Source organism: Streptomyces sp. NPDC003691 (assembly GCF_053981115.1).
The window spans coordinates 1-55,638 of record NZ_JBSFNQ010000045.1 but is presented as its reverse complement, the minus strand read 5'-3'; the positions used below and the strand labels follow the sequence as shown (position 1 = coordinate 55,638).

General features: G+C 73.3%; 54 protein-coding genes (1 of these 54 only partly in view). 15 read left to right on the top strand and 39 right to left on the bottom strand.

Features of this window, described 5'->3' with window-relative positions; genetic code table 11:
- The 3 genes from ACWDR0_RS21370 to ACWDR0_RS21360 all read left to right on the top strand — a co-directional run.
- Positions 1-460, top strand: the 3' end of a protein-coding gene (locus ACWDR0_RS21370) for an ADP-ribosylglycohydrolase family protein (protein WP_456353300.1). It extends 659 nt beyond the left edge of the window; the window shows 460 of its 1,119 coding nt (coding positions 660-1,119); its start codon lies off the left edge, out of view; the stop codon is at positions 458-460.
- Positions 461-710: 250 nt separating this feature from the next.
- Positions 711-1,217, top strand: a complete 507-nt coding sequence (locus tag ACWDR0_RS21365; RefSeq protein ID WP_456353299.1) for an NUDIX domain-containing protein — start codon at positions 711-713, stop codon at positions 1,215-1,217.
- A 161-nt stretch (positions 1,218-1,378) separates the two neighbouring features.
- On the top strand, positions 1,379-1,963 hold the full coding sequence (locus tag ACWDR0_RS21360; protein WP_456353298.1) for a DUF6506 family protein: 585 nt from the start codon (positions 1,379-1,381) through the stop codon (positions 1,961-1,963).
- A gap of 36 nt (positions 1,964-1,999) precedes the next feature.
- Here ACWDR0_RS21360 and ACWDR0_RS21355 read toward each other — a convergent pair whose 3' ends face one another.
- The 6 genes from ACWDR0_RS21355 to ACWDR0_RS21330 form a co-directional block, all read right to left on the bottom strand.
- Complete coding sequence (locus ACWDR0_RS21355; protein WP_456353297.1) at positions 2,000-2,542, bottom strand: methylated-DNA--[protein]-cysteine S-methyltransferase; 543 nt, start codon at positions 2,540-2,542, stop codon at positions 2,000-2,002.
- The gene (locus tag ACWDR0_RS21350) at positions 2,539-4,047 is read right to left on the bottom strand and encodes an AlkA N-terminal domain-containing protein (protein ID WP_456353296.1); all 1,509 of its coding nucleotides are present in this window, start codon (positions 4,045-4,047) and stop codon (positions 2,539-2,541) included. The genes ACWDR0_RS21355 and ACWDR0_RS21350 overlap by 4 nt, the downstream gene beginning before the upstream one ends.
- A 192-nt stretch (positions 4,048-4,239) precedes the next feature.
- A complete protein-coding gene (locus ACWDR0_RS21345; RefSeq protein WP_456353295.1) occupies positions 4,240-4,554 on the bottom strand; it encodes a hypothetical protein in 315 nt (104 codons plus the stop codon).
- An 88-nt stretch (positions 4,555-4,642) separates the two neighbouring features.
- Positions 4,643-5,176 carry an O-acetyl-ADP-ribose deacetylase gene (locus ACWDR0_RS21340; RefSeq protein WP_456353294.1) on the bottom strand — a complete coding sequence of 178 codons (534 nt, stop codon included), beginning with the start codon at positions 5,174-5,176 and terminating at the stop codon, positions 4,643-4,645.
- A 63-nt stretch (positions 5,177-5,239) separates the two neighbouring features.
- On the bottom strand, positions 5,240-6,658 hold the full coding sequence (locus ACWDR0_RS21335; RefSeq protein WP_456353293.1) for a phytoene desaturase family protein: 1,419 nt from the start codon (positions 6,656-6,658) through the stop codon (positions 5,240-5,242).
- 173 nt (positions 6,659-6,831) lie between these two features.
- A complete protein-coding gene (locus ACWDR0_RS21330) occupies positions 6,832-7,653 on the bottom strand; it encodes an inositol monophosphatase family protein (RefSeq protein WP_456353292.1) in 822 nt (273 codons plus the stop codon).
- A gap of 123 nt (positions 7,654-7,776) precedes the next feature.
- Here ACWDR0_RS21330 and ACWDR0_RS21325 point away from each other — a divergent pair, with 123 nt between their 5' ends.
- Both ACWDR0_RS21325 and ACWDR0_RS21320 read left to right on the top strand, forming a co-directional pair.
- On the top strand, positions 7,777-8,601 hold the full coding sequence (locus tag ACWDR0_RS21325; protein ID WP_456353291.1) for a TIGR02569 family protein: 825 nt from the start codon (positions 7,777-7,779) through the stop codon (positions 8,599-8,601).
- A 188-nt stretch (positions 8,602-8,789) separates the two neighbouring features.
- Positions 8,790-9,854: a lipoyl protein ligase domain-containing protein gene (locus ACWDR0_RS21320; RefSeq protein WP_456353290.1), complete on the top strand. Its 1,065-nt coding sequence runs from the start codon at positions 8,790-8,792 to the stop codon at positions 9,852-9,854.
- Between the two features lie 30 nt (positions 9,855-9,884).
- Here ACWDR0_RS21320 and ACWDR0_RS21315 read toward each other — a convergent pair whose 3' ends face one another.
- The 9 genes from ACWDR0_RS21315 to ACWDR0_RS21275 form a co-directional block, all read right to left on the bottom strand.
- Complete coding sequence (locus ACWDR0_RS21315; RefSeq protein ID WP_456353289.1) at positions 9,885-10,091, bottom strand: hypothetical protein; 207 nt, start codon at positions 10,089-10,091, stop codon at positions 9,885-9,887.
- 130 nt (positions 10,092-10,221) lie between these two features.
- The gene (locus ACWDR0_RS21310; protein WP_456353288.1) at positions 10,222-10,512 is read right to left on the bottom strand and encodes a DUF2087 domain-containing protein; all 291 of its coding nucleotides are present in this window, start codon (positions 10,510-10,512) and stop codon (positions 10,222-10,224) included.
- A gap of 108 nt (positions 10,513-10,620) precedes the next feature.
- The gene (locus tag ACWDR0_RS21305) at positions 10,621-11,499 is read right to left on the bottom strand and encodes an aldo/keto reductase (protein WP_456353287.1); all 879 of its coding nucleotides are present in this window, start codon (positions 11,497-11,499) and stop codon (positions 10,621-10,623) included.
- 86 nt (positions 11,500-11,585) lie between these two features.
- Positions 11,586-12,587, bottom strand: a complete 1,002-nt coding sequence (locus ACWDR0_RS21300) for a TIGR03842 family LLM class F420-dependent oxidoreductase (protein WP_456353286.1) — start codon at positions 12,585-12,587, stop codon at positions 11,586-11,588.
- A gap of 51 nt (positions 12,588-12,638) precedes the next feature.
- Positions 12,639-14,042, bottom strand: a complete 1,404-nt coding sequence (gene hydA / locus ACWDR0_RS21295; protein WP_456353285.1) for a dihydropyrimidinase — start codon at positions 14,040-14,042, stop codon at positions 12,639-12,641.
- A 150-nt stretch (positions 14,043-14,192) separates the two neighbouring features.
- Positions 14,193-15,428, bottom strand: coding sequence for an aspartate aminotransferase family protein (locus ACWDR0_RS21290; protein ID WP_456353313.1), 1,236 nt, complete (start codon positions 15,426-15,428; stop codon positions 14,193-14,195).
- 110 nt (positions 15,429-15,538) lie between these two features.
- Positions 15,539-16,381, bottom strand: coding sequence for a nitrilase-related carbon-nitrogen hydrolase (locus ACWDR0_RS21285; protein WP_456353284.1), 843 nt, complete (start codon positions 16,379-16,381; stop codon positions 15,539-15,541).
- A gap of 424 nt (positions 16,382-16,805) precedes the next feature.
- Positions 16,806-17,210, bottom strand: coding sequence for a PPOX class F420-dependent oxidoreductase (locus ACWDR0_RS21280; RefSeq protein ID WP_456353283.1), 405 nt, complete (start codon positions 17,208-17,210; stop codon positions 16,806-16,808).
- A gap of 74 nt (positions 17,211-17,284) precedes the next feature.
- On the bottom strand, positions 17,285-17,539 hold the full coding sequence (locus ACWDR0_RS21275) for a helix-turn-helix domain-containing protein (RefSeq protein WP_456353282.1): 255 nt from the start codon (positions 17,537-17,539) through the stop codon (positions 17,285-17,287).
- Positions 17,540-17,589: 50 nt separating this feature from the next.
- Here ACWDR0_RS21275 and map point away from each other — a divergent pair, with 50 nt between their 5' ends.
- Entirely contained in the window at positions 17,590-18,357 is a 768-nt protein-coding gene (gene map, locus ACWDR0_RS21270) for a type I methionyl aminopeptidase (RefSeq protein ID WP_456353281.1), read from the top strand.
- A 295-nt stretch (positions 18,358-18,652) separates the two neighbouring features.
- Here map and ACWDR0_RS21265 read toward each other — a convergent pair whose 3' ends face one another.
- The 3 genes from ACWDR0_RS21265 to ACWDR0_RS21255 all read right to left on the bottom strand — a co-directional run bounded on the left by ACWDR0_RS21265 (position 18,653) and on the right by ACWDR0_RS21255 (position 22,540).
- Complete coding sequence (locus ACWDR0_RS21265; RefSeq protein ID WP_456353280.1) at positions 18,653-19,366, bottom strand: glycoside hydrolase family 75 protein; 714 nt, start codon at positions 19,364-19,366, stop codon at positions 18,653-18,655.
- Positions 19,367-19,762: 396 nt separating this feature from the next.
- Entirely contained in the window at positions 19,763-21,595 is a 1,833-nt protein-coding gene (ggt, locus tag ACWDR0_RS21260; RefSeq protein WP_456353312.1) for a gamma-glutamyltransferase, read from the bottom strand.
- A gap of 114 nt (positions 21,596-21,709) precedes the next feature.
- Entirely contained in the window at positions 21,710-22,540 is an 831-nt protein-coding gene (locus ACWDR0_RS21255) for a hypothetical protein (RefSeq protein WP_456353311.1), read from the bottom strand.
- Positions 22,541-22,691: 151 nt separating this feature from the next.
- On the opposite strand from ACWDR0_RS21255, the gene ACWDR0_RS21250 reads away from it, so the two are divergent.
- Positions 22,692-23,450 carry a hypothetical protein gene (locus ACWDR0_RS21250; RefSeq protein WP_456353279.1) on the top strand — a complete coding sequence of 253 codons (759 nt, stop codon included), beginning with the start codon at positions 22,692-22,694 and terminating at the stop codon, positions 23,448-23,450.
- A 334-nt stretch (positions 23,451-23,784) separates the two neighbouring features.
- Here the strand turns inward: ACWDR0_RS21250 and ACWDR0_RS21245 are convergent, their stop codons facing one another.
- The 14 genes from ACWDR0_RS21245 to ACWDR0_RS21180 all read right to left on the bottom strand — a co-directional run bounded on the left by ACWDR0_RS21245 (position 23,785) and on the right by ACWDR0_RS21180 (position 37,684).
- Positions 23,785-24,669: an amino acid ABC transporter permease gene (locus tag ACWDR0_RS21245; RefSeq protein ID WP_456353278.1), complete on the bottom strand. Its 885-nt coding sequence runs from the start codon at positions 24,667-24,669 to the stop codon at positions 23,785-23,787.
- Positions 24,666-25,310 (bottom strand): amino acid ABC transporter permease, encoded by a 645-nt coding sequence (locus tag ACWDR0_RS21240; RefSeq protein WP_456353277.1) that lies wholly within the window; start codon positions 25,308-25,310, stop codon positions 24,666-24,668. The genes ACWDR0_RS21245 and ACWDR0_RS21240 overlap by 4 nt, the downstream gene beginning before the upstream one ends.
- Positions 25,311-25,327: 17 nt before the next feature.
- Positions 25,328-26,320, bottom strand: coding sequence for a glutamate ABC transporter substrate-binding protein (locus tag ACWDR0_RS21235; RefSeq protein WP_456353276.1), 993 nt, complete (start codon positions 26,318-26,320; stop codon positions 25,328-25,330).
- A gap of 13 nt (positions 26,321-26,333) precedes the next feature.
- On the bottom strand, positions 26,334-27,080 hold the full coding sequence (locus ACWDR0_RS21230; protein WP_456353275.1) for an amino acid ABC transporter ATP-binding protein: 747 nt from the start codon (positions 27,078-27,080) through the stop codon (positions 26,334-26,336).
- Between the two features lie 194 nt (positions 27,081-27,274).
- Positions 27,275-27,721: a DUF6278 family protein gene (locus ACWDR0_RS21225; RefSeq protein WP_456353274.1), complete on the bottom strand. Its 447-nt coding sequence runs from the start codon at positions 27,719-27,721 to the stop codon at positions 27,275-27,277.
- A gap of 189 nt (positions 27,722-27,910) precedes the next feature.
- On the bottom strand, positions 27,911-28,690 hold the full coding sequence (locus tag ACWDR0_RS21220) for an exodeoxyribonuclease III (protein WP_456353273.1): 780 nt from the start codon (positions 28,688-28,690) through the stop codon (positions 27,911-27,913).
- Between the two features lie 205 nt (positions 28,691-28,895).
- On the bottom strand, positions 28,896-29,522 hold the full coding sequence (locus ACWDR0_RS21215) for an MBL fold metallo-hydrolase (RefSeq protein ID WP_456353272.1): 627 nt from the start codon (positions 29,520-29,522) through the stop codon (positions 28,896-28,898).
- 12 nt (positions 29,523-29,534) lie between these two features.
- Positions 29,535-30,764 (bottom strand): bifunctional 3-oxoadipate enol-lactonase/4-carboxymuconolactone decarboxylase PcaDC, encoded by a 1,230-nt coding sequence (gene pcaDC / locus ACWDR0_RS21210; protein ID WP_456353310.1) that lies wholly within the window; start codon positions 30,762-30,764, stop codon positions 29,535-29,537.
- A gap of 547 nt (positions 30,765-31,311) precedes the next feature.
- On the bottom strand, positions 31,312-31,896 hold the full coding sequence (locus ACWDR0_RS21205; protein WP_456353271.1) for a hypothetical protein: 585 nt from the start codon (positions 31,894-31,896) through the stop codon (positions 31,312-31,314).
- A 106-nt stretch (positions 31,897-32,002) separates the two neighbouring features.
- A complete protein-coding gene (locus tag ACWDR0_RS21200; RefSeq protein ID WP_456353270.1) occupies positions 32,003-33,163 on the bottom strand; it encodes an ROK family glucokinase in 1,161 nt (386 codons plus the stop codon).
- Between the two features lie 327 nt (positions 33,164-33,490).
- Positions 33,491-34,363, bottom strand: a complete 873-nt coding sequence (locus ACWDR0_RS21195; protein ID WP_456353269.1) for an ATP-binding cassette domain-containing protein — start codon at positions 34,361-34,363, stop codon at positions 33,491-33,493.
- Positions 34,360-35,424, bottom strand: coding sequence for an ABC transporter permease (locus tag ACWDR0_RS21190; RefSeq protein WP_456353268.1), 1,065 nt, complete (start codon positions 35,422-35,424; stop codon positions 34,360-34,362). Before ACWDR0_RS21190 ends, ACWDR0_RS21195 begins: the two co-directional genes overlap by 4 nt.
- On the bottom strand, positions 35,421-36,440 hold the full coding sequence (locus ACWDR0_RS21185; protein WP_456353267.1) for a sugar ABC transporter substrate-binding protein: 1,020 nt from the start codon (positions 36,438-36,440) through the stop codon (positions 35,421-35,423). The genes ACWDR0_RS21190 and ACWDR0_RS21185 overlap by 4 nt, the downstream gene beginning before the upstream one ends.
- Before the next feature lie 470 nt (positions 36,441-36,910).
- Positions 36,911-37,684, bottom strand: a complete 774-nt coding sequence (locus ACWDR0_RS21180; protein WP_456353266.1) for a GntR family transcriptional regulator — start codon at positions 37,682-37,684, stop codon at positions 36,911-36,913.
- Positions 37,685-37,785: 101 nt separating this feature from the next.
- Between ACWDR0_RS21180 and ACWDR0_RS21175 the strand changes: the two genes are divergently transcribed.
- Positions 37,786-38,811, top strand: a complete 1,026-nt coding sequence (locus ACWDR0_RS21175; protein WP_456353265.1) for a Gfo/Idh/MocA family protein — start codon at positions 37,786-37,788, stop codon at positions 38,809-38,811.
- 162 nt (positions 38,812-38,973) lie between these two features.
- On the opposite strand, the gene ACWDR0_RS21170 is transcribed toward ACWDR0_RS21175, so the two are convergent.
- Genes ACWDR0_RS21170 through ACWDR0_RS21160 form a run of 3 tightly spaced genes read right to left on the bottom strand, consistent with a single transcriptional unit; the run spans position 38,974 to position 42,099 of the window.
- On the bottom strand, positions 38,974-40,146 hold the full coding sequence (locus ACWDR0_RS21170) for a cytochrome P450 family protein (protein WP_456353264.1): 1,173 nt from the start codon (positions 40,144-40,146) through the stop codon (positions 38,974-38,976).
- Positions 40,147-40,156: 10 nt separating this feature from the next.
- Positions 40,157-40,849 carry a response regulator transcription factor gene (locus tag ACWDR0_RS21165; protein ID WP_456353263.1) on the bottom strand — a complete coding sequence of 231 codons (693 nt, stop codon included), beginning with the start codon at positions 40,847-40,849 and terminating at the stop codon, positions 40,157-40,159.
- Complete coding sequence (locus ACWDR0_RS21160; RefSeq protein WP_456353262.1) at positions 40,846-42,099, bottom strand: sensor histidine kinase; 1,254 nt, start codon at positions 42,097-42,099, stop codon at positions 40,846-40,848. Before ACWDR0_RS21160 ends, ACWDR0_RS21165 begins: the two co-directional genes overlap by 4 nt.
- Positions 42,100-42,244: 145 nt before the next feature.
- On the opposite strand from ACWDR0_RS21160, the gene ACWDR0_RS21155 reads away from it, so the two are divergent.
- Entirely contained in the window at positions 42,245-42,460 is a 216-nt protein-coding gene (locus tag ACWDR0_RS21155; protein ID WP_456353261.1) for a hypothetical protein, read from the top strand.
- Between the two features lie 93 nt (positions 42,461-42,553).
- Here the strand turns inward: ACWDR0_RS21155 and alc are convergent, their stop codons facing one another.
- Positions 42,554-43,870, bottom strand: a complete 1,317-nt coding sequence (gene alc, locus ACWDR0_RS21150) for an allantoicase (protein WP_456353260.1) — start codon at positions 43,868-43,870, stop codon at positions 42,554-42,556.
- A 2-nt stretch (positions 43,871-43,872) separates the two neighbouring features.
- Positions 43,873-45,222 carry an allantoinase AllB gene (gene allB / locus ACWDR0_RS21145; RefSeq protein ID WP_456353259.1) on the bottom strand — a complete coding sequence of 450 codons (1,350 nt, stop codon included), beginning with the start codon at positions 45,220-45,222 and terminating at the stop codon, positions 43,873-43,875.
- 301 nt (positions 45,223-45,523) lie between these two features.
- On the opposite strand from allB, the gene ACWDR0_RS21140 reads away from it, so the two are divergent.
- A complete protein-coding gene (locus tag ACWDR0_RS21140; protein WP_456353258.1) occupies positions 45,524-46,327 on the top strand; it encodes an IclR family transcriptional regulator in 804 nt (267 codons plus the stop codon).
- Positions 46,328-46,481: 154 nt separating this feature from the next.
- On the opposite strand, the gene ACWDR0_RS21135 is transcribed toward ACWDR0_RS21140, so the two are convergent.
- Complete coding sequence (locus ACWDR0_RS21135; RefSeq protein ID WP_456353257.1) at positions 46,482-47,168, bottom strand: alpha/beta hydrolase; 687 nt, start codon at positions 47,166-47,168, stop codon at positions 46,482-46,484.
- Positions 47,169-47,340: 172 nt separating this feature from the next.
- A complete protein-coding gene (locus ACWDR0_RS21130; protein WP_456353256.1) occupies positions 47,341-47,655 on the bottom strand; it encodes a DUF5955 family protein in 315 nt (104 codons plus the stop codon).
- 516 nt (positions 47,656-48,171) lie between these two features.
- On the opposite strand from ACWDR0_RS21130, the gene ACWDR0_RS21125 reads away from it, so the two are divergent.
- The 5 genes from ACWDR0_RS21125 (at position 48,172) to ACWDR0_RS21105 (ending at position 55,524) form a co-directional block, all read left to right on the top strand.
- Complete coding sequence (locus ACWDR0_RS21125; RefSeq protein ID WP_456353255.1) at positions 48,172-48,801, top strand: nucleotidyltransferase family protein; 630 nt, start codon at positions 48,172-48,174, stop codon at positions 48,799-48,801.
- A gap of 170 nt (positions 48,802-48,971) precedes the next feature.
- Positions 48,972-50,597 carry a malate synthase A gene (gene aceB / locus ACWDR0_RS21120; protein ID WP_456353254.1) on the top strand — a complete coding sequence of 542 codons (1,626 nt, stop codon included), beginning with the start codon at positions 48,972-48,974 and terminating at the stop codon, positions 50,595-50,597.
- Between the two features lie 63 nt (positions 50,598-50,660).
- Positions 50,661-51,926, top strand: coding sequence for an FAD binding domain-containing protein (locus ACWDR0_RS21115; protein ID WP_456353253.1), 1,266 nt, complete (start codon positions 50,661-50,663; stop codon positions 51,924-51,926).
- A 171-nt stretch (positions 51,927-52,097) separates the two neighbouring features.
- On the top strand, positions 52,098-54,341 hold the full coding sequence (locus ACWDR0_RS21110; RefSeq protein ID WP_456353252.1) for a WD40 repeat domain-containing protein: 2,244 nt from the start codon (positions 52,098-52,100) through the stop codon (positions 54,339-54,341).
- A gap of 175 nt (positions 54,342-54,516) precedes the next feature.
- Complete coding sequence (locus ACWDR0_RS21105; RefSeq protein WP_456353251.1) at positions 54,517-55,524, top strand: alpha/beta fold hydrolase; 1,008 nt, start codon at positions 54,517-54,519, stop codon at positions 55,522-55,524.
- The last annotated feature ends 114 nt before the right edge of the window (positions 55,525-55,638 follow it).

Sequence of the window (55,638 nt, the reverse complement as noted above, 5' to 3'; positions counted from 1 at the left end):
CGCGGCGCTGGAGGCGGGTCTGGCCCGGATCCCCGCCGACGCGGGGCTGGCGCGGACCGTACGGCATACGATCGCGCTCCATGCCTCGGGCGCGGACTGGGCCGGGACGCTGGACGAGATGGCCCGCAGGACCGCCGGGCGGAGCTGGATCCATGTCCTGCCGAACGCGGCGGTGCTGACGGCGGGTCTGCTGTACGGGGAGGGCGACTTCACCCGGACGATCGCCCTCACGGTCCGCGGCGGGCTGGACACCGACTCCAACGGGGCGACGGCGGGTTCGGTCGCGGGTGTGCTGTGCGGCGCCTCCGCGCTGCCGGCGCAGTGGACGGAGCCGCTGGAGGACCGGGTGCGCAGCGCGGTCGCCGGCTTCGACGGGGCGCGGGTGACGGAGCTGGCCGCGCGGACGGTACGGCTGGCGGAGGCCAGGTTGCGGGGCGCCGGGCATACCGCGGGGGTCTGACGTGGTCCGGGGCGGGGATACCGCGGGGGTCTGACGTGGTCCGGGGCCGAGTGCCGGTCCCGCGGCGTCCGGTCCCGGAGGCCGAGACGGAGGGGCGGGATACGGCGGCCGGATGCCCGCGTTCCGGACAGGTGCGGCGTCACGGACAAGCGGCCAGTAAACGGAAACCGCCGCACCGGTATGGACATCCCGAGATCCGGAACCTGGTCCCGGACCCCGGAAATCGTGGAATTGCACCTAGGCTGCGGGGGTGACCACGGATCATGACAGCGACAGCGCGTACAGCGCCTATATCGCCACCCTGCCCCGTGTCCTTTCGGGCGCCGCGGTGCTGCTCAGGGACGAGCTGGGCCGGCTTCTCGTCGTCGAGCCCAACTACCGGGACGGCTGGGCGCTGCCCGGCGGCACGGTCGAGTCGGACGGCGGGGAGACGCCGCGGGAGGCGGCCCGGCGGGAGACGCTGGAGGAGATCGGCCTGGACGTGGAGCCGGGCAGGCTGCTGGCGGTCGACTGGGTGCGCGGCCCGCTGCGGCCGCCGATCGTGGCCTATGTGTACGACGGCGGGGTACTGAGCCCCGAAGCGCTCGACGAGATCAGTCTCCAGGAGGACGAGCTGCTGTCGTGGCGGCTGATCGGCCGGGACGACATCCTCGACTATCTGCTCGGGTCCCTCGGCCACCGGATCACGGCGGCACTGGATGCGCTGGAGTCGGGCTCGGGCGCGGTGGAGCTGGTGGACGGGCTCCCGGTCCGCTGACCCGCCGGCCCTTGCCCCGGTCCGCTTCCGGCGGGGTTCCGGCGGGAATTCCCGTGCCCGTCAACGGTGTTGGCATGGTCAGGGGCGCGGAGATGCGCCCCTGACCCACGGCCGGGCGGACGGTGATCGTCCGCCTCGGCCCCTACGACGGGGAGTGCACCATGGCCGGTGACCGGGCGATCATCTTCCGGGGCGAGGAAGCGGCGGACGGCGAGGAGCCCCTGCCGCCCGTGGTGCGCGAGGGCCCCGACGGCACCGCCGTGCACATCCTGACCGCGCCCGACGCGGCCGCCGCGGCGGCCCTCGCGGCCGAGTACGCCGACCGGGGCGTCACCGGTGTCGAACTCTGCGGCGCCACGGGCTTCCTGTGGCTCGCGGAGGTCGAGGCGGCGGTCCGGGGGCGCGCGAGCGTCGGCACGGTCCTCTTCGGCTTCGAATCCCTCCTCGACGTCGCCCGCTACAAGGAGCGGGCGATCGCGGGCGAGGTCCTGCGGGCGCTGTTCCTGTACGTCCAGCCGGGCGCCGACCCGGCCGGGGACCGCTTCGTCCGTACGGTGGGCCCCAGCACGTCGACGTACGTCGCGGTGCCCGAACCGGGCGCGGGGGCGGCCGTCGCCGCCGAGTTCGCGGACGGGCTCGACCTGATCGAGCTGTACGGCGGCTGGGACGGGGACGCGGTGGCGGCGGTCATCAGCGCGGTGGGAGAGCGGGTCCCGGTGGGGGTCGCGGTCTCCGCCCCGCGCTGAAGCCGGACCGGGCCGGGGCGGGCCGGAGCGCGGCGGCTAGAACAGCGCGTCCGGCTCGCCGTCCCGGCCCGATTCGAAGGCGAGGAGCCGCTGTTTGCGGGGCAGCCCGCCGCCGTAGCCGACGAGGCTGCCCCCGGCCCCGATCACCCGGTGGCAGGGGACGATGATGCTCACCGGGTTCTTGCCGTTGGCCAGGCCGACCGCGCGGGAGGCGCCGGGGTTCCCCAGGGCTTCGGCCAGCTCGCCGTAGGTGCGGGTCTCGCCGTACGGAATGAGCAGCAGTTGCGCCCAGACCCGGCGCTGGAACTCGGTGCCCGCGAGGTTCAGCGGCAGGTCGAACTCGGTCAGTTCGCGGGCGAAGTAGGCGTCGAGCTGGCGGACCGTCTCGCCGAACGGCTCCGCGGACGGCTCGCCGAAGGTCTCCTCGCCGGGGCGGTGGCGCTGGTCGCTCATGTACACGCCGCTGAGGACACCGTCGGTGGCGACGAGCGTGAGGGGGCCGTAGGGGCTCTCCATCACCAGGTGCTCGACGGCGGCCGCGGTACGGGGAGTGCGGGTCGGACGTGTCGTACGGGTCATGCCTGGACCTTCTCGTCGTACGGGAGGGAGTTGATCGGGTGGTCGTCGGTGGCCCACAGGTACTGGACGGCGTAGGCCCGCCAGGGCCGCCAGGCCGCGGCGTGCGCCGTGAGGGCGGCCGGGGTGGCCGGGAGCCCCAGTCCGGCGGCGGCGCGGCGGATGCCCAGGTCGGTGGGGAGGAAGGCGTCCGGGTCGCCGAGGGCGCGCATCGCGACGACCTCGACGGTCCAGGGTCCGAAGCCGGGCAGCGCGGAGAGCGCGGCGCGGGCCTCGTCCCAGTCGCTGTCCACACCGAGGCGGATACCGCCGCCGGCGAGCCCGGCGACCAGGTTGGTCAGGGTGGCGCGCCGGCTGCGGGGCAGGGCGAGGGCCTCCGGGTCGAGACCGGCCAGCGCGGCGGGGGTGGGGAAGAGCCTGCCGAGCCCGCCCTCGGGGTCCTCGACGGGTTCGCCGTGGGCGGTGACCAGCCGGGCGGCGTGGGTCCGGGCGGCGGCGGTCGACACCTGCTGGCCCAGTACCGCGCGTACGGCGAACTCCGCCGCGTCCACCGTCCTCGGCACCCGGCGGCCGGGGGCCTTGTCGACCAGGGGGCGGAGCAGCGGATCGGTGCGGAGCTGCTCGTCGACGGCGACGGGGTCGGCGTCGAGGTCGAGCAGCCACCGGGCGCGGCTGATGGCGATCGTGAGATCGCGGGTGTCGGTGAGGAACAGCCGGCAAGCGATGTGGTCGGGCCGGGGGGCCAGGGCGACGATGCCGTGCCCGTAGGGCAGGGCGAGGGTGCGCCGGTACGCGCCGTCGCGCCACTCCTCGACCCCCGGTACGGCGGTCGCCGCGAGATGGCCGAAGAGGTTGTCCGGGTTGAGCGGCGCGCGGAACGGCAGCCGGAGCGTGATCGCCCCGGGGGTGGCGGGCCCGGCCGCGGCGGCCGGGTTCCCGGCGCGCCGGGCGCTCCGGGCGCGCAGTTCGCCGGGGGCGAGTGCGAAGACCTCGCGGACGGTGTCGTTGAAGGTGCGTACGGAGGAGAATCCGGCGGCGAAGGCGATCTCCGCCATCGGCAGCGCGGTGGTCTCGATCAGTACCCGCGCGGTCTGGGCCCGCTGGGCCCGGGCCAGCGCGAGCGGTCCTGCGCCCAGCTCGGCCCGGAGCTGCCGTTCGATCTGGCGGGTGGAGTAGCCCAGCCGGGCCGCGAGCCCCGGTACGCCCTCGCGGTCGACGACCCCGTCCCTGATCAGCCGCATGGCCCGGGCGACGGTATCGGCCCGGGCGTTCCACTCGGGCGACCCGGGCGAGGTGTCGGGCCGGCACCGCTTGCAGGCCCGGAACCCGGCCTGCTGGCAGGCGGCGGCGCTGGGGTAGAACGTCATGTTCTCCGGCTTGGGCGGTACGACGGGGCAGCTCGGCCGGCAGTAGATCCGGGTGGTGAGTACGGCGGTGAAGAACCAGCCGTCGAAGCGGGCGTCCTTCGACTGCACGGCGCGTACACAGCGCTCGGTGTCGGTGTGCATGCCCCCAGCATCCTGCATCCCTCCCCGGGAGGCTGGCGGATTTCCGACATGGCCCTCGGGCGGGGAGCGGCCGGGCGCCGGGGGTCCCCCGGCTTGCGCCTCACACGGCGGCGAGCCGGACCCGGTCGCCGCGGGGGCCGCACGGTCGGGGTCACTGCCGTCTCGTCATCGGCAGACGGCCCGGCGAGCCCTTTACCGCCCAGGAGCCGGGCCTCTCGTGACTGAGCCTGTGGCGGGCCCGCGGGCGGGTTCGGCGAGGGCCTCGCCGAACACTTTCCGCGCCTGCCGGCGCGCGGACTCGGAGACAGGTCCGTTGCGGCGTTCGTAGTCGGCCAGATATTCGTCCAGCACCTGTCCCCGCAGCTCCCGCTCGACGGCGGCGGCGATGAGCGAGGCGGATTCCCTTGTGCCCGCTCCGGCGCGGGCGGCCTCAGCGGCCCCGTCGGGCAGCGAGGGGCCGGCCCCGGTGTCCGGCCCCTCGCCCGTGCCGTACGTCGTCTCTGGCATGGCTCCATTGTGGCGGCAAGCAGGACGCGGAAGGCCTCGCCGCCCGGCACGGATATCGGTCCCGGGCCCGGACCCGGCGCGCCGCGGCTCAGAGCGTTGTCGCGCGGAGGGCCGCGGCGAACTCCTCGTAGGCGTACTCGTCGAACAGGACGAAGCGGATCTCCTGCACCGGCGGGACCGCCGACTCGCGGACCGAGCGGACCGCGATCCGGGCCGCGTCGTCCATCGGCCAGCCGTAGATGCCCGTGGAGATGGCCGGGAAGGCGACCGTGCGGGCGCCCAGTTCCGCCGCCACCCGCAGCGACTCGCGGTAGCAGGAGGCCAGCAGTTCGCTGCGGTCGTGCTCCCGGGACCAGACCGGGCCCGGGGTGTGGATCACATGGCCCGCGGCCAGCTTTCCGGCCGTCGTCGCCACGGCCTGCCCGGTCCGCAGGCCCTTGCCGTAGTGGGAGGCGCGCAGGGCGCGGCAGGCCGCGAGGATCTCGGGGCCGCCCGCGCGGTGGATCGCACCGTCCACCCCGCCGCCGCCGAGGAGGGAGGTGTTCGCGGCGTTGACGATGACGTCGGCCTGCTGCTTGGTGATGTCGCCGCGCACGAGGACGATGGCGGGTCGCTGGGTCATGGCGTCATCATCCCATTGCGCGGACGGTGCCCGGCCCGCCCCCGGAGGGGACCGGACGGCCGGTCAGCCGGTGGCCCTGAGCCGCCGCCAGACGGCCTTCGCCGCCCAGTGGCCCGACATGCCGTGGACGCCGGGACCGGGCGGGGTGGCGGAGGAGCAGAGGAAGACCGCGGGGTGCGCGGTGGCGTACGGGACCCGGGCCAGTTTGGGCCGGAGCACGGTCTGGAGCCCGGCGAAGGCGCCGCACGCGATATCGCCGCCGACGTAGTTGGCGTTGCGGGCGGCCAGTTGCGGCGGCCCGGCGACGGAACGGGCGAGTACGAGATCGCGGAAGCCGGGCGCGAACCGTTCGATCTGGCGCTCGACCACCTCGGTGGCGTCGCCCTCCCAGCGGGCGGGCACATGCCCGTACGCCCAGAACACGTGCTTGCCCTCGGGTGCGCGCGCCGGGTCGACCAGGCTGGGCTGGGCCGTGATGAGGAAGGGGACGTCCGGATCGCGTCCGGTCACGGCGGCCTGGAGCGCGGCTTCGATCTCCTCCGCGGTGGGTCCGATATGGACGGTTCCGGCGGTACGGGCCTCCCGCGCGGTCCACGGCACCGGTCCCGACAGGGCGTAGTCGACCTTGAAGACGGAGGCGCCGTAGCGGTAGCGGTCGTAGGCGCCGCCGAGTCCGGCGATCCGGGCGAGCGCGGTCGGGGAGGTGTCGAAGACATAGGCGCGGGCGGGCGGGAGTTCGTCGAGCCGCTTGACCTCGGTCCCGGTGTGGATGGTGCCGCCCAGTTCGCGGATGTACGCGGCGAGGGCGTCCGAGATCGCCTGGGAGCCGCCGCGCGGCAGGGGCCAGCCCCGCTCGTGCGCGGCCAGGGCGAACATCAGGGCGATACCGGTGGTGGCGAGGCCCGAGCTGGAGGCGATGGCGTGGGCGGCGAGCCCGGCGAACAGCCCGCGCGCCTTCTCGCCGGCGAAGCGCCGCATCGTCCAGGTGGCGGGCCGGAGCGCGGTCAGCCCGAAGCGGGCGAAGCGGTACGGGTCCCGGGGCAGCCCGTCCCAGGGGACGCGGAGGAAGTCGGCGGCAAGGTCGTCCCAGCGGCCCAGGTAGGGCTCGACGAGACGCCGGTAGGTGCCCGCGTCCCGGGGACCGAACGACATGGCGCTCTCGCCGACGGAGCGGGCCAGGAAGGCGGCGGTGCCGTCGGGGAACGGGTGCGCGAGCGGCAGTTCGGGGTGGAGCCACTCCAGCCCGTACCGCTCCAGCGGCATCGCGGAGAAGGCGGGCGATCCGATCCCGAGGGGGTGCACGGCCGAGCAGGGGTCGTGCCGGAAGCCCGGGAGGGTCAGCTCCTCGGTGCGCGCACCGCCGCCGACGGTGTCGAGGGCCTCGAAGACGGCGACCGAGAATCCGCGGCGGGCCAGTTCGGCGGCGGCCGTCAGCCCGTTGGGGCCCGCACCCACGACGACGGTATCGAGCATCGACGGCACCTTCGGACTCCTTCGTCTTCGCCGGGTGACGGCCTCCAGGATATTCCGCCCGCCCGGGCGGGGGCCCGGCGGGCCGGGGCCGGGCGGGCGCGGGGCACGGAACCCGTACCCCGCGGCCCACGGGCCGGGCCTCAGGGCATCAGGGCCTCAGGGCCTCAGGGGGCATCAGGGCCTCAGGGCCTGAGCGCCGCCAGGACGCGCTCCGCCGTCGCCAGGTCACGGGCGGCCGTGAACGGAAGCGCGTTCCCGCCGCCGATCCGGAACGGCACTCCGTCGAGGGTCAGATGCGCGCCGCCCGCCTCGGTCAGCAGCAGCAGGCCGGCCGCGTGGTCCCAGGCGGCCTCCCAGGAGAAGGCGACCGCGTCCAGCTCGCCGGCGGCCAGGGCGAGGTACTCCATCCCGGCGGCGCCGCAGGGGCGGGGCCGCATACCGGGATTCTCCAGGCCCAGGAGCGCGCGCTTCTGGGCGCCGGTCGTGTAGTCGGGGTGGGAGGTGGCCACGGAGAGCACGGCGTCCGGGCCCGGGGACCCGGACTCCAGCGGCACCCCGTCGAGACGGGCCCCGCCGCCGCGGACGGCCACCGCGAGCTGGTCGAGTGCGGGGGCGTACGTCCACGAGGCGAGCAGCTCACCGCGGTGGGCCAGGGCGACGAGCGTGCAGAAACGCTCCTCGCCGCGGACGAACTGGCGGGTGCCGTCGACCGGGTCGACGATCCAGACCGGCGCGTCGCCGTTGACGGCGTCGTACACGGACGGATCGGCGTGCACCGCCTCCTCGCCGACGACCACCGAGCCGGGCAGCAGCGCGGTCAGGCTCGCGGTCAGATGCTCCTCGGCGAGCCGGTCGGCGGCGGTGACGAGGTCGTGCGGTCCGCTCTTCTCGACGACCTCGTCCACGGCCAGTTGCCGGAACCTCGGCATGATCTCCGCGGCCGCGGCCTTGCGGACCGCCTCCTCGACGTCGGACAGGTCCCCCTGAAGAAAGTCTTCGATCATATGTCCAGCTAAGCACGGATGCGCGGGCTTCCGGAGACCGGCCGGGGCTCCGGCACCGGGAGTTCACCGCATCCCGGTGAAATGTTCCCCGTACGGGGCGAATCGCCCCTACCCTGCGGTGACATGGACCACATTTCCGCTCCCCCGGCCGCCGTACTCACCGCCTTCGGGGCCACCGCGCCCGCGGTACCGCTGACCGGCGGGCAGGGCGCCGTCACGGCGCTGCGCTACGGCGCCCTGGTGCTCAAGCCGGTCGCCCTGCCGGCCGGGGCGAACTGGTGCGCGGGCGTGCTCCACCATCTTCCCGACGGGGAGGGGTTCCGGGTGGCGCGTCCGGTGCTCGGGACCGACGGGACCTGGTCGGTGGACGGCTGGGAGGCCTGGCACTGGCTGCCGGGGGCGGCCGACCCGTACCGGCCCGACGAGGTGATCCGGGCGGGTACCGCGTTCCATGCCGCGCTGGCGGGCCTGCCCCGGCCGCGCTTCCTCGATGTGCGGGACGACCCCTGGGCCGCGGCGGACCGGCTGGCCTTCGGTACGGGGGACGGCGACGGCGGCTCGGGGGCCGCCGGGGCGCCGGGCGCGGTGCTGCTGAAGACGCTGCTGGCGGAGCGGCGGCCGGTGCGGTCGCCCGCCCAGCTCGTCCACGGCGATCTGCTGGGCAATGTGCTGTTCGCTCCGGGCACTCCCCCGGCGGTCATCGACTGGGCCGTCTACTGGCGTCCGGCCGCCTGGGCGGCCGCGGTCGTCGCGGTGGACGCGGTGTGCTGGTGGGAGCAGGGCGCGCCGCTGCTGGAGCGCTGGTCGGCGCTGCCGGAGTGGCGGCAGATGCTGCTCCGGGCGCTGGTGTTCCGGATCGCCGCGCACACCGAACCGCTGACCGGAGCGCAGGAGGGCGCCTACGCGAGGGCGGCGGAGCTGGTGCTGCGGACGGCGGAGGGTTCCTGAGGGCTCGCCCGGCCGGGGCCGTACGGGGGCGGGGGACGAGGGCCGTACGGGGGACCGGGGCCGTACGGCCTGCCGGCCGGGGAACATCCCCTCCGGTGGAGCCGTTGTCCGGAAGGAGGCCCGCGCACGTCCCGGACCTGCGGGACCGGTGGCGCGGGCAAGGCCAGGCAGAGGCAAGTGGGTGTGCGGTGCACGGAGAGTACAAGGTCCCGGGCGGCAAGCTGGTGGTCGTCGATCTGGACGTGGCGGACGGCAGACTGAAGGACGTCCGGGTCAGCGGTGATTTCTTCCTGGAGCCGGACGACGCCATCACCGGGATCGACGCGGCGCTGGAGGGCGCCCCGGCGGATACGGACACCGCCGGACTGCGGGCCCGGATCGAGGCGGCGCTGCCGCCGTCCGCGGTGCTGTTCGGGTTCACCGCGGAGTCGGTGGCCGTGGCGGTGCGCCGGGCGCTCGCGCAGGCCACCGACTGGCGGGACTACGACTGGCAGCTCGTCCACGAGCCGCCGCAGCCGCCCGCCCTGCATATGGCGCTGGACGAGGTGATCACGGCCGAGGTGGCGGCCGGCCGGCGGCCGCCGACCCTGCGGGTCTGGCAGTGGGACTCCCCCGCCGTGATCATCGGCAGCTTCCAGTCCCTGCGCAACGAGGTCGACCCGGAGGGCGCGGCCCGGCACGGGGTGACGGTGGTCCGGCGGATCTCCGGCGGCGGCGCGATGTTCGCGGAGCCGCACAGCACCATCACGTACTCCCTCTCGGTGCCCGATTCGCTGGTCTCCGGGCTGTCCTTCGCCGACTCGTACGCCTATCTGGACGACTGGGTCCTCGGGGCCCTCGGCGATATGGGCATCCGGGCGTGGTACCAGCCGCTCAACGACATCGCGACGGAGATCGGGAAGGTGGCGGGGGCCGCGCAGAAGCGGATGGTCGGCCCCGACGGCGGCCCGGGCGCGGTGCTGCACCATGTGACGATGGCGTACGACATCGACGCCGACAAGATGACCGAGGTGCTCCGCATCGGCCGGGAGAAGCTCTCGGACAAGGGCACGAAGAGCGCGAAGAAGCGGGTGGACCCGCTGCGGCGGCAGACCGGGCTGCCGCGCGAGACGGTGATCGAGCGGATGATCGACTCGTTCCGCGGGCGGTACGGGCTGACCGCGGGCAAGGTCACCGACGAGGAACTGGCGCTGGCCAGGGAGCTGGTCCGGACGAAGTTCGCGTCCGAGGAGTGGACGGCCCGGGTCCCCTGAGGCCCCGCCACCGGCCGGGGTACCCGCTGCTCACACTCTGCTGCGGTGCTTCCCCACCTCGGCGGCGCCGACGAGCAGGATCCCGGCGACGAGCAGCACGATGTACCCGGCGACGGACAGATCCCAGTACTGGTGGACGACTCCCCAGGGGCCGTCCCCGAAGAGCAGCCCTCCCGCTCCCAGGGCCCCTTGGATCCCGGCCACCCATCCGACGATTTCGAGCACGGCGTTCTTCATGCCTCCAGCGTCCCCCGGGGCGGGCCGGGTCGCGTCCTGCCCGGGGTGGAGGGAGGGGTAGGCCGAAGGATGCAGTGCCGGGGCCCGGCGAGTGCGACCGGAGCGCCGCGGACCCGACGCCGCGGCCCTTCTAGGCCGCGGCGTCGGCGGGGGCGTCCCGCCAGTAGGCCCGCCCGTCCCGGCTCCGCCGGAGCAGTCCCTCGGTCACCAGATACCGCCGCAGGGCGGCATGGTCGTCGTACACCCGGCCGAGCCGTTCGTTGACCTCGCTCTCCCCGTACTCCCGCCCGGTGTCGAAGAGCGTCCCGGCCAGATGCTCCAGCAACTCCCGCCGCCGCGCCACCTTCCGCGGCACGGCTGTCAGCCGCCCGTTCGAGAAGAGCGCGTCCACACCCCGGTGCCTGTTCCGTCCGTTGTCCATACGGGGACTCTCGCCGAACCGGCCGGTGGGGGCAACGGATTTACCGCTCCGCAGGGACCTCACGGGGCCTCGGCCGCCGGAGGCGCGGCCGGCACCGGACCCCGCCGGTCACGACTCCAGCGCGGTGTCACCCAGTTCCTCGTAGGCGGCGTCGTCCAGGGTGAGCAGGGCGGCGTGGAGGTTCTCCTCCAGGTGGGCAACCCGGGAGGTGCCGGGGATGGGGAGGACGACGGGTGAGCGGCGCAGCAGCCAGGCCAGGGCGAGCTGGGAGGGGGTCGCGCCGTGGGTCTTCGCCAGGGTGTCGAGCGGGCCGCCCGCGCGGGCCAGACGGCCGGTGGCCATCGGGAACCAGGGGATGAAGCCCAGGTTCTCCCGTTCGGCGTAGTCCAGTACGTCCTCGGCTCCCCGGTCGGCGAGGTTGTACAGGTTCTGTACGGAGACGATGTCCGCGATCGTACGGGCTTCGTCGAGCTGCGGGACCGTCACCTGGGAGAGTCCGATATGGCGGATCTTGCCCTCCTGCTGGAGCAGGCGCAGCTCGCCGAGCTGGTCGGCCAGGGGGACCTTGGGGTCGATGCGGTGCAGCTGGTAGAGGTCGATGCGCTCGACACCGAGGTGACGGAGGCTCAGTTCGGTCTGCTGCCGCAGGTACTCCGGCCGGCCCAGGGGCTGCCAGGCGTCCGGGCCCGAGCGGGCGAAGCCGCCCTTGGTGGCGATCACCAGGTCCGCCGGGTAGGGGTGGAGTGCCTCGCGGATGAGCTGTTCGCTGACGAAGGGGCCGTAGGAGTCGGCCGTGTCGATGAGGTTCACGCCCAGCTCGACGGCGCGGCGCAGGACCCGTACGGCTTCGGCGGGATCCTTCGGCGGTCCCCAGACGCCGGGGCCGGTGAGCTGCATCGCTCCGTAGCCGAGCCGGTTGACGGGGAGGTCGCCGCCGATCCGGAAGGTACCGGAGGCGTCCGCGGGACGCTGTGCTTCCTGGGCCATGGTCTGCCTCTCGCTGTCGGAGCGCCGTCCGGGGGTACGGGGCCGTGCGGTTGGCGCGGGCATCGGTGCCCGCGCCGCGGACGGTGTCAATCGGCGAGCGCCGGGATGACGTGTTCACCGTAGACGTCGATGACGTGTTCGCGGGCGTCGTGCATGTTGTACACGGCGAACTGGTCGACCCCGAGGTCGCGCAGGGTCCGGAGTTTCTCGATATGGGCCTCGGCTGGGCCCAGCAGACAGAAGCGGTCGACGATCTCGTCGGGGACGAAGTCGGTGGACGGGTTTCCGGCGCGGCCGTGGTGGCTGTAGTCGTAGCCGTGCCGGGACCTGATGTACGAGGTGAGGGCCTCGGGCACCAGCCCGGAGTGCTCGCCGTAGCGGGCCACCAGGTCGGCGACATGGTTGCCGACCATCCCGCCGAACCAGCGGCACTGGTCGCGGGCGTGGGCCAGGTCGTCGCCGATGTACGCGGGGGCCGCCACGCAGATGGTGAGGGCGTCCGGGTCCCGGCCGGCCTGCTCGGCCGCCTCCCGTACGGCACGGATCATCCACTCGGTGAGATAGGGGTCGGCGAGCTGGAGGATGAACCCGTCGGCCTTCCGTCCGGTCAGGGCCAGCGCCTTCGGTCCGTACGCGGCCATCCAGACGGGGAGCCTGCCGTCCCGGATCCAGGGGATGCGGACCGGGCTGCCGTCGACGACGGCCTCGCGGCCCTCGGCGAGGTCGCGGATGACGTCGACGGCCTCGCCCAGCCTGGCGAGGGTGTTGGGCCTGCGTCCGGCGACCCGCATCGCGGAGTCGCCGCGGCCGATGCCGCAGACCGTGCGGTTGCCGTACATGTCGTTGAGGGTGGCGAAGGTGGAGGCGGTCACCTCCCAGGTGCGGGTGCCGGGGTTGGTGACCATCGGGCCCACGATCAGCTTCTCCGTGGCCGCCAGGATCCGGCTGTGGATGACGAACGGCTCCTGCCAGAGCACCGCCGAGTCGAAGGTCCAGCCGTAGCGGAAGCCGTTGCGCTCGGCCCGTTCCATCAGGCCGACGACCTCCGAGGCGGGCGGGTCGGTCTGCAATACCAGGCCGAAGTCCATGGGACGGCTCCTTGCTGTGTGCTGCGTGTTGCGTGCGTGCGTGTGCCGGGCTTACAGGTACTGGCAGGTGGCGCGGGCGAGGAAGGTCCCGTGGCCGGCCCGGCCGGTGTAGCTGCGGCGGTCGACGACGAGTTCGCCCCGGGAGAGCACGGTCTCCACCTGTCCGGTGATCCGCTTGCCCTCGTACACCGAGTAGTCGACGTTCATATGGTGGGTTTCGGCGGAGAGGACCTGCTCGGTGTGCGGGTCGTAGACCACGACGTCCGCGTCGGCGCCCGGTGCGATCGTGCCCTTCTTCGGATAGAGGCCGAACATCCGCGCCGGGGAGGCGCAGGCGATCTCGATCCACCGGCGGCGGCTGATATGTCCTTCCACCACGGCCTGGTGGAGCAGGTCCATCCGGTGCTCCACCCCCGGCAGCCCGTTGGGGATCTTCGAGAAGTCCCCGCGCCCCAGCTCCTTCTGGCCGGTGAAGCAGAACGGGCAGTGGTCGGTGGAGACGACCTGGAGGTCGTTGGTGCGCAGCCCGCGCCAGAGCGCCGCCTGGTGGTCCACCGGGCGCAGCGGGGTGCTGCACACGTACTTGGCGCCCTCGAACCCGGGGCGCGCGAGGTCGTCGGTGGAGAGGAAGAGGTACTGCGGGCAGGTCTCGCCGAAGACGGGGAGGCCGAGGTCCCGGGCGGTGGTGAGTTCGGCGACCGCCTCCTGGGCCGAGACGTGCACGACATAGAGCGGGGCGCCCGCGACCCGGGCCAGCTGGATCGCCCGGTGGGTGGCTTCGGCCTCCAGCAGGGCCCTGCGGACCTCGCCGTGGTAGCGGGGGTCGGTGTGCCCGGCGGCCAGGGCCTGTTCGACGAGGACGTCGATGGCGATGCCGTTCTCCGCGTGCATCATGATCAGCCCGCCGTTCCCGGCGGCGCGCTGCATGGCCCGGAGGATGCGTCCGTCGTCGCTGTAGAAGACGCCGGGGTAGGCCATGAAGAGTTTGAAGGAGGTGATGCCCTCCTCGACCAGCCGGTCCATCTCGTTCAGGGACCTCTCGGTGACATCGGAGAGGATCATATGGAAGCCGTAGTCGATGGCGCAGTTGCCGTCGGCCTTGGCGTACCAGGCGTCGAGGCCCTCGCGCAGTGAGCGGCCGACGGACTGGACGACGAAGTCGACGATGGTGGTGGTGCCGCCCCAGGCGGCGGCGCGGGTGCCGGTTTCGAAGGTGTCGGAGGCGTAGGTGCCGCCGAAGGGCATCTCCATATGGGTGTGGCCGTCGACTCCGCCCGGGACGACGTACTTCCCGGTGGCGTCGATGACCCGGTCGGCCGTCCAGGCCCCGGCGGCGCCGGAGCCGTGGGCGGCGAGGGCGGCGATCCGCCCGTCTTCGATCAGGACGTCGGCATGGGTCTCTTCGGCGGCGGTGACCACCAGTCCGCCGCGGATCAGGGTGCGGGTACTGCTCATGGCGGGCGCTCCCTTGCGTACGGGACGGTTGGGTGACGGACGGTTCGGTGAGGGATGGTTGGGTGACGGACGGTCTTCGGCCGGGGCCGGTCCGGGGTGCGGGGCCGGGACGGGATGGGGGCCGGTCCGGGGTGGCGGGGCCGGGCGGTCTCAGAGGGCGCGCAGGGCCCCTTCGAGGATCGCCGCGCCCTCCTCGGCCTCGGCGACGGTCAGGGAGAGCGGCGGTGCGATCCGCAGGGCGCTGGAGTGGTGGCCGCCGCCCTTGCCGATCAGCAGGCCGCCCGCGCGGGCGGCCTCCAGGACGGCCGTGGTCGCCGCCGGGTCGGCCTCGTCGCTCCCGGGCCGGACGATCTCGATACCGATCATCAGGCCCCGGCCGCGGACCTCCCGGACCGCGGGTACGGCGGCCGCGACGGCCCGCAGCCGTTCGATCAGCAGTCCGCCGACCCTGCGGGCATTGCCCTGGAGGTCGTGTTCCAGCAGATGGGAGAGGTTGGCCAGACCGGCGGCCATGGTGACGGGCGAACCGCCAAAGGTGGAGATGGAGTTGGCGTCGACGGTGTTCATGATCTCCGCGCGGGCGATCACCCCGCCGACGGACATCCCGTTGGCGATGCCCTTGGCGAAGGTGACGATGTCCGGCGGGCCGTTGCGGTCGTGGGCCTGCCAGCCCCAGAAGTGGTCGCCGGTACGGCCCCAGCCGGTCTGGACCTCGTCGGAGATCCACAGCACCCCGTGCCGGTCGAGCACCTCGCGGAAGGCGGCGTACAGCCCGTCGGGCGGTGAGGTGAAGCCGCCGACGCCCTGGACGGGTTCGGCGATCAGGGCGGCGGGGACGCGGCCCTGGCCGATGAGGTCCTCCAGGTCCGCGACGCAGGCGTCGGTGAACTCGGCGTCGGTGAGGTGGGCGTACGGGCCCCGGGTACGCACCCCGCCGTGCACGTACAGGGTCTGGAGCGGGGAGAGGCCGGTCGGCGACCAGGCGCTGTTGCCGGTGATGCCGACGGTCGAGAAGGAGCGGCCGTGGTAGCTGTTGCGCATCGCCAGGACCTGGTTCGAGCCGCGGTAGGCGGTGGCCAGCAGCAGGGCGGTGTCATTGGCCTCGGTGCCGGAGGTGGTGAAGAAGACCCGGGCGTCGGGGATCCCGGAGAGGGCGGCGATCCGCTCGGCCAGCTCCACCATGGGCCGGTTGAGATAGAGCGTGGAGGAGTGGACGATCCGGGCGGCCTGCTCGCTCACGGCCTTGGTGACCTCGGGCAGGGCGTGGGCGGTCATGGTAGTGAGGATGCCGCCGAAGAAGTCGAGGTATCTGTTGCCCTCGCTGTCCCAGACGTACCGGCCCTCGCCGTGGCTCAGCTCCAGCGGGTCGGCGTAGTACAGCGCCAGCCAGTCGGGGAGGACGGCGCGATGGCGTTCGTGGAGCGGGTTCGGGGGCCGGGGTGCGGGCGGGACGGCGGAGGCGGCGGGACGCCCGGTGGCGGCGCCGGTGGTGTGGTTCACGGCCGTACCAGCCCTTCGTAGGCGTCGGGCCGCCGGTCGCGGTAGAAGGCCCACTGCTGCCGCACCTCGTCGATCAGCCCGAGGTCGAGATCGCGGACGACCAGCTCCTCGGCCGTGTCGTCGGCAACCTCACCGACGAACTGTCCGCGCGGGTCGACGAAGTAGCTCGTGCCGTAGAAGTCGTTGTCGCCGTACTCCTCGCGGCCGACCCGGTTGATGGCGGCGACGAAGTACTCGTTGGCGACGGCGGCCGCGGGCTGCTCCAGCTTCCAGAGGTGGGCGGAGAGGCCGCGGGAGGTGGCGGACGGGTTGTAGACGAGCTGTGCCCCGGCGAGGCCCAGTTGGCGCCAGCCCTCGGGGAAGTGCCGGTCGTAGCAGATATAGACGCCGATCCGGCCGGCCGCGGTGTCGAAGACGGGCCAGCCCGCATTGCCCGGCCGGAAGTAGTACTTCTCCCAGAAGCCTCTGACCTGCGGGATGTGGTGCTTCCGGTACTTGCCGAGATAGCTGCCGTCGGCGTCGATCACGGCGGCGGTGTTGTAGTAGAAGCCCGAGTCCTCGATCTCGAAGACGGGCGCCACGATCACCATGCCGGTCTCCCGGGCCAGCTCCCGCATCCTCCGGACGGTCGGGCCGTCCGGGACGGGCTCCGCCCAGCGGTAGTGCTCGGGCTCCTGCACCTGGCAGAAGTAGGGCGCGTTGAAGACTTCCTGGAACCCGATCACCCGGGCACCCCGTTCGGCGGCCGCACGGGCATGGGCCTCGTGTTTGGCGATCATCGACTCGGTGTCGCCCGTCCAGGTCGCCTGGACCAGGGCGGCGCGTACGACTGGGGCCATGGGCTGCTCCTTCGGCCGGGCGGCACCCGGCATCGGCGCATCGCCTCTACGCACGTAGACGCGGAACGTAGATGGAGAACGTAAGCCTCGTCACACACCGGGGCAAGACCATTGCAGCCAACCCGCGGAGTCGATCGCGATTCACCCGCCCGGCGGTCCGCCGGCCGCTGTCCGCCGGCCGCTGTCCGCGGGGAGAGGGGAGGGCGGAGGCCGCCGGGGCGGCGGGAGCCGGGCGGAACGCGCCGGGGGGCCTAAGCGGGCGGCGGCAAGGTCAGGGCCCGGGCCCGGCGGAGGGCGTACGCGATACGCGCGGGCCGGGCCGGGTCGGGTACGGGCCGGGTACGGGCCGGGCGCGGCGCGGAGCCCGTCCGGCCGCTCCGCCGCAGCCGGTGCGCCGGGAGTCGGTGGCGCCCGCCGTCCGGGGTCAGGCCGTGGGCGCGGGCTGTTCCAGGGTGACGGCGATGCCCGTGTGGGGGGTCTTGCCGCGGCGGAACAGCCGGGCCGGCCAGTCGATGGCCCGGAACTGCCAGCCGTACTTGCGGGCGATCAGATTGCGGGCCCGCACCGTCCCCTCCTGGTCCAGCAGTTCACCGGTGCCCTCGGCGCTCGGGGCGCCGTCGGCGATCCGGCCGCGGACGTCGCAGACCGCGACCGTGACCCGCGGGTCGCGACCGAGCCGCTTGACCTTCCAGGAGTCGCTGTTGGTCCAGACGTAGAGCCTGCCGCCGTCCTCGGCGAACCAGACCGGGGTGGCGACCCCGGTCCCGTCCCGGCGGAACGTGGTCAGGCTGAGATAGCGGGCGGGCGCGATGTCCTCGACGGCGGTCACGGTCCGAGCCTACGCCGCCGGGGCCGGGGGCGGACCGGGTGCCCCGGCTTCGCGCGTCGCCGCGCCCGGCCGCCCTACGGGACGGCCGCCGGGGTGCAGGCCGCCGCCAGCTCGTCCGTCGACAGCCGGAGGACGGCGGCGAGCGCCGCGACGGTGAAGAAGGCGGGCGTGGGGGCACGGCCGGTTTCGATCTTGCGCAGGGTCTCGGCGGAGATCCCGGCCTCGGCGGCCACCTCCACCATGCTGCGGGGGCCGCGCGCCTCGCGCAGGAGCCGGCCGAGCCGCTCGCCGCGTTCACGCTCTTCGGGAGTGAGTGGGGTACGAACCATGCCGTCATTCTAATACCGGAGACGCTCCATCGACCGGTATAGTAATTGGCATGGTAGAAATCAAGACCGAACAGTCGATCGAAGCGATGCGGGCCGCCGGCCGCATCGTGGCACAGGCCCTCGCGGCGGCCCGGGACGCGGCCGTCGTCGGGGTGGAGCTGACCGAGCTGGACCGGGTCGCGCGGGCCGTCCTGGACGGCGCGGGCGCCGGATCGCCCTTCCTCGACTACCACCCCTCCTGGGCTCCCGTCCCCTTCCCGGCGGTGCTCTGCGCCTCCGTCAACGACGCGGTGGTGCACGGGATCCCGGACGGCTACCGGCTCCGCGACGGCGATCTCGTCAGCCTCGACTGCGGCGCCCTGCTCGACGGCTGGGCCGGGGACGCGGCCGTGAGTTTCACCGTGGGCCGGGCCCGGCCGGAGGACACCCGGCTGATCGCCGCCGCCGAGGAGGCGCTCGCCGCGGGCATCGCGGCCGCCGTCCCGGGCAACCGGGTGGGCGATATCGCCCATGCCGTCGGCAGGGTCTGCCGCGCCGCGGGCTACGGCATCCCCGAGGGCTTCGGCGGCCACGGCATCGGCCGCAGCATGCACGAGGACCCCGGCATCCCGAACGAGGGCCGGGCGGGGCGCGGCATGGTGCTGCGTCCGGGCATGGTGTTCGCGATCGAACCGATGCTGACGGCCTCCGGCACGGACCACACGTATACGGACCGCGACGGCTGGACGGTCCGCACCCTGGACCGGAGCCGCGCCTCCCACGCGGAGCACACGGTCGCGGTCACGGCCTCGGGCCCGCGCGTCCTGACGGCGCTGTAGCGCGGCCGCGGGGTCCCGCGGCGGCGGCCGGGGACCGTAGGTGATCCGGGGCGCGACCGATCCGGGGACGGTGCCGGGTGCCCGGATTCGTACGCGACCGGCCGGACGCGACCGGCACCGACCGGCCCGGGCCGGTGCGCGGCAGGCCCGTCTCCGGACCCTCGGCGGCCGGCGGGCCCATGACCGGGCTACGGCCCGATGCCGGGGCGGCCCGTGGCCGGCCTGCGGGCCCACCACCGGACCTGGCGCCGACCCGCGACCGCCCACGGCCGACCCCCGCCGTTCGGCCCGCCGGTCAGCCTGCGGCGACGAACTCCCGGGCCAGCTGCTCGCCGAGCCGGACGGCGGCGGCGCGGCTCTCGATCGGACGGGCCCGCGAGCCGGGGAAGAAGACGTACGTCACGCCTCCGGACACCCCGCCGGAGACCGGGTCGGGGTCGATTCCGAGCGACTGCGCCATGGCGTAGGACGCCTCGCCGATGATCTTCGCGGGGCCGGTGTCGCCGACGACCCCGTACCGCACCCGGTTGCCGTGGACGACGGCGACGACCCCGCCGCCGCGGATCCCCGCGTCGGGGTACTTCCAGATCGTGCTGGGCGCGGGGACCACCACGTACGGCAGGCTCGCCGCGTCGAGTGGTTTGCCGTCGGACTGGTGGAACGCGGTGTCCGGGAGGAACCAGGGATCCGTCTTCCGGTTGCACCGGGTGCTCTTGCGGCCGTCGCAGGCAATGTCCAGGTCCGCCTTCCAGTGGACCGCGCCGCCGGTCGCGCATACCGGCACGGTCGCCTTGGCGCCCGCGTCCTTGCGGTACTTCCCCCGCGAGATCCGGTCGCAGGTCCGGGTCCTGGCGAGGAGGTCCGCGGCGCCGACGGCCTTCGCCTTTGCCGTCGCGGGGCGGGGCGGGGCCTGCGCCGGGGTCGCCGTCGCGGGCGGGGCGGGGACCGCGGCCCCCGCCAGCAGGGACGCTCCGCAGACGGTGGCGAGGGCGAGGGTACGAACATGCATGGCTGGGGCGCCTTTCTGAGCGGATCTGTACGGATACCGCGCGGAAAACCGTCCTTACCCGCTCCCGGTGACGACCGATCCCCCCTGCCGTACGCCCGTTCGCGCCGGCCGCGCCCCAAGTACGGCGAACCGTGCGCCGGTTGGTCCGCTCCGGCGGTTCCGTACGGGGAGCCGGATGGAGTACGCCCGTACGGGGAGGTCTCGTCCCGTGGACGAACACGGCGCCGGGCACCGGTGGTACGTCCGGTACCCGGCCGCCGGGCGCCCGCGGACCGCCCGCGGGTGACCGGCGGCCGGGCGCCGTGCCGTGCGGCGCCCTTCGGCGTGGCACGGCGCCCCGGGCCCGCCGAGCCGAGCGGCACCGACGGCCGCACCCGGGCCGCCGGGAGCCGGCGGCTACGGGCGGCCGCTCGGGCGGACCACCATCGCCGAGCCGCCGCCGCGGCGGGTCTTCTCGGCCGCGGCCAGCCAGCGGCCGTCGGAGAGCCGTTCGATACCGGTCGCCGCGCCGATCTCCGGGTTCTGCCGGAAGCCGTGCCCGATACGCTCCAGTTCGGCCCGGACGGGGCTGTTCCAGAGGGCCGGTTCCAGTTCGGTGGTGGTCTGGTTGCGCTGGCTGGCGCGCGGTGCGGCGATCGCCTCCACCAGCGGCAGCCCCCGGTCCAGACGGCTCGTCAGGGTCTGGAGGACGGTGGTGATGATGGTCGCCCCGCCCGGGGAGCCGAGCGCCAGCACCGGGCGGCCGTCGTCCAGGACGATCGTCGGGGACATGGACGAGCGGGGGCGCTTGCCGGGGCCCGGCAGATTCGGGTCGTGGACCGCCGGGTTCGCCGGGGCGAAGGAGAAGTCGGTCAGCTCGTTGTTCAGCAGGAAGCCGCGCCCCGGGACGGTGATACCGCTGCCGCCGGTGGACTCGATGGTCAGGGTGTAAGCAACGACATTGCCCCATTTGTCGGCGACCGTGAGATGCGTGGTGGTCTCGCCCTGGTGCGTGGTCGGCACGGCCGTCCCGCCGGCGCCGCACGGCACCGGATTCCGCGGGTCACCGGGCGCCAGCGGGCTGGTGAGCACCGCGTCGTCCCTGATCAGGCAGGACCGGCCGGCCGCGTACCGCTGCGACAGCAGTTCCTTCGTCGGCACCGGCTCGAACGCCGGGTCGCCGACCCAACGCCCGCGGTCGGCGAACGCGATCCGGCTGGCCTCGATGAACCGGTGCAGATACGCGGACTGCGACGCCTTCGACAGATCGGTCCCCTCCAGCATGTTCAGCGCCTGGCCGACGGTGGTCCCGCCGGAGGAGGAGGGCGCCATGCCGTAGACGTCGAGCCCCCGGTAGGAGATCTTCGTCGGGGCGCGGCGCACCGTTTCGTACGCCCTCAGGTCACCGGCGGTCAGATCGCCGGGGCGGACGATCCGGGTGGCGCCGGGGGCCACGGGGGGTTTGCGGACGGTGTCGACGATGTCCTCGGCGATCTCGCCCCGGTACAGCGTCCGCACGCCCTCCCGAGCGATCTCCCGGTAGGTACGGGCGAGGTCGGGGTTCTTGAAGGTGGAGCCGACCACGGGCAGCGCCCCACCGGGCAGGAAGAGTTCGGCGGTGGCCGGGAAGTCGGCGAACCGCGCCTGATTGGCCTCGGTCTGGGCGCGGAAGGTCGCGTCCACGGCGAATCCCTGCCGGGCCAGTCTCTCGGCGGGCTTCAGCAATGGCGCGAGGGGGCGGCTGCCCCAGGAACGCAGGGCGGTCTCCCAGGTGGCCGGGGTGCCGGGGGTACCGACGCCCAGCCCGCTGGTCTGGCCCTGGTCGAAGGGGATGGGCCGGCCGTTCTCCAGGAACAGGGAGGCGTCGGCCGAGCGGGGCGCGGTCTCGCGGCCGTCCACGGTGTGGACGGTGCGGGTGCGCGCGTCGTAGTAGACGAAGTAGCCGCCTCCGCCGCTGCCTGCCGAGTAGGGCTCGGTGACGCCGAGGGCGGCGGCGGTGGCGACGGCCGCGTCGACGGCGTTGCCGCCGCCGCGCAGGACCTCGATCCCGGCGGCGGAGGCGTCCGCGTCGACGCTGGCCACGGCACCGCCGTAGCCGACGGCGACCGGTGACTTCACGGGCGCCGGGGGGCTGCCGGGCGAACCGCCGGACCGGGACGGGGAATCGGCGGGCGGGGCGGCCGCGCCGAGCGAGACGACGGCCGCGGTAGCGGCCAGGAGCGCGATGTTCCGTGCGGTGGAGCGGCGCAGACGCATCCGAACGAACCTCCAGTCGACACCAGTCCGCCCAACCTAGCGGCCGCACCGTCCCCCGTCAGGACCGCCGGTCCCGGTGCCGGGGGCTCGCGGGGACGGTGCGGGGGTTCAGGTGCCGGTCGTTCGAGCAGAGCGGGGCCGGGCGCGCAGTGCGGGCAGTCGGGCCGCATCGTCCGCTCCGGCAAGGCTCTCGCCCAAGGCCAGAAGGGAGAGGAGCCGCACCGGCCGACCGGCCGTGGCGGCGGCTTCTAGTTTGTGGTGGCCGTCCAGGAGGAAGTGGGTCAGGCCCCAGTGCGCGGCAGGGTCGTCCCCCAGGCCGAGGGCGGACCGGCACACGTCCAGCGTGGAGAGCGCCACCGCGGTCGGGACGGTGCCCAGCTCCATGAGCCTGACGTACTCCTCGACCCGCTCCCTGTCGTTCCACGTCGGGGGGACCATGGGCACGACGAACTCATAGAGGTGGGCGTCCGCGTCGACCGCGGTCTCAAAGGTCCGGTAATACGAGGTGTGCGGGTACTCCGGGAGGCCCCAGAACTGGTCGACCCCCCATGCGGCGACCTGTTCGCCGCTGAAGTAGTCGCCCTCCGCGCCGGGGACGACCAGCCGGGGTTCCACCTCCAGCAGCAGTGGAAGGTACTCGCCCTCCGGCAGCAGCGCACCGAACGCCTCGATCACGCCGCCGTCATCCGGATCGGCCAGGGCTCCGGTCAGCCGATCCTGCATGTTCTCGAGGGACAGCTTCTCGTTCGCGCCTTCCAGCCGGCGGAACAGGAACGGGCACGTTCCGCAGAAGAAGCTGAGTTCGAAGGCAGGCGCATCGTCGATCAAGAGCAGGCGGCGCCGCGGCCCGCCACCGACCTCCTGCAGTTCCGTCCCGAATTGCAAGCGTGCTTCGGGAGCAGGACGGCCGAGGCTGCGCGGTTCGCTCTCTTTGATCATCACAGACCAACCGTACACAAAGGCATAAAATAGCCCTCCCGAGTACTGAGGCGGCACCTGGCCCGCCGGGCCGAACGGCGCCCTCGGGCGCCTGGGATCAGGGCAGGCCGGGGCTGCCGTTCGGCGGGGTGGCGGAAGTAGCATGCGCCGGGTGAACGACGACATACGCAATATCGTTCTCGGGCTGACCGCCGCCGGGATCAGTGCGCTGGTGGGCTGGCTGGCCCGTACCTACCGGTGGCGCCGGTCCCTCCGCCGGACCCGGGACTTCTTCGGGCTTCCGGCGAACTCGGAGGCCCTGCTGGTCGTCAACCGGGAGGCCGGACGGGACGGTTCGGTACGGCGCCCCGATGTGTTCGCGCTGCTCGAACTCGCCGCGCTGATCAAGGACTGCGGGGCCCGGGCCCAGGTGATCTGGCACGACGCGGACCGCCGGGGCGTGGGCGAGCAGTCCGAGTTCTGTGTCGGCGGGCCGGTCTCCAACCAGCGGACGGCCGCCCATCTGGCGAATCTGCTGCCGGGCCTGGAGATCCTCCCGGACTCCGCGGGCCCGGGGGTCCGGGGCGCGTTCCGGATCGGCGCGGAGGTGTACCGCTCCGAGCAGGGGGTCGCCGAGTACGTCCTGCTGGCGCGGCTGACGCCCGGCGAGGAGGGGCGGCCCGTCTTCCTCTTCTGCGGTCAGCAGTCGATCGGGAACCAGGCCGCGGCCCGGTATCTCGCCCGGCACCAGCGGGAGTTGGCCAGGAAGTACCGGAAGGGTCCGTTCTGTCTGCTGCTGAAGGTGGTCAGTTCGGCGGCGTACGGCCCCGATGTGGTGGAGCTGGTCGCCGATGTCACCGCCGTCGCCCTGGCCCCGCGCCCGGCCGGGACCGGGCGCGAGAGCGACGGCTCCGGCGGTGACGGGGCCTAGGGAGCCCGGCAAGATCCGAAAGAGACGACCTGACCGCCTCCCGCGGGCCGTCAGGGGGAGCGGCACCCGTGCCGGCCGCCCGTGCGGCACGGGCACCGCTCCTGCGGTACGGGGCGTCCTCCGGGCGCGGTCCCGGCCCGGCCGGCCCCGGCGGCGGCTGACCTTCTCCTCGTCCGCGCGCGGGACGCGCACAGGACGTACGGCGCGTACGGTACGCACCGGGTGCGTACCGCGGCCGTCGGCCGAGGAGTGATCACCGGCTGCCGCCGGGGTCGTACCGGGGGAAGGGAGCGCTGCCCATCGGCGACCGCCCCGGTGGTCCCAAGTGGTCTCCCTAGGGTGCTCCGGGCGCCGGCGGGCCGCCGGGGCCCCCGGGCAGCAGCGTCCCGGGTTCGGCGGGGGCGACGTCCACCGCCTCGGTCTTCGGGCTGCGGCGCTGGCGTTTCGCCACCCAGTTGGCGAACCAGGACAGCAGCATGCAGAGCCCGATGTAGATGGGCGCGATCACCATGACGACCGGGATGAACGGCAGGTCGTAGTCGAGGTTCGAGGCGATCAGCTTGCCCGCGTGGAGGAACTCCTCGTAGGTGATGAGATAGCCCAGGGAGGTGTCCTTCAGGGCCACCACGAGCTGGCTGATGATCGCGGGCAGCATCGCCCGTACCGCCTGCGGCACCAGGACGTAGGTCATGACCTGGGTCTTGCGCATGCCGAGCGCGTACGCCGCCTCCCGCTGGCCCCGGTCGACGGCGTTGACCCCGGTTCTGAAGACCTCGGCGAGTACCGAGCCGTTGTAGAGGGTCAGCCCGGCGACCAGCGCGGGCAGCGGCTGGACCTTGAGCGCCACAAAGATGAAGAAGATCATCACCAGTACGGGCATGGCGCGGAAGAACTCCACGAGCAGGGTCGCGACCCAGCGCACCGGCCGGTGTTCGGAGAGCCGTCCGGTCGCCAGGATCCCGCCGAGGACGAGCGAGAGGACCGCCGCGTACGCGAACGCCTTCAGGGTGTTGCCGAGCCCCTGGAGGAGCAGTTCCTGGATGCCCTTGTACTCGAAGGGCGTCCATTTGGCCGCGGTGAACTGGCCGGTGTCGAAGAGCAGATAGACGACCCAGCCGATGAGCGCGGCGATGGCGACGGTGGCGGCGATCCCGTAGAGCCGGTGCCGCTGCCGGGTGCGCGGGCCGGGGATGTCGTAGAGGGCGGTGGAATCGGTCATCGGGCGACTCCGTAGCGCTTCTCCAGCACATGGAAGAGCGCACTGATGGACAGAGTGATGATCAGATAGCCCACGGCGATCCAGACGAACGACCAGATGATGTTGTAGCCCAGCTCGCTCAGCGTCTTGTAGGTGCCGAGGAGTTCGGTGACGCTGAACGCCCCCGCGATCGCGGAGTTCTTCGCCAGCGCGATCAGGGTGGAGCCGATCGGCGGGATGACGCTGCGGAACGCCTGGGGCAGCACCACGGTGTGCAGGGTCTGCCCGAAGGACATGCCGAGACTGCGGGCGGCCTCGCCCTGGCCCTTGGGCACGGTGTTGATGCCGGAGCGGAGCGCCTCGCAGATGAACGCGGAGGTGTAGCAGCCGAGGGCGAGGATCGCGAACAGCTCGAACGGCAGCACGATCCCGAACCGTGGCAGTCCGAGGACGACGGCGAAGAACAGCAGGGTGAGGGGGGTGTTGCGGAGGACGGTCACCCAGACCGTGCCGAAGGCGCGCAGCGAGCCGACCGGCGAGACCCGGAAGGCCGCGATCAGGAAGCCCAGCAGCAGCGCGAGCACCGAGGAGTAGAAGGTCAGCTCGACGGTGCCGAGAAAGCCCTGCCAGTAGAGGGAGATGTTGTCGGTCAGTACGTCCATGCGCCGGGGTCTCCTCCTCAGCTCGCCGGATAGCGGTCGATGGGCGGCGGCTGGGGTGCGGGCACCCCGGAGAGGCCGAGGGTGGCGTCGTACGCCTGCTTCCACTGGCCGTTCTTCTCACCGGCCGCGAGGGCGTCGTCGATGGCGAAGCGCAGGGCGTTGTCGGAGCGCGGTACACCGATGCCGTACGGCTCCTGGGAGAAGGGTTTGCCGACCACCTTCAGCTCGTCGGGGGCCTTGGCGGCATAGCCGATGAGGATGGCGTCGTCGGTGGTGACGGCGTCCACCTGGTAGGTGAGGAGGTTGTCGACGCAGATGGAGTAGGTGTCGTAGCCGACCAGGACCGCCTTGGGGTAGTCGGCCTTGATCCGCTGGTAGGGGGTGGAGCCGGTGGCGGAGCAGACGCGTTTGCCGTCCAGGTCCTGGGGGCCGTGGATATCGTTCTCGTCGGTGCGCACCAGCAGCGACTGCCCGGCCATGAAGTAGGGACCGGCGAAGCCGACGAGCTTCTTGCGCATGTCGTTGATGGTGTAGGTGCCGACGTAGTAGTCGATCTGGCCGTTCTGGAGGGCGGTTTCCCGGTTGGCGGAGGCGATGGTGCGGAAGTGGATGCCCGCCGGGTCGAAGCCGAGATAGGCCGCGACCATCTTCGCGATCTCGATGTCGAAGCCGGAGTAGATGCCGGTGGCGGGGTCCTTCTCGCCGAGGTAGGGCTGGTCCTCCTTGGCGCCGACGGTGAGGTAGCCGCGTTTCTCGGCGCGGCGCCAGGTCGGGGAGTCGGGGAGCTGGAAGCCGGTGTTGACCGGGTAGACGGGGAGGGTCTCCGGCTGCGGGCCCTTGACCGGCGGGCTGCCCTCCTTGCCGCACGCCGTGGCGAGCACGGCGGCCAGGGCGAGGAGGAGGGCCGGCAGGACGCGGCGGTACGGCCGGGCGCCGGGCCGGCGGGCGGGACCGGGGGGAGCAGCGGGATTAGCGGGAGCAGTGGGAGCAGTGGGTGTACGTCGCGGCATGACCGTCCCCCCGTCAGTGCTTGAGGATCTTGGAGAGGAAGTCCTTGGCGCGGTCGCTCTCCGGGTGGGTGAAGAAGTCCTCGGGGGTGCGGTCCTCGACGATCCTGCCGTCGGCCATGAAGACGACCCGGTTGGCCGCGGAGCGGGCGAAGCCCATCTCGTGGGTGACCACGACCATGGTCATCCCGTCCCGGGCGAGCTGCTGCATGACCTCCAGGACCTCGTTGATCATCTCGGGGTCGAGGGCCGAGGTCGGCTCGTCGAAGAGCATCACCTTGGGGTCCATGGCGAGAGCGCGGGCGATGGCCACGCGCTGCTGCTGGCCGCCGGAGAGCTGGGCCGGGTACTTGTCGGCCTGGGAGGCGAGTCCGACCCGGTCGAGCAGCTCCCGCGAGCGGCGTTCGGCCTCCTCGCGGCGGCGGCCGCGGACCTTCAGCGGGGCGAGGGAGATGTTGTCCAGGACGGTGCGGTGCGCGAAGAGGTTGAAGGACTGGAAGACCATGCCGACGTCGGAGCGGAGCCGCGCGAGGCCCTTGCCCTCCTCGGGGAGCGGCTGTCCGTCGATGGTGATCGTGCCGGACTCGATGGTCTCCAGCCGGTTCATCGTCCGGCAGAGCGTCGACTTGCCCGAGCCGGACGGGCCGATCACCACGACCACCTCTCCGCGGCCGACCGAGAGGTTGATGTCCCGCAGGACGTGCAACTGCCCGTAGTACTTGTTGACGTCCCGAAGCTCGATCAACGGATCGACGACGGCCATACGCTGCCCCCACTGGTTGCTGTGTCGAGGTCAGCGCAAACTATCCACCCCAAAAGGGACTTCGCGAGCGACACGCATAAAAGGGGCATAAGCCGTATTTATTGGCTATATATCAGCTCATGTACGGGAGGTGATCCCGCGACGGAACGACGGAATGCGCAAACCGCCCGCGCGTCGAGGCGCGGTGGTACGCCTCAGGCCTCGGCGGCTTCCGCATAGACCTGGGACAGCTCCGGCGCCCCGTTGACCGCCCAGTCGAGCCCGGCCTCCACCACACCGATCTCCCGGCCGGACGCCAGCCGCACCACGGGGTGGCCGCCGGGCCAGACGAACCAGGAGGCGCCCGGCACGGTCCGGACGATCACGGTCCCGAGGTACAGCCCGGCGTCGTTGCCGATCCACGGCAGCTCTTCGGGGTCGTCCCGCCAGCGCGGCGGCAGTTGGTCCAGGGCGGACAAGGAGGCCGCGGAATCGTCCAGTTCCAGCCCCATACGGCCGACCCGGACCCGCAGCAGCTCGCACTCGGCGAACAGTTCGGCGATCGCCGCCGCGCGCTCGGGGTCGTCGGCCGCCCCCGCCACGGCACTCCGGGCCCCGGGACCCTGCCTCTTGAGCCAGTTGTCCAGGAAAGGGATGTTCATACCACTAAGCCTCGCATCTTCCCCTGGGCACACACCACAGGACGCGCAACGGTGATCACCCGGATCGGCGGGTAATTCCCCGGTCCGGGCGCGTGGGCCGCGGGTACCGGGCCGCGGACGGGTGCGGGGCCGCGGGCGGGTGCGGGGCCGCGGGCGGATGCCGCCCGCCCGGACTCCGGCGACCGCCGCTCAGACCTCAAGGTCCACCACCACCGGGGCGTGGTCCGAAGCACCCTTGCCCTTGCGCTCCTCGCGGTCCACATAGCCGTCCTTGACGGCGGCGGCGAAGGGCTGGTTGCCGTAGACCAGGTCGATGCGCATGCCCCGGTTCTTCGGGAAGGCGAGCTGGCGGTAGTCCCAGTACGTGTACGGGTGGTCGTACTTGAGCGGGCGGGGCACCACATCGACCAGACCGGTCTCCCGGAGTCCGGCCAGGGCGGCACGCTCGGGCTCGGTGACATGGGTGCTGCCCTCGAAGACGGCCCGGTCCCATACGTCGTCGTCGGCCGGGGCGATGTTGTAGTCGCCGAGGACCGCGAACGGGACGCTGCCGGCGGCGTCCTCGGCGACCGCGGCGCGCAGCGCGTCCAGCCACTGGAGCTTGTACGTGTAGTGGGGGTGGCCGACCTCGCGGCCGTTGGGCACGTACACCGACCAGAGCCGCACCGGGCCGCAGGTCGCCGAGACGGCCCGGGGCTCCTGGACGCCGTCGTACGCCGGGCCGCCGGGCAGCCCCGACACGACCGCGTCGAGGCCGACCCGGGAGACCAGCGCGACACCGTTCCACCGGCCGTCGGCGACGACCGCGGACTCGTAGCCCAGCTCCCGCAGCTCGGCGGCGGGGAACTGCTCCGCCGTGCACTTGGTCTCCTGGACGCACAGCACGTCGGTGCCGCTGCTCTCCAGCCAGGCGAGGAGTCGGGGGAGGCGGGCGGTGACGGAGTTGACGTTCCAGGTGGCGATGCGCATACCCGAAGCCTATGTGCTCCGCGGGGGTGGAGGGGGCCGGTCCCGGTCCACCGCGGGTGCGGGGCGCGTGACCCCTCGGGGGCCCGGCACCTTCCCCCGCGGGGCGGCGGAGGGGGCTCCGTGCCCGGCCGGGCGGCGGGCGGCGGGGAGCCGGTCGCGCGGTTCCCCGCGCCTCCGGCGCCCGGCGGCACATGGGGCCCGTGGGTCAGAAGGTGTGGGTATCGCCGGGGGCCAGGCGTTCGTGGGCGGCGCCGCCCAGGTTGGTGATGTGGCGGTCGTAGATCGGGCGGGCCAGATCGGTGAGGAGGGCGTCGTGGACGTCCACGGTCAGCCGCGGGGACACCTCCCGGACGTAGTCCACGACCTCGGAGATCTTGTTCCAGGGTGCCATCACCGGCAGCATCAGCGTGTCCACCGGCCGGTCGGGCACGGTGAGCGCGTCGCCGGGGTGGAAGACCGAACCGTCGAGCAGAAAGCCGATATTGGTGATCCGGGGGAGGTCCGGGTGAATCACCGCGTGCAGTTCGCCGTGGACCTCCACCTCGAAGCCCGCCGCGGTGAAGGTGTCGCCGTGGCCGACGGTGTGGACCCGGCCCGGGAAGGCCGCGGTGAGCGTCTCCGCGACGCTCCGCAGGGTCCACACCTCGGCACCCGCCTCCAGCGCGGCGCGGACCCGGCCCTCGTCGTAGTGGTCGGGGTGCTCATGGGTGATCAGCACCGCGTCCGCCCCGGCGGCGGCGTCCTCCTCGGAGAACGCGCCCGGGTCCACGACGAGGGCGGCCCCGTCCTTTTCGAGCCGTACGCAGGAGTGCAACTTCTTCGTGAGCCTCATGGGCCCATCCTGCTACGGCCGCGGAGTGGTCTCCTCCCGTACGACGGCCCGGGCCACCCCGAATGCGGCGTTGGCCGCCGGGATCCCGCAGTACACGGCCGTCTGGATGAGGATCTCCCTGATCTCGCCGGGCGTGAGCCCGTTGCGCAGCGCGGCCCGGACATGGACCGCCAGCTGGTCCAGATGTCCCCCGGCCACCAGCGCCGTCATCGTGACCACGCTGCGGGTGCGCCGGTCGAGGCCCTCCCGGTTCCAGACCTCGCCCCAGGCGTAGCGGGTGACCAGCTCCTGGAAATCGGCCGTGAAGTCCTCGTCGTCGCCGGCGGTGGCCGCGTCGACATGGGCGTCGCCGAGCACCTCCCGGCGCGTCTTCATACCGGATTCGTACGGATCGGGGCGCCCGCCGGGTTCCGGCGCCGCGGTTCCGGCGGGCACGGCGTCCGCCGCCGCGTCGGCCGGCGGGGCGGCCGGGGCCGCGGGCACGGCCGCCGGCGGCTGGACGGGGATGGCCGTGAGGGTGTCCTGCGGTGCGGCGGAGAAGTGCCGTACGAGAAGGTCCGTGACGGCCGCGGGCTGCTCCACGGGGGCGAGGTGGCTCGCCCCCGGCACCAGCGCGAGCCGGGCGTCCGGTATCCCGGCGACCAGGGTGCGGGCCTCGCCGGGACCGGTCACCTGGTCGTCGGAGCCCACCAGCACCAGGGCCGGGACCGGCACCCGGCCCAGCTCGGCGCGGACGTCGAAGGCGGCGAGCGCCTCGCAGGCCGCGATATAGCAGGCGGGGTCCGTGGTGCGGACCATCTGGACGGCCCACTCGACGATCGCGGGCTGGGCGGCGGCGAAGGTTCCGGTGAACCAGGTGGCGGGGGCGCCCAGGGCGACGGGCTCCAGACCGTTGGTCCGGACGATCACGCCGCGGCTGCGGAGTTCGTCGGCCGTGCCGAACCGGGGCGAGGCGGCGACCAGCGCCAGCGAAGCCACCCGGTCCGGCCGGCGCAGGGCCAGGTCGAGGCCGACCGCGGCGCCGATGGAACAGCCCGCGTAGCCGAAGCGCTGCACTCCGACGGCGTCGAGGGTGGCCAGCAGCCGGTCGGTGAGCCCGGTGACCGAGTCCACCGGCTCGGCGGGGGCCCCGCCGTGTCCCGGCAGGTCGTAGCGGAACACCCGCCACTCGCGGGACAGATCGGCGACCTGCCGGTCCCACATATGCCAGGTCGCCCCCAGCGACGGGCCGAGGACCAGCACGGGCGCGTCGTCGGGTCCGTCGATCCGGTACTGGAGAAGGGCTGCCGGGGCGCCCCCGGGAGCGGAGCCGGATCCCGGGTCGGATCCGGACTCGGGTTCCGGATCCGGGTTCAGGTCCGGGTTCAGGTCCGGGTCCGGGTCCGGGTTCAGGTCCGGGCCCGGGTCCACCTCGGCGTCCGGCGCGGGCTTCGGCCCGGACTCCGGCCCGGGCTCCGGTTCCGGGATCGGCCGGAGGTCCGGCCCGGGCGGCTGCTCGGATGCCCGTTCGGGCGTCTGCTCGGGGGACTGCTCAGGGCTCTCCTCGGCACCGGGTTCAGGGCTCTGTTCGGGCGTCTGCGTCTCACTCACCCGGTCCACCGTAGTGACCGGACGGCCACGGGGTGGGCGGCCCCCCTCTCATCACCCCGGCGGGTGGCCCCGCCGACGGCGGTCGACGCACCCGCGATCGGCCGGATTCCGCCGGTTCCGGGGGCTCCGGAGCGACCCCGGACGGTCTCCCCCGACGAGGCCGGCGGCCCGGGAAACGGGGCCTCGCGGCCGGGACGTCTCAGGGCGTCGTGGCCGACACCACGTAGATCCGCGGGGCGAGCGGCAGCGTCTCGTCGACGACGATGTGCTGGCTGGGGCGGGGTTCGTCCCTGGGGTGGACCAGCCCGGACCAGGCCCGCTCCCCCGGGATGAAGTTCCAGCCCACGGTCGCGGCGTCCTTGGCGCTGATCGTCGGCACCCCGGGCTGAAGGGCGGTCCGGTCGGCGCCGATGGCGCCGAGGAACTCGTCGAGACCGGTGGGGGTCGTGGAGAACTGCACGAAGAGCCGGCTGGTCCGCCAGTTGCTGGTCTCGTAGTAGGACACCTTCTGGGAGCCGCGCGGAATCGGCACCTCGAAGATCCGCCGTTTCATCTGGGAGGGCCAGGCGTCCCGCAGACCCGTCGACGAGGACTCCGCCACCTTGTCGCGGCCACTGGCGCGGCTCTGCTCCGCGGAGACGACGAGATACCCGGCCGGAACACCGATCAGCAGCAGGATGACCGCCAGCGTCAGGGCACGCCTGACGATCATATGGCGCCGGCCCTCGGGCGGCCGGAAGGCGGACTCTTCCGGCGACGGGGCCGGTCGGGGTACGACACTCATGACTGCTGTTCCTGGTGGGTGTGCGGACCTGAAGTCTACGGTTCGCCGCCGACACCCCGTCCCGGCCGCGGCCGGAACATGATCATCGGGGCCGTACGGGGGTGGCTCACGCCTCCCGCGACGGACGGCCCGCTCCGGGGTTCCGCAGAGCCTGCGCATACCGCTCGTACCGCTCCTGGCGCTCCACCCGGCGCCGGTTGGCCCGGCGGAAGCGGCGGGCCACCAGTCGCGCGAGGTCCGCCGCGCCGACCATGCCTGCCTCGGGCCCCAGCTGCGCCTTGACGATCCGTGCCTCGGGCCGGTAGCCGCGGCCGGTCAGATGGCGCCGGAAGGCGTCCCGGGCGGGTCCGATCAGCAGATCGTCGGCCGCGCTCACACCGCCGCCGATGACGAAGCACGACGGGTCCAGGGCGGCCGCGAGATTGGCGATGCCGACCCCCAGCCACTGGCCGATGTCCTCCAGCAGCTCCACGCACATGGCGTCGCCCTCACGGGCCAGCTCGGTGATCAGCGGACCGGTGATATCGCCGACGGCCCCGCCGACCCGGTCGATCAGGACATGCGCCACGGGCGAGTCGGCGGCGGCCAGCTCCCGGGCCTCGCGCACCAGGGCGTTGCCCGAGCTGTACTGCTCCCAGCAGCCGCGGTTCCCGCAGGGGCAGCGGTGGCCCCCGGGCACGACCTGCATATGGCCGAACTCCCCGGCGACCCCGTACTTGCCGCGCTTGACCCGCCCGTCCTCCAGGATGGCGCCGCCGATCCCGGTGCCGAGCGTGATCATCACCAGGTGATCCTCGTCGCGGCCGGCGCCGAACCGCCACTCCGCCCAGGCCGCGGTGTTGGCGTCGTTGTCGACCAGGACGGGTACGGCCAGCCGGGCGGAGAGCGCGTCCCGCAGCGGCTCGTTGCGCCAGGCGAGGTGGGGGGCGAAGAGCACGGTGGAGCGGTCGGCGTCCACCCAGCCCGCGGCACCGATGCCGACCGCGTGCACGTCGTGCCGGTCGGAGAGGTCGAGGACCAGCTCGCAGATCACGTCCTCGACGACCTTGGGGCTCTTGGACTTGTCCGGGGTCTCGGTGCGGACCTTCTCCAGGATGACGCCGTCCGCGTCGACGACGCCCGCCATCACCTTCGTACCGCCGATGTCGATACCGACGGTGGGGACCCGGGGCGCGGTCAGATGCGAGCGGCGCTCGCGGGTCCCGACGGTACGCAGGACGGTGGCGCGGGCGGAGCCGCGGTGCGCGAAGTCGCGGTAGGTGCTCATGTCCCTGCGGGTGCTCGGGGTCAGGGGGTCGTGTGCTGCGGCGGGCTGCCCCGCCCGGTGATTCTTTCACGGCGGCCCGCGCGGGGCGCTCCTCGGGCGGACCGGGGCGGGGCGGCGTGCGCGCCCCGCGCGGGCCGGGGCAGGTGCGCGCCGGGTCGGCTGCGGACCCGCGGGCGGCGGCCGGACGGGCCGCCGGCACGGCGGGGCGCCCCGGGCGGGGCGGCGGCGGGCCGCCGTTTCGCCCCGGCGCGGCCCCGGACGCCCGGGGTCCCCCGCCGGGCCCGCCGCGGGACCCGGCCGTGGGCCGCCGGGGTCCCGGCCGAATGGCTACGCCCCGGGGGTGGCGCGTTCCAGCTCGTGGCGGAGGTCGTCCAGTTCGGAGCCGCCCGCCATCTGGCGGGTCAGCTCGTCCAGGGTGACCGACTCCCTGGTGTGGCTCGCCGTCATCGTGCCGCGCTTCAGCAGGACGAAGCGGTCGCCGACCAGATAGGCGTGGTGCGGGTTGTGGGTGATCAGGACCACCCCGAGGCCCGCGTCGCGGGCGGCCGCCACGTACTTCAGGACGACTCCGGACTGCTTGACGCCGAGGGCCGCGGTGGGCTCGTCCAGGACGAGGACCTTGGCGCCGAAGTAGACCGCGCGGGCGATCGCCACGCACTGGCGCTCGCCGCCGGAGAGGGTGCCGATCGGCTGGTCGACGTCCCGCAGGTCGATGCCCATCCGCAGCAGTTCGGCCCGGGTGGTCTCGCGCATCTTCTGCACATCGAGCCGGCGCAGCGGTCCGGCGCCCTTCACCGGCTCCGAGCCGAGGAAGAAGTTCCGCCAGACCGGCATCAGCGGCACCACGGCGAGGTCCTGGTAGACCGTGGCGATGCCCCGGTCCAGGGCGTCGCGCGGATTGACCAGCCGGGTCTCCTCGCCGTCCATGGCGAAGGTTCCGGCGTCGTGCTGGTGCAGCCCCGCGATGATCTTGATGAGGGTGGACTTGCCGGCACCGTTGTCACCGAGGACACAGGTGATCTCCCCGGCCCGGACCTCCAGGGAGACGCCCTCCAGCGCCCGGATATTGCCGTAGTACTTGCTGACGTGGTCCAGGGCGACCAGCGGAGGGCCGACGTCCGCCGCCCGTCCGGGCGCCCGGTCCGCTCCCCCGTCCGCCGGGTCCGGCCCGTGCTCCGGCTCCTGCCGCGGCTCCGTCATCGTGTGGCCTCCGCCCGTTTCCGTACCCATGCGTTCAGCAGGGCGGCGAGAAGCAGCATCGCCCCGAGGAAGAACTTGAACCAGTCGGGGTTCCACTCGGCGTAGACGATGCCCTTGCTGGTCATGCCGAAGATGAAGGCACCGACCGCCGAACCGATCGCCGAGCCGTAGCCGCCGGTGATCAGACAGCCGCCGATGACGGCCGCGATGATGTAGATCAGTTCGTTGCCGACGCCCTCGCCCGACTGGACCACGTCGTACGAGAACAGCAGGTGCTGACCGGAGATCCAGGCGGCGAAGGCGACCCCCAGATAGAGACCGATCCTGGTCCTGACGACCGGGACGCCGACCGCGCGGGCGGCGTCGGCGTTGCCGCCCACCGCGAAGATCCAGTTGCCGAAGCGGGTCCGCAGCAGGATCCAGGTGGCGACGGCGACCAGGCCGAACCACCACAGGATGGTCACCTTCAGGGTGACATCACCGATGACCAGCTCGGAGGCGAAGAGCTTCTTGGCCGAGGCGAAGCCCTCCATATCGCTGATGGAGTCGGTGGAGACCCGGCCGGCGATCAGCTTGGTGAAGCCGAGGTTCAGCCCGGTCAGCATCAGGAACGTACCGAGCGTGATGATGAAGCTGGGCAGCTTCGTCAGGGTCAGCAGCATGCCGTTGAACGCGCCGACCGCCAGCGTGACCAGCAGGGAGACAAAGACGCCGACCCAGACGTTCGCCGTCATCTGGTAGCTGAACATCGACGACACCAGGGCCGATGTGGTGACCAGGACACCCGCGGAGAGGTCGAACTCGCCGCCGATCATCAGCAGCGCCACCGGGACGGCCATGATGCCGATGGTGGAGGCCGCGTAGAGCACGGTCGAGAGGCTCGACGTCTGGAGGAAGTCCGGGGCGACGGCCGAGAAGAAGACGAAGACGGCGATCGCGCCGACGACCGAACCCAGCTCGGGACGGCCCAGCAGCCTGCGCAGCGGGGAGACCTTCAGCAGCCGTTCGTCCCCGGCGGCCTCCTTGCCGAGGTCCACCGGTGGTGGTGCGGCCGGGCTCATCGGGTACCCCTCTTGGTGTACTCCTCCAGCTCTGCCGCCTCCGCCTGGGTGACGATCTGCGGCCCGGTGAGCACGGGCTTGCCGCCGCCGAGCATGTCGGCGTTGTACCGGTAGAGCCAGAGGAGGTCGACGGCCTCGTAGCCCTGGAGGTAGGGCTGCTGGTCGACGGCGAAGCCGAGGGCGCCGGACTTCAGCCCGGCGGCGACCTTCGGATTGAGGTCGAAGGTGTCGATCTCGGCCTTGCTGCGGGCGGTCTCCTTGGCGCGGACCGCGGTGTCGGCGAACGGGGCGCCCAGGGTGACGACCGCGTCGATGGACTTGTCGGTCTGGAGCTTGGCCTCGATGGACGCCTGGACGTCGGGCATGTTGGTGCCGTCGACATAGAGGTTCTGGAGCTCGCCGTCGAAGGTCTTCTTCGCTCCGGCGCAGCGCTGCTCGTGGCCGACGTTGCCCTGCTCGTGCAGGACGCAGACGGCCTTCTTCTTGCCGCGCTCGTTGAGCTCGTCGCCGACGGCCTCGCCCGCGACGGTCTCGTCCTGGCCGATATGGGTCAGGGCGCCGTACTCCTCGGACTGGGCGGATCCCGAGTTGATCGTGATCACCGGGATGCCCGCGGCCACGGCCTTCTTCACCACGTCCTTCATGGCGTCGGGCTTGGCCAGGGTGACGATCAGCCCGTCGACCTTCTTGTCGATGGCCGCCTGGACGAGCTGGGCCTGCTGCTGGCCCTCGTCGCTCTTGGAGTACAGGAAGTTGATGTTGTCCTTGGCGGATGCCTCCTTGGCACCCTTCTGGACGATGTCCCAGAACGTGTCGCCCTCGCCCGAGTGGGTGACCATGGCGAAGGTCCAGCGGGGCGTGGTGACCGCGGCCTTCCCGGCCGCCTCGGCCTGGGCCTTGCGGGCGTCCGCGGCACGCTTGCCGCCGGTGCTGCTGCATCCCACCAGGGACGCTCCGAGCACCGCCGCCGCCAGCAGCGCGCCGACCGCGCGTACCCCTGTCCTTGCCCTAGCCACGACGCCGTGCCCTTCTTGCCGTACCGCTCGCCCTCCGGACCGCCGCGCCCGGTGGCGCGGCGGCGGGGCAGAATGTCGAGCCCCAGCCGCCCAAGTATGGGTCACGGCAGGTCGGAGGGTGGGCATCGGGTACGCCGCGGCGTTCGGCGGGTGCCGTCGGCGGCCGGTCGCGCCGGGGCGACGGCGGTCTCCTTCCGGAGTGGCCGCGCCGGGTGGTGAGCGCCGGAACACCCGTGGCGGGCGGTGCTGCTGCCGTGCGCCGCCGGATTCGCATGGTGGGTCCGCCTTCCCTGCCCGCCGCCCCGTTGCGGCTGGGGGAGTTTCTACGGCTGCCCCGGAGCCCCGTCAAGACTTTGTCCGAACATTCTTACGCGGCGGAGCTTCGGGCGAGGGGAACCGGACATGCGGACACGCAGGGGGGCGCACGGTCGGGTGCGGGCGGTGCGGGGCGGGGTGCGGGGACCGCGCGGTCAGGGGCGGGCCAGGAGCTGGAACTCGAAGGAGTAGCGGGAGGCGCGGTAGATATGGGTGCCGTACTCGACCGCCCGGCCGGTGTCGTCGAAGGTGGTGCGCTCCATGGTCAGGACCGGCGCGCCCGCCTGTTCCGCCAGGCGCAGGGCCTCGCTGCCCCCGGCGGCCCGGGCGCCCACCTTCTGCCGGGCGCTGTGCAGGGTGATCCCGGCGGCCCGCATCAGCCGGTAGAGGCCGGTGGCCTCCAGCCGCGCGGTGTCCAGGGCGAGCAGTCCGGCGGGGAGGTAGTTGGTGAGCAGGGCCATCGGCTCCCCGTGGGCGTAGCGCAGCCGCTCGACCGAGTGGACCTCGGTGCCTTCGGTGACGCCGAGGGCGGCGGCGACCCGGTCGGAGGCGGGCTCCAGGGTGTTGCGCAGGACCACCGTGGCGGGCCGCTGGCCGGCCGTCTCCAGGTCGTCGTAGAGGCTGCTCAGCTCCAGCGGCCTTCTGACCTGACTGTGCACCACCTGGGTGCCGACGCCCCGGCGCCGGACCAGCAGTCCCTTGTCGACGAGGGACTGGATGGCCTGGCGGACGGTGGGGCGGGAGAGTCCGAGCCGTCCGGCCAGCTCGATCTCGTTGCCGAGCAGGGTGCCGGGGGTGAGCGCGCCGCGTTCGACGGCGGCTTCGAGCTGCTGGGCCAGCTGGAAGTAGAGCGGGACCGGGCTGGTGCGGTCCACGCTCAGCGGGAGCGACAGGGACGGGTCCGGCTCTGGTCCGGGCTGCTTGGGCACGGGGCGAGCGTAATCGGGTCTTATGTTGACGGGAAGTCGTGAAGTCCGGTTGTCAGGACAAAGTCTTGACAGTGTCCGCCGCGGAGCTTCATTTTGGGCGCATGCGCATCGGACTCATCGGAACGGGACGTATCGGCACCTTCCACTCGGAGGTGCTCGGCCGCCATCCGGACGTGGACTCCCTGGTTCTGGCGGACGCGGACCCGGCCAGGGCGGCCGCGGTGGCGGAGCGGCTGGGGGCGGATTCCGTGGCGGAGCCCGGCGAGGTGTTCGCCGCGGGCGCGGACGCGGTGGTGATCGCCTCGGCGACGGCGTCCCATGCCGGGCTGATCGCCGGGGCGGCGCGGGCCGGGCTGCCGGTGTTCTGCGAGAAACCGATCGCCCTGGACGTACCGGGCACGCTGCGGGCCCTGGCCGAGGTGGCGGCGGCGGGCACCGAGCTGCAGATCGGCTTTATGCGGCGGTTCGACCCGGGCTTCGGGGCGGCCAGGGCGGCGGTGCGCTCGGGGGCGCTCGGCACCCTGCACACCGTCCGGGCGGTGACCGCGGACCCCGAGCCGCCGCCCGCGGGCTATCTGCCGCTCTCCGGCGGGCTGTACCGGGACTGCCTGATCCACGATTTCGACATCGTCCGGTGGGTGACCGGGCGGGAGATCACCGAGGTGTACGCCGTCGGGGCAGCCCGGGATCCGCGGACGCCCGGCGGCGCCGGAGCGTTCGAGGAGGCGGGGGACGTCCATACGGCGGCGGTGCTGCTCACCCTCGACGACGGTACGGTCGCGGCGGCGACCGCCACCCGGTTCAACGGTGCCGGGTACGACGTGCGGATGGAGCTGGCCGGCGACCGGGACCAGATCACGGCCGGGCTCGACGAGCGGACACCGCTGGTCTCGGCGGAGCCCGGCGGCCCCGGGCGCCCGGCCAGGACCTGGCCGGGGTTCCTGGAGCGGTTCGCCGCCGCCTACGAGCGGGAGCTGGACGTCTTCCTGAAGCTGGTCCGCGGCGAGACCGCCAATCCGTGCGACGGCCGGGAGGCGCTGGCGGCGCTGCGGATCGCGGAGGCGTGCGAGCTGTCCCGGCGCGAGCGGCGTCCGGTGGCGCTCGCGGAGATCCCCGGCGGGGGCTGAGCCCGTCTCCGGTGCGGAGCGGGAGGGGTCCGTGGTAGCCCCTCCCGCACTCCGCGGCCCACGGCGGGGAAGCGGCCGGGTCACCGGGTGGTACGCCGAGCGGGCGGCCGGGGGACGGCGGCCCCGGTACGTCCTGGCCGCGACGCCCCCGCGGGCGGGGTGCTACCAGCGGACCGGGAGGTTGCGGGTACCCCGTATGAGCAGGCCGGGCAGCCACTCCGGCGGGCCGCCCGCGGTGTCGGCCGCCAGCCCGGGGCAGCGGTCGAGCAGAGCCGTCAGGGCGATCCGGGCCTCCAGCCGGGCCAGCGGGGCGCCGACGCAGAAGTGGATGCCGTGCCCGAAGGCGAGATGTCCCCGGGTGTCGCGGCGGATGTCGAAGACATCGGGTTCGGGGAAGCGGGCCGGGTCGTGGCCCGCCGCGCCCAGCCCGACCAGGACGACCTCCCCGGCCGGGATCACGGTGCCGCCGATCGGCACGTCCTCGGCGCTGTAGCGCATGGTCGAGGTCTCCACCGGCCCGTCGTAGCGGAGCATCTCCTCGACCGCGCCGTCGAGGAGGCCGGGGTCGGCCCGGAGGGCGGCCAGCTGTTCCGGGTGGGCGAGCAGGGCCCGTACCCCGTTGCCGATCAGATTGACGGTCGTCTCGTGGCCCGCGAGCAGCAGCAGGAAGCCGAGGGCGCGCAGTTCGGGTGCGGAGAGCCGGTCGTCGGACTCGTCGCGGGCGCGGATCAGATCGGAGAGGAGGTCGCCGGTGGTGCCCGCGCGCCGTTTGGTCTCGATCAGTTCGTCCAGATAGGCGCCGAGGGCGACCAGTGCGGGTTCCACCTCGGAGAAGTCGGCGGGGGCGACGATGCTGTGGGACCAGCTCCGGAACGAGTCGCGGTCGCCGGGCGGCACACCCAGCAGCTCGCAGATGACGATGATGGGCAGCGGGAAGGCGAAGGCGGCGATCAGATCGGCGCGCCCGGCGGGGACCATGGCGTCCAGCAGTCCGCCGGTGATCTCCTCGATCCGCGGGGCGAGTTGCTCCACCCGGCGCATGGTGAACTCACGGGCCACCAGTTTCCGCAGTCTGGTGTGGTCGGGCGGGTCGACCTCCAGCAGATTGGGGCCGATGATCCGCCCTTCGACGGAGGAGAAGCCGACCGCCTCGGGCGATTTGACGAGGCGTTCGTCGGTGAGGGCGGCCCGCGCCTCCTCATGGCCGACGATCAGCCAGAAGGTGCCGTCCGAGCCGTGGACCCGGTGGACGGGTCCCTGTTCCCGGGCCGCCGCGTAGTACGGATACGGGTTCTCGGTGAAGCCGTGCCAGTCGCTCAGGTCGATGGTGCCCATACGGCCCAGGCTACGTCGCGGGGTCCGGCCCGTCGCCGTCGAGAAGTCCGGCGTCATGGACGAGGAGCGCGATCTGGACACGGTTGTTGAAGCCCAGTTTGGCCAGGATCCGTGAGACATGGGTCTTGACCGTGGGGACGCTCATATAGAGGGAGGCGGCGATCTCGGCATTGGACCGGCCGCGGCCGACGCCCACGGCGACCTCCCGTTCCCGCTCCGCCAGCAGGTCCGTCCTGGCGAGCGCGGCGGAGCGGCGGGAGTCGGCGCCGGGCGCCGGGGCTCCCCCGGCGACATGGCTCATCAACTGGCGGGTGACGGCGGGCGACAGGACCGGTTCGCCGTTCGCGACCCGGCGGACCGCGGCGACGATCTCGGCGGGCGAGGTGTCCTTGAGGACGAAGCCGGCGGCGCCCGCGCGCAGCGCCCGCAGCACCTGCTCGTCGGCGTGGAAGGTGGTCAGGACGACGACTTCGGGGGCGCCGGGGCGGGCGCGCAGTTCCTCGGTGGCGGTGAGCCCGTCGACGTACGGCATCCGGATGTCCATCAAAACGACGTCGGGGGCCAGCCGTTCGACCAGTGCGGGTACTTCGGAGCCGTCGGCGGCCTCGCCGACGATCAGCAGGTCACCGGCGCCGCCGAGCATCAGGGAGAGCCCGGCGCGGACCAGGGGGTCGTCGTCGACGACGAGCAGTCGGATGGTCATGCGGCCCACGGTAGCCAGGCCCGGACATGGAATCCGCCGTCCCCCGTCCGGCCGTGTTCCAGGCTGCCGCCGGCGAGGGTGGCGCGTTCGGTGAGGCCGATCAGCCCCTGGCCCGAGCCGGGGACCGGGGTCACGTCCCCGGCGGGGGCCGGATTGTCGACGGCGACGACGACCCCGCTGCCCGGGGTGCCGCTGACGGCGACGGTGACCTCGGCGCCGGGTGCGTGCTTGCGGGCGTTGGTCAGGCCCTCCTGCGCGATGCGGTAGACGGTGCGCCCGAGGGCGGCGGGCACCCGGTCCCGGTCCTGGATGCGGTTGTCCAGGACGACGGCCATACCGGCCTCGCGGCTCTCCTCGATCAGGGCGTCGAGGGTGGCCAGGGTGGGCTGGGGCCGGTCGTCCGCCCCGCCGTCGCCGGGGGCCCGCAGTACGCCGATGATCTGACGGAGGTCCTGGAGGGCGTCATGGGCACTGTCGCGGATCACTCCGGCGGCCCGGGCGATCTCGGCCGGGGGTGCGCCGGGCCGGAACTCCAGGGCGCCGGCGTGCACGCTGAGCAGAGTGAGCCGGTGGGCGAGGACGTCGTGCATCTCGCGGGCGATGGCCTCGCGGGCCAGCCGCTGGGCCTGGTCGGCCCGGAGCGCGGCCTCCGTCTCGGCGCGGTGGGCGCGTTCGCGGAGGGCGACGTACAACTGCCGCTGGGAGCGGACCAGCATGCCCCAGCCGAACGCCAGCAGCAGGATGACCACCCCGGCGGCGACGGAGGCGCCGATGGAGAGCGTCGGGTCGGGGCGGACGAAGGCCTGGACGACGCCGAGGGCGATCATGACGGCGCCGGTGATCGCGACCGGTTTGAAGGGCCGGTGGACGGCGAGGCTGAAGACCGCGACGATCAGGGCTCCGGCGACGGCCGGGGAGAAGACGCCGACCAGCGCCAGGCCCAGCGCGAGCCGGACGGGCCAGCGGCGGCGCAGCCAGACGGCGCAGCAGCTGAGCAGGCCGACGAGTTCGTCGAAGTGGATGACGGCCCGGCTGTTCTCGAACTGTTCGCTCTGGTCGACGACGACGAGCGCCATCAGGGCGGCGAAGAGGAAGAAGAGCAGGTCGACGACCCAGTCGCGCACGGTGCGCCGTACCCGGCCGCGGCCCGGGGTGCGGGCGGACCCGTCGCCCGCCGGTCCCGGATCCTGGAGTTCCGGGTCCGCGGTCATGGCCGAAGGCAGCAGCCAGGAGTATTCCGTACGGGTCATAGGGCCACGTTACGCAGCCGGAACGGGCTCGGCCGCCGGGCGGCGCCGGGTCGCTACCAAAGTCGGGGAGAGGAAGACTTTCGGCGTTCGGCGGTGTGCCGACGGCCGATGCCCCCGGCGGGCGCGGGCCGCGAGCATCGGTGCCATGAAGAAGATTCTGGAGTCCGTGGGCGGGGTGGTGCTGGTCCTGGGACTGGCCGGGGTGGTCCGGGAGCTGACGGGCTGGTTTCCGTTCCTGGGTGTGACCGGATTGCTCACGGAGAATGTGGGCCTGTTGCGGGAGCAACCGCTCTTCACGAATGTGGTGGTCGCGGTGGTGGGTTTTGTGACGGTGATGATCGGGGAGTCCCGGTCCCGCTGAGGCGTACCGCCCCGGCGGGGTGGCGGGGAGGGGTGGACGGGGCGCGGGTCCGGGGCCGGGTCGGGGTCCGGGGCCGGGTCCGGGTCCGGTGGGTCAGCCGCCGAGTTCGCGGTGGCGGGCGGCGAGGCGGGCGGCGCCCGCGGGAGTGAGGGAGCCGAAGAGCCGGAGGCGGGAGATCCCCCCGTCGGGGTAGATGTCGATCCGGACGTCCCGGGCAATGACGGGGGTGTCGAGGAGGAAACGGTGGTTGGTGTCCGGCTGGAGGCGGGTGCGGGGCAGTATTCCGGTCCATCCGCCGTCGCCCGTACCGGTGTCCGTACGGCCGGCCGTGCCGCTGTCCGTACCGCCTTCCCCGGCCCCGGCCCTCTCCCCGGCCCCGGCCCCGGTCCTGTCACCGGTCCTGTCACCGGTCCTGTCACCGGTCCTGTCACCGGTCCTGTCGCGGTCGCGGTCGCGGACCGAGAGGGCGGCCCAGCCCGCGCTGTTGCCCTTCAGATACGCGGTGTCGATCTCGACCGCGCGGATCTCGGCCTCCTCGACGAGGCGGTAGCGGATCCAGTCGTTGCCGTGGTCGCGGCGGCGACGGGTCTCCCAGCCGTCGTCCATCTGCCGGGAGCGGCCGGGCCGGATGGTGTTGGCGGCGGGTGAGTAGAAGCGGTCGGACGCGTCCTCGACCCGGCCGCCGTTCTCCAGGGCGACGAGGTCGAAGGTGCCGAGGGCGGCCAGCCAGGCGGGGTCGGGTGCGGTCTCGCCGTACACCCGCAGCCGGGCGATGCCGCCGTCGGGGTGCTGCCTGAGCCGGAGGTGGGTGAAGCGCCGTCCGGAGGTGACGGCGAAGCCGTTGGCCGCATGGCCGCCTACGGGGGTGCGGGGGACGAGGACGGTCCACTCGACGCCGTCCGCGAGCAGGTCCTCCGGTGAGGGGCTGCCGGGCAGGGAGACGCCCTCCACCGAGACCGACCGGGGGTGGTTGCCGCGGAAGTGCGCGGTGTCCACCACGATGCCCCGGACGATCCCGGGGGTGCCGAGGCGGATCAGGGCCCAGTCGTGGTCGCCGTCGGCCGGGTGGGGCGTTCCGGCGGCCGGTCCCCGGCGGCGGCGGGTCTCCCAGCCGTCCATGACCTTGCCCTTGTGGCCGAAGCGCGCCGGGTCGAAGACGGCGGGCGCGGGGATCAGCAGGTTCTCGCGGTCGGCGAAGAACTCGTCGTTGGCGGCGATCACGGCCGCGCCCAGGCGGCGGTCGGCGAGGTCGGTGAGGTGGGTGAAGGGGAAGTCCGCGGTGCGGTAGTCGGCGTAGGGGTCGCCGCCGCCGTAGGGGCGGGCGGCACCCGTGAACGCCGGAAGGGATCCGGCCGGGGCAGAGGCGGGGGAACCGGCCGGGGCGGCGGGGACTGACTCGGTCCGGGACATGCTCAGTCGCTCCTTTCGAGCAGGCGGCCGGTGGGTCCGGCCGGGGTTCCGTCCACCGCGATCCGCACACCCCGCAGCCAGGTGGAGCGGACCACTCCGCTGAGGGTCCGGCCCGCGTAGGCGGTCACCCGGTTGCGGTGGTGGAGCCGGACCGGGTCGACGGTGAAGGTGGCATCGTCCGCCAGGACCGCGAAGTCCGCGTCGCGGCCGGGTGCGACGGCGCCCTTGCGGTGCAGGCCCGCGAGCCGGGCGGGGCCCGCGGACATCCAGCGGACCACGTCGTCGAGGCGGTGGCCGCGGCGCCGGGCCTCGGTCCAGACGGCGGGCAGTCCGAGCTGGAGCGAGGAGATACCGCCCCAGGCGGAGCCGAAGTCGGGGGTCTTGAGGTCGCCGGTGCACGGGGAGTGGTCGGAGACGACGCAGTCGATGGTGCCGTCGGCAAGCCCGGCCCACAGGGCGTCCCGGTTGGCGGCCTCCCTGATCGGGGGGCAGCACTTGAACTCGGTGGCCCCGTCGGGGACCTCTTCGGCGGTGAGGGTGAGGAAGTGCGGGCAGGTCTCGGCGGTGATCCGTACGCCGTCGGCCTTGGCCCGGGCGATCACCGGCAGGGCGTCGGCGGACGAGAGGTGCAGTACGTGGACGCGGGCGTCCAGTTGCCGGGCGAGGGCGACGAGGGTCTCGACGGCGGCGTTCTCGGCGGCCCGCGGCCGGGAGGCGAGGAAGTCGGCGTACCGGCCGCCGGACGGGCCCCCGGTCAGATGGCGAGGGTCCTCCGCGTGCACGATCAGCAGTCCGCCGAAGCCCGCGACCTCCGCCATGGCCCGGCCCAGCCGGATCCGGTCCAGCGGAGGGAACTCCTCCACACCCGAGGGCGAGAGGAAGCACTTGAAGCCGAAGACCCCGGCGTCGTGGAGGGGTTGCAGATCCGCGGTGTTGGCGGGGACCGCACCGCCCCAGAAGCCGGTGTCGACATGGACCGCGGGCCGCGCCGCGTTCTGTTTGACGCGCAGATGCTCCACCGTGGTGGTCGGCGGCAGGGAGTTGAGCGGCATATCGATGAGAGTGGTGATGCCGCCCGCGGCCGCGGCGCGGGTCGCGGAGCGGAAGCCCTCCCACTCGGTGCGCCCGGGATCGTTGATATGGACATGGGTGTCGACGAGCCCGGGGAGCACGGCGTCGTCGCCGGTGTCCTCCAGCGGACAGCCGGGCGGTGGGACGGTGTCGTACGGCAGGACCGCTTCGATCCGGCCACCGCGGACGGTGATCAGGGCGGGGAGGGTGCCGTCCGGGGTCACCACCCGGGTCGACCGCACCGCCAGCCGGGCGTCCGGTTCCGTCGCCGTATCGGTCATCCACCGCCCCGTCCGACAGTTTCAACGATTTGTTGAATTCCCGCTGGGGGCATCTTCACCGCGGCGGCCGGAGCCGTCAAGGGTTGGACACTTCCGCAAAATGGAAGCAGAATCCCGTGATACAGAAGAGCGAGCAGTTGCGGAATAGGGGGCGCCGGCCGTTCGGCGGCCCGAGCACCACCGCCGGACACCGGGGCCAACACCCCCTGACCGGCGCGGACTCCGGGACGGCGACAGTGTGCCGAGGCCGGCCGCCCGGTAGGCTGCACTCTTGTCCGCCCGCCCGAAAGGACCGCCGCCCGTGCCGACGTCCAGCGCCAGCACCCGCTCCACCGACGCCGCCAAGCCGTCGAACGGCGGGGGCGTGCAGTCCCTGGAGCGCGCCTTCGATCTGCTCGAACGCATGGCCGACGCCGGGGGCGAGGTGGGGCTGAGCGAGCTGTCGGGCAGCAGCGGGCTGCCGCTGCCCACCATCCACCGGCTGATGCGGACCCTGGTGGCCTGCGGCTACGTCCGCCAGCAGCCCAACCGCCGCTATGCCCTCGGCCCGCGCCTGATCCGCCTCGGCGAGTCCTCGGCCCGGCTGCTCGGCACCTGGGCCCGCCCCTATCTGGCGCGGCTGGTGGACGAGACCGGCGAGACGGCGAACATGGCCCTGCTCGACGGCGATGAGATCGTCTATGTGGCGCAGGTGCCGTCCAAGCACTCGATGCGGATGTTCACCGAGGTCGGCCGGCGGGTGCTGCCGCACACCACGGGTGTCGGCAAGGCACTGCTGGCGGACTGCCCGCCGGACGAGGTACGGGCGCTGCTGGCCCGGACCGGGATGCCGGCCGCGACGGAGAAGACGATCACCACGCCGGAGGGCTTCCTCGCCGCGCTGGACCAGGTGCGCCGTACTGGGTACGCGGTCGACGACAACGAGCAGGAGATCGGCGTCCGCTGCCTGGCGGTACCGGTGCCGGACTCCCCCACGGCCGCGGCCATCTCGATCTCCGGCCCCGCGGGCCGGGTCACGGACGCGGCGACGGAGCGGATCGTACCGGTCCTCCAGGAAGTGGCCCGGGACCTCTCGGCGGCGCTGGCGAACACCTCGGGCGGCTGACCCGGCGCGACGGCCCGGGCGGCCGCCCGGCGCAGGACGGGCGCGACGGAGGACGGGCCCGGCGCAGGATAGGCACGACGCAGGACAGACGCGACGGAGGACGGGCCCGGGATGTTCACGGGCCCGCCCTCGCGCTGCCGCCGCCGGTTTCGGCTCAGGCGTTCGCCGCCTCGTCGATCAGATCCACGACGGCCTTCGGCTGCGAGGCCAGCGAGGCATGGCTGGCATCCAGCTCGATGACCTTGCGGGGGTTCATCCGTGCCGCCATCCGGCGCTCGTTGTCCGGGTGGATCATGCGGTCCTCGGTCGACACCTGGTACCAGACGGGCTTGTTCCGCCAGGCCGGTGCGGTGATGTTGTCGCCGAAGGTGGAGGCCAGGGGCGCCTTCTGGGTGACGGCCATGACATACGCCTCGTCCTCGGTCAGATCCTGGCCGAAGCTCCAGTGGTACTTGTCCTGCTTGATCCAGAGGTAGCCGTCCGAGTCGGGGACGATGTTGTCGAACGCGGCCGGCGGGTGCTCCTGGCTGATTCCACCGGGGCTCTCCCCCGCGTCGGGCGCGAAGGCCGCGATGTAGACCAGTGCGGTGACATTGGGCAGGTCGCCCGCTTCCGTGATGACCGCACCGCCGTACGAGTGCCCCACCAGTACGACGGGACCGTCGACCTGCTTCACCATCTTGCGGGTGCGTTCGGCGTCTTCGGCGAGGGACGTCAGCGGGTTCTCCACCGCGTGGAGCTTGTCGTAACCACGGGTCTTGAGTTCGAGGATCGCCTTGTTCCAGTGGGCGGCACCTCCCCAGAAGCCGTGCACCAGAACGATTGTCGGCTTGTCGGCCATGTCCACACCTTCGTATCGCTTGCGTGACTGCGGAACCCCCTTCCGTTCCACGCTATGGCCGGGCACAGACCCTCGCCACCGCAGCCTCACACACCCGGAGGTGCCACAGCCTCGCGCAAACCGGAGGCACCGCAGCCTGACGCACCGGAGGTCCCGCCCACGGCCCCGGCCGTCAGCGCTGGCGGGGCACCTCCCCGAACATGTCGACCGCGTTGCGCACGGCCAGCACCCCGGGCGCCAGCGCGCTGACCGAGCCGATGGCCCCGGCGATCAGCAGCAGGGCACGGCGCATCCGGGCGATGTCCGGGTCGCCCCGGGCCGCCATCTCCGCCAGTACGGCCAGTTCGTCCTCGGCGACCTCACGGTCGTAGAACCGGCCCGGGTGCGCCGCCAACTCCCGGCGCAGCCGGGAGACCGCGGCACGCAGCCCGGTCACCCGTGGGTCCTCACCGCTGTCCGTCACTCGCGCCTGCCCCGCGCTCCGCAACCGACCACACCCCCCTCGCCGCCCACCGGGCGCATCGACGACTCTCAGTCGATACTCAACCACCCAGAGTTGCGGGTCAGTTAACGGCATCCGGGGTGGTGTGCGCCACTCCGCGGACGGAAATCAGCCCGGATGCAGGCATGATTCAGGCCGTTTTCAGGATGTGGGCTGGACGGCGCCTGCGCCGTCCGACTGTGCGGGGATATCGGACAGGACCTGTCCACCGGAGTCCGAATCAGGCGATTTTCCCTGGTAGATGACCGCCGGAGCCGGGCCGGATCCGGCCGGTGCGCCGAAGTCCCCGCGCCGGAAGGGCAGGTCGGTCCCCTCTTTCCGGGCGTAGCGGGCCCCGGCGCGACAGGTGGCCGGATCCGGCTTCCGCCCCGGACACAGCAGAATCAGCCGCCCGTCGGACACCTTGGGTTGACCGGGCTTGACTCGGGCACCGGCCGTCGCTCCGTTCCCTCAGGCATCAGCGCGGGCGCGCCGCCGCCGGGTGTGGGGTAGGGAGGGCCCATGAGTGCGGACGCAAGGAGTCGGGAACCCGGATGCCGGGAGTACGGACCGGTCGCGGGTCTGGTGCTGGCCGCGGGCGGCGGGCGCAGGCTGGGCGGGCGGCCCAAGGCGCTGCTGCGCCGTCTGGGCCGGCCGCTGGTGGAGCATGCGGTGTCGGCGCTGCGCACGGGCGGCTGCGATCCGGTGCATGTAGTGCTGGGCGCGGCGGCCGGGCGGGTGCGCGCCGAGGCGGATCTGACGGGCGCCGTACCGGTGGAGAACCCGGACTGGGCCCGGGGCATGGGGTCGTCCCTGCGGGCGGGTCTGGACTCACTGGCGGCGACCGGGGCCGAAGCGGTGCTGGTGGTGCTGGTGGACCAGCCCGGCATCGGGCCGGCCGCGGTGCGCCGGGTCCGGGCGGCGGACGGCGGCCGGGGTGCGCTGGTGTCGGCGGCGTACGGGGGCGAGCGCGGGCATCCGGTGCTGTTCGGCGCCGACCACTGGCCGGAGATCGCGCGGGAGGCGGTCGGGGACCGGGGCGCGCGGGCGTATCTCCGGGCGCACGCGGCCGGGCTGACGCTGGTGGAGTGCGGCGATGTGGCGGAGCCGTACGACATCGACACGCCGGCCGATCTGTACCGCCTGGGGTGATCCGGCGGGCCGGCCCGGGCGGGGCGGCACCGCAAGCTGCCCGCCCGGGGTTTCCCGGCACCGGCACAACACACCTTGTAGTTCCACGATGAGGAAACTACTATCCGTTTTGATTGCTGATCATCTCCTGGCCCGCCTCCCGCACCGCCCGCCGAAGGAAGTGACCGCCCGTGTCCGCACCAGCGCCGTCCCCCCTGACCGTCGCCGGAGCCGCCCCCCTGCCCCGCCAGGAGGAGGTGCTGACGGAGGCCGCCCTCGCCTTCGTCGCCGAACTGCACCGGCGCTTCACCCCGCGCCGCGACGAACTGCTCGCCCGCCGTGCCGAGCGCCGGGCCGGAATCGCCCGTACCGGCACGCTCGACTTCCTGCCGGAGACCGCGGCGGTCCGGGCGGACGACTCCTGGCGGGTCGCGCCCGCGCCCCCGGCGCTGGAGGACCGCCGGGTGGAGATAACGGGCCCCACGGACCGGCGGATGACGGTCAACGCGCTGAACTCGGGCGCCCGGATCTGGCTGGCGGACTTCGAGGACGCCTCCGCCCCCACCTGGGAGAACGTGGTCCTCGGCCAGGTGAACATGGCCGACGCCTTCCGGCGCCGGATCGACTTCACCGATGAGCGGACCGGGAAGTCGTACGCCCTCGGGCCGGACGCCGGACTGGCGACGGTCGTGATGCGGCCGCGCGGCTGGCATCTGACGGAGCGGCATCTGCGGGCGACGGACGGCAGCGCGGTCCCCGGGGCCCTGGTCGACTTCGGCCTCTACTTCTTCCACAACGCGCAGCGCCTGCTCGACCTCGGCAAGGGCCCGTACTTCTACCTCCCGAAGACCGAATCGCATCTGGAGGCCCGCCTCTGGAACGACGTCTTCGTCTTCGCCCAGGAGTATCTGGGCATCCCGCACGGCACCGTCCGCGCCACCGTCCTGATCGAAACGATCACCGCCGCCTATGAGATGGACGAGATCCTCTACGAGCTGCGGGACCACGCGTCCGGGCTCAACGCGGGCCGCTGGGACTACCTCTTCTCCATCGTGAAGAACTTCCGGGACGGCGGCGAGAAGTTCGTCCTGCCCGACCGGAACGCGATCACCATGACCGCCCCGTTCATGCGCGCCTACACCGAACTCCTGGTCCGCACCTGCCACCGGCGCGGCGCGCACGCCATCGGCGGCATGGCCGCCTTCATCCCCTCACGGCGCGATCCCGAGGTGAACCGGGTCGCTTTCGAGAAGGTCAAGGCGGACAAGGACCGGGAGGCGGCGGACGGCTTCGACGGTTCCTGGGTCGCCCACCCGGATCTGGTGCCGATCGCCATGGCCTCCTTCGACGCCGTCCTCGGCGAACGCCCGAACCAGAAGCACCGGCTGCGGGAGGACGTGTCGGTGGCCGCCGGGGATCTGATCGCGATCGACTCCCTGGACGCCCGTCCGACCTCCGAAGGGCTGCTCAACGCCGTACAGGTCGGCATCCGTTATATCGAGGCCTGGCTCCGCGGCCTCGGCGCGGTCGCCATTTTCCATCTGATGGAGGACGCGGCCACCGCCGAGATCTCCCGCTCCCAGATCTGGCAGTGGATCAACGCGGGCGTCGTCTTCGAGAACGGCGAACGTGCCACCCCGGAGCTGGCCCGGCGGGTCGCCGCCGGCGAACTGGCGGCGATCCGGGCCGAACTGGGCGAGGAGGCGTTCGCGGCGGGGCACTGGCAGCAGGCCCACGACCTGCTGTTGCAGGTGGCGCTGGACGAGCGGTACGAGGACTTCCTCACGCTGCCGGCCTACGAACGGCTGACGGGCTGACGGTACGGCCGAAACAGCGCCCGGCGCCGCGGTCCGGCTGCCGGGCGCTGCGATGATGGGCCCATGCCGGGAACACGCGTCGCCGTCGTCGGCGGCAGCATCGCGGGCTGCGCGGCCGCGCTCGCCCTGTACCGCACGGGCCACCACCGCATCACCGTCCACGAACGCACCTCGGGCGAACTCTCCGCCCGCGGCGTCGGCGTCGCCGTCCACGAGGGCCGCTACACGGAGCTGGCGGCCGCGGGCCATCTGGACCCGGCCATTCCCCATACGAGACTGCGCGGGCGCCACTGGTACGTCCGCGCTGCCGACGGCGGTCCGGACGGGCCGCTGGGACGGCTGATCCACAGCGAGCACTTCGCCTTCCGTACGTACAACTGGGGACCCCTCTGGCGCGAGCTGCGGGCCCGGGTGCCCGCGGCCGTCCGGTTCCGTACCGGTTCCGCCGTCACCGCCGCCGCCGAGACGCCCGGCGGCGCGCTCCTCACCACCGCCGACGGCGCCGTACACCCCTACGACCTGGTCGTGGGCGCCGACGGCTACCGCTCCGTGGTGCGGTCCGCGGTCAGCCCCGGTCTGCGCCCCGGCTATGCGGGATACCTCGCCTGGCGCGGCGCCTATCCGGAGGACCGGCTGCCGGACGCGGGGCTCTGGGATCCGGCAGCTGCCGCGTACGTGGTCTTCCCCGGCGGTCATGTCGTGCTCTACCGGATCCCCGGCGACGGAGAGGGCCGGCGCATCAACTGGGTGCTGTACACCGTGCCGCCGCCCGGCTCCGGTGTGCTCCCGGACTCCCCCGCAGGCCTGCCGCCGGGCCGGGTCGGCGCCGCGCTGCGGGAGCGTCTGGCGGCCCTCACCGCCGCGCACTTCCCGCCGTTCTGGCGCCGGGTGATCGACCTGACCGAGCCCGGCGAGCTGTTCGTCCAGCCGGTGTACGACGCCGTCGCGTCGCCCGGCGCGACCGCCCGTATCGCGCTCATCGGCGACGCGGCCACGGTGGCCCGGCCGCATACCGGCGCGGGCGCGGTGAAGGCACTGCAGGACGCGACCCTGCTGGAGGCGGCGCTGCGGGACGGGGCGCCCCTGCCGGACGCGCTGCGGTCCTACGACCGGGCCCGGGAGCAACTGGGCCGGGCCATGGTGGACCTGGGGCGCAGTCTGGGCGGCGCGCTGGTCACCGGCGCGCCCGACTGGCGGTCCCTCGACGACACCGCCCTCGCGGAGTGGTGGCGGCGGGCGGACGCGGCGGGCGCCTTCGGAGGCCGCCGGACACCGGATCCGGCACCGGACCAGGACGTGCGCCAGGACCGGGGCGCGGCGCGGGAGTAGGCGGGGGCGCGTACGGAAGGGTGACGGAATCGGCGTACGGCCGGGTCCGACGGGACGCGGCGTTCCCCGCCCTCCACGGACTCCACCGACTCCCCGGGCACCCGGGCACCCGGGCACCCGGCTGTCGGCTGTCGGCTGTCGGCTGTCGGTGGGGGCTTCTACCGTGCGGGCATGTCCGACGATACGAATCCCCATGTCCCCGGGACCGATTCCGCGGTACCGGCCCCGGAGGTGGATCCCGGCGTCCTGGTGCACGCGGATCCGGCCCGGGTGACTGCGCTGCTCGACACGGTGCCGGGGCCTGCCGGGCGGCTGGCGGCGGCGGTGTACCGGCAGTCGGCGCATCTGCACCGGGACGCGGGCGCACGGGTGCGCCGCGGGCTGCTGGCCCTCGACGCGGCCCGTTACGGCGCGCCGGGGCGGGCGGCCCGGCTCGCCGCCGTGCCGGTTCCGGGCGACGGCGGTCCGGAGTGGCGGGTGGCGTGGGCGACGGGTTCCGAGGTGTCACCGCGCCTGCTCGCCACCCTGGCCGGTCATGAGAGACCGCTGTCGGCCGTGGTGACCGCGACGACGCCGGACGGACGCGCCGTCGCGGTGACCGGTGGCCCCGCGGAGCCGACCGTACGGGTCTGGGATCTGGCCACCGGCGAACAGACCGAGATGTGGCGGCCTCATTCGGCGGACGTGTGGTCGCTCGCCACGGCGGAGGCCGACGGCCGTCCCGTGGTGGTCACCGGCGGCTACGACGGCACCATCCAGCTGTGGGACCCGGCAGGGGGGCCGCCGGTGGGGCGGGTCGACAGCGGCCCCTTCCCCGGGATCCCCGGCGGCCCGGGCTGTCCGCCCGACGGGGTGTGGTACCCCGGGGTCTTTGTGAACTCCCTGGCCTCCGCGGTGCTCGACGGCCGCCCGGTCCTGGTGTTCACGGTCCAGACGGACGACGGCGACGCCGACGCCTGCCACGACTTCCCCGTCACGGAGGTCCACGAGCTCGCGACGGGCCGCCGGATCGCCGGAATCCACACCGGCCACCGGGGAGCCGTGCACCTGGCGAGCACCGTGCTGGACGGCCGTCCGGCCCTGCTGACCCGGACCCTGCTGGAGCCCTCGGTACGGCTGTGGGACCTCGCCACCGGGCAGCCCGCCGGTACGCTCGCCGGTCATACCGGGGGCGTGACCGCCATGACGGCCACGGTTCTCGACGGCCGCCCGGTCGTCGTCACCGGCAGCAGTGACGGCACGGTGCGCCGCTGGGACCTCAGCACCCGGCGGCCCATCGGGGACCCCCTGGCGGGGCGGGCCCGGCACCTCGATACGGCGCTGCTGGACGGCCGCCCGGTCGTGGCCGTCCTGACGGCCGACGGCACGGTGCGGATCCGGGACCTGGCGACCGGACGGGCCGTGGCGGAGCCGTTCACCGCCCGCGGGGCCCGCGCGCTCGCCACGGCCGTCGCCGGCGGCCGCCCGGTCGCCGTCACCGCCATGGACGACGCGACCGTACGCGTATGGGACCTGGCCCCGCGCCCGCCGGTCGGCTCTCCCGCCCCCGGGCACTCCGGCCCCGTCAGGGCCGCCGCCGTCATGGAGGCGGGCGGCCGCCCGGTCGTCCTCACCGCGGACGACGGGGCCCTGCACCGCCGGGACCTGGCCACCGGCCGGCCGGCCGGACCCCCGCTGGTCATGGCTGAGGGCGGCGCGGGAGCCGTGGCGGTCGCCGCGGCCACGGTGGCGGGATGCCCGACCGCGGTCGCTGTCGGCCCCCGGGCGGTCGGGGCAGGAAGGGCAGGGGCACGGCGGGTCGGGGCACGGGCGGAACTCCGCGGGACCGTGCGCCGCTGGGACCTCGTCACGGGAGCACCGGTCGGCGTGCCCGCGACCGGGATCCCCGACGCGTACGCCGTGGCCACCGCGGTGGTGAACGGCCGCCCGGTCGCCGTCACCGGCGGCCCGGCGGCCGTCGGCGGTTACGCGGGTGAACTGCGCCGCTGGGATCTGATCACCGGGCAGCAGACGGGAGCTCCGCTCACCGGGCACGGCTGGGCCGTCCAGGCGGTGGCCACCACGGTCCTCGGCGGCAGGCCCGTCGCCGTGAGCGCCGGGGGAAGGGACGGAACCCTCCGGGTGTGGGACCTGGCCACCGGCCGGCGGACGGGCGCGCCCCTGACCGGTCACACCGGCCGGGTCGGGGCGGTGGCCACCGCAGTCGTCGACGGCTGCCCGGTGGCGGTCAGCGGCGGCGAGGACCGCACCGTACGGCTGTGGGACCTCGACGCCCGGGAGCGGATCGGCTCCGCGCTCGTCTTCCCCGCGGCCGTCGGCGCACTGGCCGTCGCGCCCGGGGGGCTGATCGTGTGCTTCGGATCCGAGGCCGCGTTCCTCCGCGGGCCGGTCTCACCTTCCGGCACACCGGGGTGACTTCGCGGCCGGGGCGGGCGGGGGTGCCTCCGGCGGAGGACCGGCCGCCGAGGGTGCCGCCGTCACCCGGACGGTCCGGGCCGTCACTCTCCCGGCACGCGGGGGCGTGCGCCCCGTACCGGAGGCGAAAACGCTGAGGACGACAGCCCCACTCCGAACGAAACGAGAACAGACCATGGCTGTGTCCTCCACTTCCGTGTCCCCGTCCCGCCGCCGGATATCCCGGGCGCTGGCACTCACTCTCGCCCTGTCCGCTTCGGCGCTCACCGCCGCACCCGCCGTGGCGGCCGGGCTGCCCGCCGCCGAGGAGGTCTCGGACCCCAAGGGCGTCAAGCCGACGGTGGTGCTGGTGCACGGGGCGTTCGCGGACGCCTCCGGCTGGAGCGCGGTCGCCGAGGAGCTGGCGGACCACGGCTACAAGGTGCTGGCCCCGGCGAACCCGCTGCGCGGGCTCGTCTCCGACTCCGCGTACATCGCCAGTGTGCTGAAGAGCATCGACGGGCCGATCGTGCTCGCGGGCCACTCCTACGGCGGTGCGGTGATCGGCAGCGCGGCGGACGGCAACCCGAACGTCAGGGCCCTGGTGTACGTATCGGCCTTCATGCCCGACAAGGGGGAGAACCTGGGCACCCTGGCCGCCAAGTTCCAGGGCAGCGAACTCCAGCCGGCCCTCAACCCGGTGCCGTACTCGGACGGCCTCCGCAAGGGCACCGACCTGTACATCAAGACGGACAAGTTCCACAGCGTGTTCGCGGCCGACCTGCCGGTCTCGCAGACGAAGCTGATGGCGGTCGAGCAGCGGCCGATCGCCCAGGCGTGCTTCGAGGAGGCCGCGCCGGGCGCGGCCTGGCGGACCGTCCCGTCGTGGTTCGTCGTCTCCAAGCACGACAAGGCCATCGCCCCCGACCTGGAACGCTGGGAGGCGAAGCGGGCCAAGTCGAAGACCGTGGAGATCGACTCCTCCCATGTGTCGATGATGTCGCACCCGGACGTGGTGACCCGGCAGATCCGCGCGGCGGCGAGCGGCACCGTGACCGGTGCCGCGCAGAGCGCGGCGCTCGCCGATACGGGCTCGCGCACCATGGCCCTGGTCGGGGTCGGCGGGCTGGCCGGTACGGCGGTCCTGGCGGGTACGGCCCTGCTGGTGACGGCACGACGGCAGAGCGCGGCGCGCGGCGACTGAGCCGCTGAGGGCCCCGGCCGGCTCCGGATCAGAATCCGGAGTCCCGCCCGCTGACGTCCATATCGGCGACGTACGTCCCCACGTCGCAGGCGGTCACGTACCGGCCGCCGAGGG

Coding starts and splice junctions, on each gene's coding strand:
- ACWDR0_RS21360 (WP_456353298.1), top strand. CDS start 1,379: ATGGCCGGTGACCGGGCGATCATCTTCCGGGGCGAGGAAGCGGCGGAC.
- ACWDR0_RS21355 (WP_456353297.1), bottom strand. CDS start 2,542: ATGACCCGTACGACACGTCCGACCCGCACTCCCCGTACCGCGGCCGCC.
- ACWDR0_RS21350 (WP_456353296.1), bottom strand. CDS start 4,047: ATGCACACCGACACCGAGCGCTGTGTACGCGCCGTGCAGTCGAAGGAC.
- ACWDR0_RS21345 (WP_456353295.1), bottom strand. CDS start 4,554: ATGCCAGAGACGACGTACGGCACGGGCGAGGGGCCGGACACCGGGGCC.
- ACWDR0_RS21340 (WP_456353294.1), bottom strand. CDS start 5,176: ATGACCCAGCGACCCGCCATCGTCCTCGTGCGCGGCGACATCACCAAG.
- ACWDR0_RS21330 (WP_456353292.1), bottom strand. CDS start 7,653: ATGATCGAAGACTTTCTTCAGGGGGACCTGTCCGACGTCGAGGAGGCG.
- ACWDR0_RS21325 (WP_456353291.1), top strand. CDS start 7,777: ATGGACCACATTTCCGCTCCCCCGGCCGCCGTACTCACCGCCTTCGGG.
- ACWDR0_RS21315 (WP_456353289.1), bottom strand. CDS start 10,091: ATGAAGAACGCCGTGCTCGAAATCGTCGGATGGGTGGCCGGGATCCAA.
- ACWDR0_RS21310 (WP_456353288.1), bottom strand. CDS start 10,512: ATGGACAACGGACGGAACAGGCACCGGGGTGTGGACGCGCTCTTCTCG.
- ACWDR0_RS21305 (WP_456353287.1), bottom strand. CDS start 11,499: ATGGCCCAGGAAGCACAGCGTCCCGCGGACGCCTCCGGTACCTTCCGG.
- ACWDR0_RS21300 (WP_456353286.1), bottom strand. CDS start 12,587: ATGGACTTCGGCCTGGTATTGCAGACCGACCCGCCCGCCTCGGAGGTC.
- hydA (WP_456353285.1), bottom strand. CDS start 14,042: ATGAGCAGTACCCGCACCCTGATCCGCGGCGGACTGGTGGTCACCGCC.
- ACWDR0_RS21285 (WP_456353284.1), bottom strand. CDS start 16,381: ATGGCCCCAGTCGTACGCGCCGCCCTGGTCCAGGCGACCTGGACGGGC.
- ACWDR0_RS21275 (WP_456353282.1), bottom strand. CDS start 17,539: ATGGTTCGTACCCCACTCACTCCCGAAGAGCGTGAACGCGGCGAGCGG.
- map (WP_456353281.1), top strand. CDS start 17,590: ATGGTAGAAATCAAGACCGAACAGTCGATCGAAGCGATGCGGGCCGCC.
- ACWDR0_RS21265 (WP_456353280.1), bottom strand. CDS start 19,366: ATGCATGTTCGTACCCTCGCCCTCGCCACCGTCTGCGGAGCGTCCCTG.
- ACWDR0_RS21255 (WP_456353311.1), bottom strand. CDS start 22,540: ATGATCAAAGAGAGCGAACCGCGCAGCCTCGGCCGTCCTGCTCCCGAA.
- ACWDR0_RS21245 (WP_456353278.1), bottom strand. CDS start 24,669: ATGACCGATTCCACCGCCCTCTACGACATCCCCGGCCCGCGCACCCGG.
- ACWDR0_RS21240 (WP_456353277.1), bottom strand. CDS start 25,310: ATGGACGTACTGACCGACAACATCTCCCTCTACTGGCAGGGCTTTCTC.
- ACWDR0_RS21235 (WP_456353276.1), bottom strand. CDS start 26,320: ATGCCGCGACGTACACCCACTGCTCCCACTGCTCCCGCTAATCCCGCT.
- ACWDR0_RS21230 (WP_456353275.1), bottom strand. CDS start 27,080: ATGGCCGTCGTCGATCCGTTGATCGAGCTTCGGGACGTCAACAAGTAC.
- ACWDR0_RS21225 (WP_456353274.1), bottom strand. CDS start 27,721: ATGAACATCCCTTTCCTGGACAACTGGCTCAAGAGGCAGGGTCCCGGG.
- ACWDR0_RS21220 (WP_456353273.1), bottom strand. CDS start 28,690: ATGCGCATCGCCACCTGGAACGTCAACTCCGTCACCGCCCGCCTCCCC.
- ACWDR0_RS21215 (WP_456353272.1), bottom strand. CDS start 29,522: ATGAGGCTCACGAAGAAGTTGCACTCCTGCGTACGGCTCGAAAAGGAC.
- ACWDR0_RS21205 (WP_456353271.1), bottom strand. CDS start 31,896: ATGAGTGTCGTACCCCGACCGGCCCCGTCGCCGGAAGAGTCCGCCTTC.
- ACWDR0_RS21200 (WP_456353270.1), bottom strand. CDS start 33,163: ATGAGCACCTACCGCGACTTCGCGCACCGCGGCTCCGCCCGCGCCACC.
- ACWDR0_RS21195 (WP_456353269.1), bottom strand. CDS start 34,363: ATGACGGAGCCGCGGCAGGAGCCGGAGCACGGGCCGGACCCGGCGGAC.
- ACWDR0_RS21190 (WP_456353268.1), bottom strand. CDS start 35,424: ATGAGCCCGGCCGCACCACCACCGGTGGACCTCGGCAAGGAGGCCGCC.
- ACWDR0_RS21175 (WP_456353265.1), top strand. CDS start 37,786: ATGCGCATCGGACTCATCGGAACGGGACGTATCGGCACCTTCCACTCG.
- ACWDR0_RS21170 (WP_456353264.1), bottom strand. CDS start 40,146: ATGGGCACCATCGACCTGAGCGACTGGCACGGCTTCACCGAGAACCCG.
- ACWDR0_RS21165 (WP_456353263.1), bottom strand. CDS start 40,849: ATGACCATCCGACTGCTCGTCGTCGACGACGACCCCCTGGTCCGCGCC.
- ACWDR0_RS21160 (WP_456353262.1), bottom strand. CDS start 42,099: ATGACCCGTACGGAATACTCCTGGCTGCTGCCTTCGGCCATGACCGCG.
- ACWDR0_RS21155 (WP_456353261.1), top strand. CDS start 42,245: ATGAAGAAGATTCTGGAGTCCGTGGGCGGGGTGGTGCTGGTCCTGGGA.
- alc (WP_456353260.1), bottom strand. CDS start 43,870: ATGTCCCGGACCGAGTCAGTCCCCGCCGCCCCGGCCGGTTCCCCCGCC.
- allB (WP_456353259.1), bottom strand. CDS start 45,222: ATGACCGATACGGCGACGGAACCGGACGCCCGGCTGGCGGTGCGGTCG.
- ACWDR0_RS21135 (WP_456353257.1), bottom strand. CDS start 47,168: ATGGCCGACAAGCCGACAATCGTTCTGGTGCACGGCTTCTGGGGAGGT.
- ACWDR0_RS21125 (WP_456353255.1), top strand. CDS start 48,172: ATGAGTGCGGACGCAAGGAGTCGGGAACCCGGATGCCGGGAGTACGGA.
- ACWDR0_RS21115 (WP_456353253.1), top strand. CDS start 50,661: ATGCCGGGAACACGCGTCGCCGTCGTCGGCGGCAGCATCGCGGGCTGC.
- ACWDR0_RS21110 (WP_456353252.1), top strand. CDS start 52,098: ATGTCCGACGATACGAATCCCCATGTCCCCGGGACCGATTCCGCGGTA.
- ACWDR0_RS21105 (WP_456353251.1), top strand. CDS start 54,517: ATGGCTGTGTCCTCCACTTCCGTGTCCCCGTCCCGCCGCCGGATATCC.